Origin of the sequence: Psychroserpens sp. SPM9 (assembly GCF_025153525.1) — a bacterium.
Taxonomy (GTDB): Bacteria; Bacteroidota; Bacteroidia; order Flavobacteriales; family Flavobacteriaceae; genus Psychroserpens.
Genome location: NZ_JANZNR010000003.1, coordinates 519,043 through 576,713 on the forward strand (window position 1 = coordinate 519,043; position 57,671 = coordinate 576,713).

Genomic DNA, 57,671 nt, shown 5'->3' on the forward strand with positions numbered 1-57,671 from the left:
ACATTATAATTGGTCAAAGATTGGTTTCCTGAAACGAGTGCTCTTAGTTCGCCTAATTCAAAGTCGTTAGCTTTTAAATCACTTATAACTACTGAAGAATTTGGCAGATAAACACCTTCTTTTTGCAGAAGATCCAGCTTTCCATTGACGCGACCTTCAAGGAGTAAACTGTCAATTCTTGGTGTGATTTTTTTGAGGTCTACATCCGTAAAATCTAATTTTAAATCTTTATACGCATCGCCAATAATTTGTCCTGAAAGTTCGATGCGCTCTTCAAAATGATTCATAACCATTTCGCTTATATCGAAATTTTTAAAATCTCGGGTAAACGCAATCTTATTTTTCTTGTTTTTATCTTCATTAATCGCCCACTTATTCCCTTTGAATGTTACATCCGATTTTCTAAAACCAACAACCGATTTGTTGTCTTCATCAATCGTATAATACATGCTCAGGTTAAAATCATCAGCATTTGCTTTTCCGCCTTTAAATTCAGATTTGATAAACAGCGTATCCCGTTGCGTTACATTAATTAAACTAAACTTGGACACATCGTAATATTTGGTACTCAGTGTGTCAATTTCTACATAAGTATTAAAAAGCGGATTACTATTATCGATTAGCACTGAAATATCATTTGCAAAATAATCGAAGAGTTTAATTTGTGGTGAATTAAATGTGAGGTTAAACTGTTTCTCATCGGTTTCAATACGACCTTTAACCGTTGTGTTTGGACCTAGTTCTAGATCGTGATAAAAGACCTCGACAATCTTGTTGTAAATTTTAAAGTTAAATTCAAGATACTGATCGGTTTCAATTTCATTCGGAATATAATTGGTGTAGATACTTCCAACCGAATTTTCCACTAGTTTACCAATATCTTTAAATTTGAAATTTCCGCTCATGGTGCCTTCAATGATATCGGGCGAATTGATAGTTAGAACTCGTTTGTTAGCGCTAAACTGTGACTCAATTTTAAAATCCTTAAAATAGTATTCATCATTTTCATTGATGTAGGTGGTGTTTTCAAAATTTAATGTTCCGAAGGCATCATCAATACTAGCACCTTTCATTGAGGTTGTTACATTGCCTCTAAATACCGAAATACTATCTTTTGTAATAAAATTAAGCGCTCTTAAGTTGGCATATTCAACATTAGCTTTAAAATCAAAGGCTTTAATTTCTTTAGATAAATCGGCTAAACCATTAAACTGAAATTTAAAATTTTCATCTTTAGATTCTAATAATCCGTTGAATATCTGATTTCCTAACTTCCCTGAAATATCAACATTCTGATACTTATAGTCGTTATATTCCACATGAAAAATTTGTCCAGTAACCTGAGTGCTCAAATTATCAAGTGTAAAGCCTTTTCCATCAACATCCAGATTAAACGACGTTGTTTTTACTTTAGGATCGTTAAGTAAAACACCTAAATCGAACTCGTCAAATACGACATTTCCAACATAGCTCGCATTGTCAATATCATTAACACGTGTCATTTTCATATCAGACACAATGAGTCCCAAATCGGTATAAATATCTAAATCGGCATCTATAGTTGTGTTCGTAATTAAGGAGGTTCCTGTAATTCGGAAATCACCTAATTTCGAAAACACCGACGGAATAGATGCTCCTAAAATATTGGGTAATAAGGCTCTTAAATCGTAGTAATTGGAAGCTAAATTATCGAAGCGCCCATTCATTGAAAAGTCCCCTTCTTCAGAACTAAACAGGTTTTTGAAAACAATATCACCATATATTTTACTTCGTCCACTCGCATTGAGTTTAAGGTTTTGCGCTTTTAAGTCGTTGAGAGTTCCTGAAAGATTTACATCGAGTTTTGCTTTTTGATTGACGCCAAATTCATTGTAAAAGGTATTGAGGTCATTCAAATAAATTTCTGAATCTTTAAAATTAGCCGAAACCAATACTTTGTCTTCAAAATCTTTAAAATCTTCACGATTGTAATCAAACCGTATGTTTCCGTCAAGGTGTGAATTTTCGGTTTTAATACTTAAATTATTAAAACTCATATGGTCTAAGGTGTACTCAAAATCGGTAACCATATTTTTTACATAAGCACCTCGACTGTCTTTAAATGTAAGTGTGTTAATACGTGCGTTAACATCGCTGGCAGCAATAACAAAATTTGTTGCATTGATATTTAAATCATAAAATTCTAAGACTTTATGAGTCTCTCTGTTTTCGTCAATAAGTCTGAAAGTTCCGTCATAAATTGACACATCGCTTGAGGATAATAAAAAATCACTTTTTTCTTTACGCGGATTATCTTCATCAAATTTTTCAACAAAAATATCGAGGTTTGTATCGGTTGCGCCTTTATAGGTTTTTACATTGAATGTTAAATCCATAACATCGATATCTCCAAAATTAAGCTTCCCATTATAAAGATTACTGAAGCTTAGAATAGACGTATTGAGTTCTCCAATAGCGATTAAGGTGTCTTTCTTGTAGTCTTTAATAAAAATTTCTTTGAGCTCTACGTCCCCATTAAATTGGAGTCCGACCTTCCCAATATTAATATTAGTACCAAAGTCTTCGTTGATACGATCTGTAGCATATCTCCCTAAACTGGTTTGCACAGCAGGAATAGAAAGTACCAACACCAAAATGATGAACAATAGCAAAATAATTGCTAAAATTTTAGATACTATTTTCAGGAATTTTTTGATACGCTTTGAAAGTTATAACTTTGACCTCAAAATTAACAATTATTGTGCCTAATTTGTATTAATGACCTCACAAAATATATATATTCTTGCTATTGAGTCTTCCTGTGATGATACAGCTGCTGCTGTAATGCATAACGGTAAAATATTAAGTAACATTATAGCCAGTCAAAAAATTCATGAAGACTATGGTGGCGTTGTGCCAGAACTAGCATCTAGAGCGCATCAGCAAAATATAGTTCCAGTGGTTGATCAAGCGCTTAAAAAAGCGGGCGTTAAGAAGTCGCAGTTAAGTGCTATTGCATTTACGCGTGGCCCAGGTTTAATGGGATCTTTATTAGTAGGAACCTCTTTTGCAAAATCCTTGGCTTACGGTTTGAATATTCCATTAATTGATGTTAATCATATGCAAGCTCATATTTTAGCACATTTTATTGACGAAGCCGATTTTAAAAAGCCGTCTTTCCCGTTTTTGGCAATGACAATTTCTGGTGGTCACACTCAAATTGTTAAGGTGACTTCCTATTTTGAAATGGAAGTTATTGGCGAAACTATCGATGATGCTGTAGGCGAAGCATTTGATAAAAGCGGAAAACTCTTAGGTTTAGGTTATCCTGCAGGTCCCGAAATTGATAAACGTGCTAAATTGGGAAATCCCAAAGCCTTTGCTTTTACAAAACCGAAAGTTGACGGATTGAATTTTAGCTTTTCAGGATTAAAAACTGCCATTTTATATTTTGTTCAGAAGCAGGTAAAACTCAACCCGAATTTTATTGAAGAGCACTTGAATGATATTTGTGCTTCAATTCAGTATACCATTATTGGCATTTTAATTGACAAACTTAAATTAGCGTCTAAAGACACAGGTATCAAGCACATTGCGATTGGTGGAGGTGTTTCGGCTAATTCTGGAATCCGTCAAGCTTTAAAAGATGGTGAGCATAAGTTTGGCTGGACGACGTATATTCCAAAGTTTGAATACACGACCGATAATGCGGCCATGATTGCTATTGTTGGCTATCTCAAATTTTTAGAAGGAGATTATGCGGACCAAAGTGTGATGGCTTCGGCACGATTGAAAATATAAAAAAGTAATGAGTAATTAGTGTTCAGTATTACAGCACTTACTATGTTGCGCTTTTTTTAAGAGTTTATTCAAATTCCACCGAATTCAAAATCAATCCTGATGCAGGTGCAATAAAATCCATCACCTCGGTACTTTCAAACTGGAGTGAATCTTTGATATAATTTAAGTCTACTTCACCTCTACCTAATTTGATGAGTGTTCCCATCATTAAACGAATCTGGTTGCGTCCAAAACCTTTTCCTTTGACAATGAGTGTGTAGGTGTTTTCTGGAAAGAAATTAGCTGTAAACAATTGGTTTTTAGTAAGTGTGCAGCTATCAACGGTTCTTTCGTATAAGCCATTATCTGTGGCTCTAAAACAATAAGGTTTAAAATTATGTGTGCCTTCAAATAATTGCGCACCTTGAATCATGAGATCGATATCCAAATCGTCAAGAATGGTTGTCATTATTGGCGCACAAAACGGATGACATTTTTGTCCGTAGGCAAATAAATACACATACTCTTTAATTTTTGAATGCTGAATAATATTAAATTCGGCATCTACTTCTTCAATAGCTAAGGCTCTTAAATCTTGAGGAAGGTTATGATTAAACAATTCTAAAAAAGCGATTTCATCTTCTATTTTTTCATAGATAAATAATTCGAAAGCGGTTTCATTGGCAGACACCATAGCATCTGTGCGACCAGAACCTAAGGTTTTAAATTTTTTTCCGTCGAGAATAAAATTTAGAGTTCTGTCAATCATTAAATGAATGGTTTTCAGTTTGGGTTGTTTTTGCCAACCATGAAAACGATACCCTAAATATTGAATTTTTATTAAGTAATAATAGCGTTTGTTAAACATAAAAGCAAGAACGCTATTTTATGAGTTTTTACAAAATTTTTGGAAGTATACTTCTTTGTAGTCTGATAATAGAGCAAATAAAATAAGCCGCCATAATTAAAGATCACGACGGCTTATTTAGATTGTGGTTTGTTAAGTATTATTGTATGATTAATTTTTGCATTCGTTTTTCATTTGCAGTGTTGTTTATTTCCAGCATGTAAATACCAGAACTAAACGGACTCGTATTAATTGTATTTTGAGTGGTGGCAGCATTTAAAGTGTTTGTAAATAGCAAACGACCATTCACATCATATAATTTTGCTACTGTTCCATTTTGTAATTCACCAGACACTATAATTGTTTTATCTTTTGTGTTGCTGTATATGCTTAGTGTCTCTAAGTTAGATTTGTTAGCGTTTAGCACATCTGAAGCAAACCGAAGAAAAAAGCGACCTGTTCCAGATAAATCAGTGTTTGGCGTGTAAACAAAATCATTAGTGGTTAACAAGGTAAGTGAATTGTTAACAGTGTCTTCTAAATAAATATCGATAGTATCAGGCATGTCTGTTTCTACAATACTGATTGTGATTTCCTGTCCTTGAGTTGCATTAATACCTAAAGGAACAGAAACATCATACATGGCATCAGGATTTAGTGACTGAATAGCAAAAGCGGTTCCTGTGTTATTTTCCACTAAATGTGAATAAATTGAAAACGCTGAAGGTCCGCCGTAAACCGCTGCATCATAACCTGGATCAAACCCTTCAGAAGCATTACTATTAAAATAAAAGTCGGTACTATAATTCGCATTGCTAGAATTTAAACTTAGTTTTATATGTCCGTGATGTGCCGATGTTGCATTTCGTCCTAAAATAAAATCATCAGATGTACCAGAACAACGCATCGATGTGGTAAAATCTATAAATCCGCCTCCAGATTTAGCTTTTACGAAGAAAGCCTGACCAGGCGCAATCAATTCTGTGATCGCTGGCGAATCAATTGTAGCTTGATTCCAAACAGTCCATCCATCTGAAGCATCACCATCATAACCATAAATAGCCTGATAAGAAGCATTATCAAATTGTGATTTGTTTAAATCAAAAAAAGCATTGAAGTCAAGGTATGACGGATAAGGGTTTCCAATTAAATTCCAGGCGTCACCAGCAGCAGCATCAGAAATTGGGATATCTAACACATCATCGGTTCTAATGGTTCCTGAAAACGTTAAAGTACTTCCACTATTGGTCGCCACTCTGTATCCAATACCAGATTCAATTGCTGTTAATGCATTCGTAAGGATATTGTAATTTTGATAAGCTCCAGCGACTGTATTATAAGGAGCAAAAGCCCTTATGAAGCCCGAAGCTGCTAATTCACCAGTATTGAGTAACGCGAAAGCTTCAAATAACTGGTTAGAAACAGGTGATGAAATCAAGTCATTCGTTCCAATTTGAGAAGCAAATCTGTGGTAATTTACCTCGCCTATAATTATGCCATCAGCAATTAAGCTTGAGAACATTTGAGATGTAGAATTTAAATCGACAACAGCAGATGTTAGGGTTGCTCCTGCGTCAATGGTTACTGCAGCTCCAGGGTTAATGACTAAGTTATCACAAACTGTATTAGTGGAAATATTTACAGTTCCTGATTCTATAACAATTGCATCAATTGAAGTGGCAATTCCTATTGGGTTGCTAGGAAACCAACCATCATCAAAGGTGTAAGTAATTGGCAATAGTCGATTTAAGTTGGCTTCTTCATTAGCGGAATTTTGAAGTTTACTCTCATGGACTATGTCCTGGTTTTGGATATAAAATCCGGGTTTTTCTTGTGCATCTGAATATTTAATTAAGCACAAAAAAAATGATAAAACTAAAGTAGGTGTAAAGTTTTTCATAAGATTTGGGTGAAAATTTAGTTAAACAATTTTTGTCAGAACAAACTTAAAAAATCACCAAAAAAAACCGTTGAAATCAAAAATTATTCGATTAAAAAAAACATTAATCGATAATATGCGAAAATATTCGACAAAATACACTTTTACTTGACAGCTCTCTGCTCCAAAATTTTTATTATGTCATTAATTTCAAAGCCTTTAGCTTGTAGTAAAATTAAATAATGAAATAACAAATCGGCACTTTCATTTAAAAATAAATCATCATTAGAATCTTTAGCTTCAATAACAACTTCCACTGCCTCCTCGCCTACTTTTTGAGCAATTTTATTAATGCCTTTTGCAAATAAAGATGCGACATAAGATGTGTCTTCAGCAGCATTATTTTTTCTATCAGCAATAATAGTTTCTAATGTTGTTAAAAAACCATAATCTCGAATATTATCTTCATTCCAGCAGGTATCAGATCCTTTGTGACATGTTGGTCCTTCAGGCGTTACTTTAATTAAAAGTGTGTCACTATCACAATCTAGTTTTATACTCACCAACTTAAGCACATGTCCGCTCTCTTCACCTTTAGTCCATAAGCGTTGTTTTGTTCTGCTAAAAAATGTCACCAGTTGCGTTTCTAATGTTTTATTTAGCGCCTCTTGATTCATATAACCCAACATCAATACCTTGTGTGTCGTTTCATCTTGAATAATTGCAGGAACAAGTCCGTTATTTTTAGTATAATCTATATTCATAGGATCTATTTTGATTATTACTACTGAAATGTCTTCAGTAAAAATCGACTTAAAGCCGTATTTCTATATGCTGTTTTTTTAATTCTTTTTTTAAATCTATAATATCGATTTCACCAAAGTGAAAAACACTGGCCGCCAAAGCAGCATCAGCTTTTCCAATTTTAAACGTGTCGATAAAATGCTGTATAGTTCCTGCGCCACCGGAAGCAATTATTGGAATATTAACCGTTTCAGCCAGTTTTGCTAATGCTTCATTTGCGAAGCCTGATTTAGTTCCGTCGTTATTCATTGACGTAAATAAAATCTCTCCAGCACCTCTGCTTTCAACTTCTTTAGCCCAGTCAAATAAATAATGCTTCGTCGGAATTGTGCCACCAGCCAAATGCACCATCCACTCGTTATCAATTTGTTTGGCGTCGATAGCGACAACCACACATTGGCTTCCAAATTTATCGGCCAATTCATTGATAAGCTCTGGTCTTTTAATAGCGCTCGAATTGATTGAAACTTTATCGGCACCACAATGGAGTAAGTCGTCTACATCTTTAATTGAAGAAATGCCACCACCAACTGTAAATGGAATATTGACCTGTTCTGCCACTTTAAGTACCATGTCATGCATGGTTTTTCGACCTTCTAGTGTTGCCGAAATATCTAAAAACACCAATTCGTCTGCACCAAGTCTGGCATACTGTTTGGCTAATTCTACTGGATCACCAGCATCGCGTAAGTTTACAAAATTGACACCTTTTACAGTTCTGCCATTTTTGATGTCTAAACACGGAATAATACGTTTTGTAAGCATAGCCTATGAATAAGTTTCTAAATCTCTCAAACTTATGTGACCTTCATAAAGTGCTTTGCCAATAATAGCAGCTTCACAGCCTAAATCTTCTAGAACATTAAGGTCATTTATAGAAGTTACGCCTCCAGAGGCAATTAGTTTAATATGTTTGGTCTCGCTTAAAATTCGTTTATACAAATCGAATGAAGGACCTTCGAGCATGCCATCTTTAGCTATATCGGTACAAATAACATAATTAACGCCTTTTAATTCATAAGATTTTATAAAGGGAATGATGTTTATGTTACTAGCTTCTTGCCAGCCACTTACTGCTATTTTTTCATCATTACAATCTGCTCCAAGGATAATTTTTGTGCCGCCATATTTTGAAATCCAACCTTCAAAAACGTTCGGATTTTTAACAGCAATACTTCCACCTGTAATTTGTTTTGCTCCAGAATTGAAGGCGATATGTAAATCTTCATCAGATTTTAAGCCGCCGCCAAAATCAATTTTAAGGTTTGTTTTAGATGTGATTTGCTCTAAAACTTTATAATTGACAATGTGTTGTGCTTTAGCTCCATCTAAATCCACTAGGTGCAAATATTGTATTCCTGCGCCTTCAAATTCTTTGGCAACTTCTATCGGATTTTCATTATATATGGTTTTGGTATTGTAGTCCCCTTGTGTGAGACGTACACATTTACCATCTATAATATCTATTGCGGGTATAATTCTCATAAATTTAAAAAGTTTTTTAATAGTCGTTCTCCTGCTAAACTGCTTTTCTCTGGATGAAATTGAACGCCATAAAAGTTATCACTTTTCAAGGCTGTGGAGTATTCAGATTCATAATGAGATGTGGCAATGGTTTCTTGACATATTTCAGCATAATAACTATGTACAAGATACATGAACTCTGCGTCATTAATGTTATGAAATAAATTTGATTTTAAATTGTGAATGGTATTCCATCCCATTTGCGGTACTTTAACGGCTTTAGAAAATCGTTTCACTTCCACATCAAAAATACCAAGTCCGTTTGTTTGACCTTCATCGCTATGGTTGCACATTAATTGCATCCCTAAACAGATGCCTAAAACGGGCTGTGTTAACTTTGGAATCAACCTGTCTAAACCGCTTTGTTTAAGCATATGCATTGCAGAACTCGCCTCACCAACACCAGGAAAGATAACTTTATCAGCGGCTTCTATCGCTTCCGGATCCTTCGAAAGTTGAGCATCAACACCTAATCGTTTAAAAGCAAACTGGATACTTTTAATATTTCCGGCACCATAATTTATAATAACTGTTTTCATTGACAATATTTAGAGTACGCCTTTAGTACTAGGCAAAATCATTTTTTCCACATCGCGTTTAACGGCCATTTTTATAGCCTTTGCAAAAGCTTTAAATATAGCTTCAATTTTGTGATGCTCATTGGTGCCTTCAGCTTTAATATTGAGATTGCATTTGGCACCATCGGTAAAGGATTTAAAAAAGTGATAAAACATTTCAGTGGGCATTTTACCAATCATTTCACGTTTAAATTCAGCATCCCAAACCAACCAGTTTCGTCCACCAAAATCTATGGCAACCTGTGCAAAACAATCATCCATAGGCAATGCGAATCCGTAGCGTTCAATTCCTAATTTATTACCCAATGTTGTAGCGAATACTTCACCAAGCGCAATAGCAGTATCTTCGATGGTGTGGTGTTCGTCAACATCTAAGTCACCATCTACTTTAATCGCCAAATCTAGTTGTCCGTGACGCGCAATTTGGTCTAACATATGATCAAAAAAGGCAATTCCGGTATCTATATTACTTTGACCTTTGCCATCTAGATTTACATCAATTTTAATTTTTGTTTCATTGGTATTTCGCTCAATACTTCCTGTTCTAGCATCCGTTTTTAAGAAGCTATAAATCACTTCCCAATCGTTACTTTCTAGCGCGATAAATTTATCAAGAGTTTCACGCTTTACGGTGATTTCATCAGTCCCTAAATTGGTATTATCATTGATAAAAATTCCTTTAGAACCAAGATTTTTAGCAAGTTCAATATCAGTTAATCGATCACCAATAACAAATGAATTTTCTAAATCGTATGCCGAAGAAAAATACTTGGTTAACAAGCCCGTATTTGGTTTGCGTGTTGGTGCATTATCTTTTGCAAATGTTCGGTCAATAAATTGTTCTTCAAAACTAATACCTTCGGCTTCAAAGGTTTTGATAATAAAATTGTGCACTGGCCAGAAGGTGTTCTCTGGATAAACCGAAGTTCCTAAACCATCCTGATTGGTAATCATAACGATTTCAAAATCCAGTTCTTTAGCAATTTTGCTTAAATACTGAAAGACTTTTGGGTAGAATTCCAGTTTTTCAAATGCATCAATTTGCTCATCTGCTGGCTCTTTAATGAGTGTGCCGTCTCTATCTATAAATAATACTCGTTTCATGATTATGATAATGATTTTAATGCTGAAATTAATTTACTGTTTTCTTCTGGTGAACCGACTGTAAAACGCAAACAATTGTTGCATAAAGGCTGGTTGGTTCTGTTGCGTATAACCAAACCTTTAGATATTAACTCATCATATCGTTTGGTGGCATCGTCAACTTTAGCTAAAATAAAGTTTGCATCAGAAGGCTGAACACTTTTAATACAAGATATATTTTGTAAGGCTTCCATCAAGACCTTTCGTTGTTCTAAAATCTTTTGAATGTCTTCGGAAAGTGTTTGTGGTTTGCTTAAAAGTTCTAGGGCTTTTTGCTGCGTAAGCGTGTTAACATTGTATGGCGGTTTTATTCGGTTTAATACTGAAATAATAGCTTCAGAAGCATAACAAATTCCCAGTCGGATTCCTGCCATTCCATAAGCTTTGGATAAAGTTTGTATAACAATTAAATTTGAAAATTCATCCAGTCTACGAATCCAACTTTCCTGATTTGAAAAGTCAATATAAGCTTCGTCTATAACCACAATACCATTAAAATTGGTCACTAATTTTTCGATGGTTTTAGCCTTAAAACTATTTGACGTCGGATTATTTGGCGAGCATAAAAACAAAATTTTAGTTGCTGTTGTAGCAGCCTTCAGAATCACATCAACTCTAGGTTCGAAATTCGCATCCAATTCAATTTTTTGAACAGCAATTGCATTTAGACTTGCTAACACCTCATACATGCCATAGGTTGGTGGCAAAGTGATAACCGAATCTTGGTTAGGTTCACAAAATGCTCTAAAGATTAAATCCAAAACTTCGTCACTTCCGTTTCCTAAAAGTAGTTGTTCTTCAGCAACCCTTTTTAAAGTGCTTAAACGTGACTTTAGTTGTTTTTGTTGCGGATCAGGATAGCGATTTACACCATTGTCAAACGGATTCTCATTGGCATCTAAAAACACCATACCCTCTTCATTCTCTTTAAACTCATCTCGAGCCGAAGCATAAGGTTTTAGGGCTTTTATATTTGGTCTAATATAATCGTTTAGACTAAACTTAAACTTTAAGGTTTCGTTATTCATAACTCGATTATTTTTTTAAATCGTTTAATCGCAATGTCACTGCATTTTTATGGGCTTGCAGCCCTTCTGCTTCGGCCATTAACTCAATGGTATTTCCAATATTTAAAATACCTTCTTTGGAAATCTTCTGAAACGTAATGCTCTTGGTAAAACTATCCAGGTTAACCCCAGAATAGGCTTTACTAAATCCGTTAGTAGGCAATGTATGATTGGTGCCAGACGCATAATCACCAGCACTTTCCGGAGTGTAATTCCCTATAAAAACCGAACCAGCATTTTCAATTTGATCGACATAAAAATCGTTATTATTTGTACATACGATTAAGTGTTCGGGGGCATATGCGTTAATCATTTTTAAAGCTACCACATCGGAATCTACATAAATAAGTTTTGAATTATCGATTGCTTTTTGCGCGAAAGCCTTTCGTGGTAAGTTTTGAATTTGCGTTTCAACTTCTTCAGAAACCTTAGCGATTAGTGACTTTGAGGTTGAGACTAAAATCACCTGGCTATCACTGCCATGTTCTGCCTGGCTTAGTAAATCTGATGCTACATAAGCCGCATTTGCAGAATCATCGGCAACGACGAGTAATTCACTTGGGCCCGCAGGCATATCGATAGCAACCCCATATTTAGTGGCTAATTGTTTGGCAACTGTCACGTATTGGTTTCCGGGTCCGAAAATTTTATAGACCTTCGGTATCGCTGTGGTTCCAAAAGTTAATCCGGCAATAGCCTGAATACCTCCAACTTTAATGATTTTTGTAACGCCACATAATTGGGCTGCGTAGAGGATTTCATTAGCAATTTTTCCTTCTCTGTTTGGTGGCGAACATAAAACAATCTCTTTACAACCTGCAATTTGAGCAGGCACAGCAAGCATTAAAACTGTAGAAAATAAAGGTGCTGTTCCGCCAGGAATATACAAACCTACTTTTTGTATCGGACGTTTATCTTGCCAACATTCAATTCCTACAGCAGTTTGAACACTTACACGTTCTGTTTTTTGTGCACTGTGAAAAAGTTGTATGTTTTGTTTAGCTGTTTGAATGGCTTGTTTTAATTCTTCTGAAACCTGATTTGTTGCGTCTGCAATTTCATTAGCGCTTACAATTACAGATTCTAAAGTTGCACCATCAAATAATTCGGTATACTTATTAATCGCTTTGTCGCCACTTCTTTCAACGTCACTAAATATTTGATTGACCGTATTTTCAATATTTTCTAGAGTCTGCGTTGGTCTTTTTAATAAGTCAGACCAGCTTGATGTTTTAGGATTTATGATTGTTTTCATTATAAAACCATGTTTTCGATTGGACATACTAAAATTCCTTCTGCGCCATTTAGCTTGAGTTCATCAATAATTTCCCAAAACTCATGCTTATTAATCACAGAGTGTAACGAGCTCCAGCCTTTTTTAGCAAGCGGCAAAATTGTGGGACTGTTCATTCCTGGTAAGATATTAACAATAGCTTCCAGCTTTTCGTCGGGTGCATTTAGCAATACATATTTGCTCTGTCGGCCTCTTAATACCGATTGTAATCTAAATTGAAGTTTGTTTAATATTTGTTTGTTTTCCGAAGAAATTAAAGGCGAAACAGCTAAAACTGCTTCAGATTTCAATAAAACTTCCACCTCTTTTAATCCGTTTTTAAACAAGGTGCTACCGCTGGAAACAATATCAACAATGGCATCGGCCAACCCAATGTTTGGAGCAATTTCAACCGATCCGTTAATGATGTGTAATTTTGCATTCACTTGTTGCTCCTCTAAAAACTGACTGACAGTATTTGGGTATGAGGTGGCAATTCGCTTGCCTTCAAGGTCTTTAATAGATGTATAGGTTTTTGATTTCGGAACAGCTACAGAAACTTTACAACTTGAAAATCCAAGTTTTTCAATGAATGAAATGCCTTGACCTTTTTCGACTAGAATATTTTCGCCAATGATAGCGGCATCAACAACACCGTCTTTTAAATACTGTGGAATATCGCCATTTCTCAAATAGAAGACCTCTAAAGGAAAGTTTTTTGCTGAAGCTTTAAGTTGATCTTTTCCGTTATCGACTAAAATACCGACATCCTTTAGGATTTTCATAGAGTCGTCGTATAGTCTTCCCGATTTTTGTACTGCAATTTTTAATTTACTCATTGTGGTTTTATTGTGTTTGAGTAAATCGTTTTGGAGAAATTTCTTAAAGATGAAGAAATAAAAAACCGTTTGATTTACTCAAACGGTTTTTAAATATCTTGATTTTATTCAATACATTTTCAGCTCGCTTGAGTGCCAGTATGAAAATGATGATGATGTAATTGAATAAATGTCATGTCTTTGTTTTGTCTTTACAAATATTGCAAATTAAAATTCAATAATCCTAATCTAATAATACGTTTTATGAATTTATTAATATTAAGCCTTTAAATTAAGAATTACTCATCATACTTAGGACAGGTTGTCCAAGGATAAGCACATTGGTCTTTAAAACTAAGCCAACCAATCACCTCTTTTTTAGCAACAACAAAACTCACTTTTGCCCATAAATCATTGGTTTCTAAAACATTTACCCGTTTAAAGCTGTCAATTTTATGGATTTTATTAGATGATTTCCTAGGTTCATCATAGAGATAAGCACGATGGTTCTCTCCGTAAACATCCACAGAAATCAAGAAATTAGTTGATCTCACCCAATGGTTTTCATGATCGTAGTTTTTGTATGAACCTGGAAGGCGTTGGATATTTTTAATTTTAAACCAGCCATAATCACTATCTAAGATAGCAATTTTATACCAAGCATGTTTGTCATCAATATTATGAAGTGTGTCTATAATTTTTCCGTTCATGCGATCGTAAATAAACAGCGGCTGCTTCGTTTGTTTATCATAATACGATTCGACCAAATCAAGATAATGCAATTGATCATCTTCCTGAGCAAACAGGTTGAGACTACAAAATGCAAAGAGAAAAAGTAAGCTTCGTTTCACTTATATCTTATTGATTCCCCAAAATAATAGGCATTCCAGAATCTCCAGAACCAATGACAATCACTTTGCTGTTAGGAGACTCCGAAAGTTTAATCGTAGCGTCAATTCCTTTATCCTGAAGAATTTTATCAGTAAGTGACGCACTTAATATTTTATTGGCATCAGCTTTACCTTGTGCCTCGATTCGCACCTTTTGTGCTTCTTTTTCTGCGGTAACGAGTCTAAATTCGTATTCTAACGATTCTTGTTCTTGCTTCAGTTTACGTTCAATAGCCTGCTTAATCGTTGGTGGTAAGGTCACATCACGGATTAAAATATCATTAATTTGAATAAATTGAGGTTCTACAATTTTTTTAGTTTCTTCTAAGATTTCATCCTGAATGGCATCACGCTTTGAAGAGTATAACTGTTCTGGTGTATAGCGACCAACAACACTTCTTGCGGCACTTCTGATGGCTGGTTGTAAAACTCTGCTCATATACTCCTGCCCTTTTTCATTGTGTAATCTTCCCAAATTATTAAAATCTGGCTCGTATAATACCGAAGCATCGAGTTTTATATCTAAACCATTAGATGATAATACCGACATTTTTTCTGGCATTTCTTGCTGACGTGTCTCATAATCTATAACACGATTCCAAGGCGCGATAATATGAAATCCAGGTCCTAAAGGAGGTTCATTTGGGTCTACACCTTGCCCTAGAGTTTCGTGTACAACGCCGGCATGACCAGAATCGATGGTAACTGCCGATTTAAATAATAAAATAAGTACGACCACAATACCAAAAAGAACTGGTAATGCGATTTTAGGTAATTTTTCCATAGTTTTTGTTTTTATATAAGTCCGTTATATTTTCTTATAAACCACTCAGTCGCAAGACTTAACGCGATGAGTCCCAGAAGGTATTTCCAGTCTATCAAAGGTACGACTTTTTTAGTGCTTTTTTGAATAGTTGCAAACCTAGAATCGTTGAGTAAATCATTAATAACCGAACTTGTATTGTCTATAAAATAAGCTGTTCCTTCACTTTGACTCGCTAAACTTTCAAGTTTAGTGACATTGGCATTTAAGAATTGTTGTTCGACATTATAATCCAGTATTTTGAGTTCACCAGATTTTGAAATATTTTCAGTGTTCACCTTAACCGTAAAACTATAGGTTCCAGCTTCTAATCCGCTTAAATCGACCTCATAATTCGTGTTTTTTAGCACAAAAGGAAAAGTAACCGTTTTATCGGTCTCATTATTTTTAAGCGTTATATTGAGATTGGCATTGGTTTCAAATTCGTAATTCTTATTAAAAAACTGAGCCGTAATGCTTACATTATCATTGCCATTATAAAAAGACTCATAATTTACATTGAGACGTGTACGACGTTGGTTGGTACTTAAATACTGTACTAATTTGCCGATGAAGTTATCGAAAGTATGAAATGAGTTTTCGTTGAGATACGCCTGAGCACGCCATCTCCAAATCCCTTCGCCTAAGATTAAGGCTTCCCGTTTCTCATTGATTTCAAACGTAGCTAGTAAAGGTTCGTTTAAATCGTTTCCGTTGACGCTTTTATATAGTAACGTTTCATAAGGTACCGCAAACGAAGTTTCACCAAACTCACCTTGAAGTGGCGGAAACTCACTAAAATTCAAATTATCAACAATAAAGGTAGCGTAGTTTTGATTCAGACTGGCCTGATAGTCTTCCGTTTGATTGGTTTGTTGTTGCTTGTAATTACCTTGCAACTGATTGAGTAATGACCAGTTGGTTTTGGTACCAGTAATCACGATTTTATTCAGTTTTAGACGTTCAATCTCATTGAAAAGCGACCTAAAGTTATTATTTGGCTGATAGACAATAACCAGTTGAAAATCATTAGGTTTTAATAAAAAATCTGTCGAGGATAATATCTCTGCATGGCGTTGTTCATTACTTTCAATAGATTTCTTGAGTGCGCCTAAATCGGGATGTAATATGTCGGATACAATAGCCACATTCGTCTTTTGATCAATCACTTCTACAGCGAAGTTTTTACTATTGTTGATTGTATTTTTTTCGTTATCTAACGGAATAACTTCTGCTTTATAACTCGTCACGCCTACACGATTAGCAGGTAAGGTTAGATTAACAATTTGAGACGTTTGGGTTTTACTAAATGTGAGTGGTTTTGAAAAAACAGTACTGGCTCCTACCGAAATCTTCAACTGCGAATTGACTGTCGAATTGCCATTGTAGGTGGCTATGATTTCAACAGGAAACTTGTTTTTTAAATAGGCATAGCGGTTAACGTTTAACTGTTGAATTTTAAGATCTGTATAAGTGGTTGTATCGCCAAGAATGACAGGAAACACAGCTTGTTTATAACGTTTGGTTAAATAAGCATAATCGGTTCCGTAGGTTTGATTTCCATCAGAAATAAGTAGGGTTGGCGAAATGGAATTGCTATACACTTCAGCTAAGCGTTCAAATACTAAAGCAAGGTTAGACTGTTTTTCGTCGAATGCTAATGAATCTGTTTGCCGCACTTCTTTTCCGAAGCTAAAAAACTCTAAATTAAAATTTTCATTAAGCGCTTCATTTTCTTTTAAAGAATTGATGAAATCTGAAGTGTTTTGCGACTGATTGAGGTAGGTAATCGATTCTGAATTATCGACTGCTACAACGAGATTTGGCTTTTCATTAAAATATGTGACTTTATCGAATTTCGGATTAATGAGTAGTAGAAATACCGAAAACAATGTTATAAAGCGCAAAGCCGTTAGCAGAATAGCTCTTTTGCCCTTAATCTTTGACTTGTATACATACTGAAAAAGCGCTAGTAAAAGCGCTATGATTCCAGATATGATAATATATGTTATTGTTTCAGTTTGCAATGAATATAAAACGATATTAAGTTAACATTCCGCCATCAACATTTAAGGTCTGCCCAGTGATATAAGCACTCATGTCACTAGCTAAAAACACACAAGCGTTGGCAATGTCTTCAGGGTTTCCGCCACGTTTTAACGGAATAGCATTACGCCAGCCTTTCACTGTTTCTTCGTCTAATTTGGCAGTCATTTCAGTTTCTATAAAACCAGGCGCAATCACGTTACTTCTAATATTTCTAGATCCTAGTTCTAGCGCCACAGATTTTGAAAATCCAATAATACCAGCTTTAGAAGCCGCATAATTAGTTTGACCAGCATTCCCTTTGACACCAACAACAGAACTCATATTAATTATAGAACCTTTACGTTGTTTTAACATGGTACGTTGAACCGCTTTGGTCATATTAAACACAGATTTTAAGTTGACTTCGATGACTTTATCAAAATCCTCCTCTCCCATTCTCATAAGAAGATTGTCTTTAGTGATTCCAGCGTTATTGATTAAAATATCGATGCTACCAAATTCGGCTAAAACAGCTTCAGCGAGTTGCTGAGCCTCTTCAAAATTTGCAGCATTACTTTGATAGCCTTTAGCTTTAATGCCCTGACTATTTAATTCTTTTTCTAATGCATTTGCAGCTTCAACAGAAGCGCTGTATGTAAATGCAACATTAGCTCCATGTTGCGCAAAAACTTCAGCAATACCTTTACCAATTCCGCGGCTAGCGCCAGTAATAATTGCAGTTTTTCCTTCTAATAATTTCATTATATACATTTTAATAGTTGGTATTCAAATATATGAAATACAAGTTGCACAACATATAAAAACCTCACAAATTCTTGTGAGGTTTTTAACAGTTTTAATCTATTAGATATTCTATAAAATGAATCTTATTTATTGAGATTTACATTTTAATTTCTTCAGGCTGTTCGTAGTTAAAAAGATAGTCAATATCCATTTCCTGAACTTTACCTAATTTTTCTAAGGCTTTAAAATCGACATCCTTTTTATTGCCAATCACCATAACATTATAGTTTTCACCTTTAATGTTTGTATTAAAGAACTCACGTAAATCTGCCATTGTCATATTTTTTATGGCATTGTACATTTCTTCTCGGTTGTCATTATCGATACCAAGTTTTTTAAGACGCTCATAACTCCAGAACACACTTGATTTTGTAATACGCTGCGCTGCTAATTTTTTAAGAGTAGCTTCTTTTGCCGCGTTAAATTGTTCTTCGGCTTCTGGCATGTTGGTCATTAGTTCCATCATTGCATCAACAGCTTGCGGCATTTTGTTAGCCTGCGTTCCCATGTAAGCCATCACGTAGTTATTATCTTCTTTTTTGCTTGCTGTACTGTAGCTAGAAAATGCAGAATAGGCTAAAGATTTAGATTCTCTAATTTCCTGGAAGACGATAGATGATAATCCGCTACCAAAGTAAGTATTAAACAAAGTAGAAGCTGCCATATTTTCGGCTTTGAAAGGCTCACCTTTTGCTAAGAATAACATTTCAGATTGCACCATATCAAAATCTACGAAATACACATTGCCGCCTGTTTCTTTTTCCAGATACGCCATAGCTTCAGGATATGATTTTAAATCTTCAGCTACTTTATGACTCGTATTCAAAGCAGTTACAGCAGCATCGATATCTTTTCCGTAGTAAAAAACACGTTGTTCAAAGTTTTTCATTTCTTTAATAATATCTACCAATTCAGCAGGATCCATAGCTTTCAATTCATTTGCTTGAAAGATATTTCTCAAACGTGAATTTTCACCGTATTTACCATAATTCATCAGACCGTTCCATAGGATATTTCCTTTTTGAGATTTGCCATCAACTCTACCTTTTACGATAGACTCTACATATTTGTCGTATGCCTCTTGATCTGGTACGGCGTTATTCCAAAGGTGTTCTAAAAGCTCTAAACCTTTAGGTAAGTTTTCCTTTAAACCATTTAGTCCAACATAAGTCGTTTCACCACCAGCGCTCACATAATAGTTAACACCGAGTTTGTAGAATTCTTTTTTAAGTTCTTCCGCAGTATATTTATCGGTACCTAAGTATTCCATATATCCAGCGGCAAGTCCTAGCTTTTTATCGTTATCACTTCCCATATCAAAAATGATATTCATATCAAACAAGTCGTTTTTCTCATTGTTGATATAGGCTACTTTAATACCATTATCAGTATTGGTTTCTTTGATTTCCTTTTTGTAATCAATAAATTTTGGCTGTAATGGCTTAGATTCAAGTTTATTAAAGTTTAATAAGAATGGAGAGCTCATTTCTCTATTCACATTAACAGGTGTGATTCCTGGGTTTTCAACTTTAACTATTGAAGAGTCCTCACCTTGTCTTTTGTAGGTGATGACATAATTATCTTTATAAAACGTATTAGCAAAATCTACCAATTCTTGTTTAGAGATTTTCTTCAAATCATCTAAAAATTGCACACGTTGTTTCCAGTTTTGCTCTTTAATAAAAGCGTCAACATACATATCGGCTAAAGCAGAATTGTTTTCATATTGCTGTGTCTGACTTAATTTTAAGTCATTAATTACGGCATCCATCATCCATTCGTCAAACTCCCCTTTTTTAAGTTTTTCAACTTGAGCTAAAAGCAATACTTTCACTTCATCTAAAGTTTGTCCTTCTTTAGGGCTACCCGAAAAAGTGTGATACCCATATTCTTTAAGGAATGTTGGGCTACAACCTGCATATTGCACCAATTGCTTCTGGTTTAAGTTTAAATCGATAAGTCCTGCATTTCCATTCGCCAAAATCATATCAGCCATAGTGACTAATTTCTCTTGTTCAGTTCCCATAGCTTCAGTTCTAAAAGCAATAGAAACACTTTCGGCAGTAGGTCCAAAAACTTCGTTAACAACAGGCGCTGTGATTGCTTCTTCTTTTGGTAAGGTAGGATGAACCAACTCTTTCTTTTCAAATTTTCCGAAGACATCATTGACTTCTTTAATCGTTTTATCAAAATCGATATCACCAACCAGTACCATCGCCATATTATTTGGCACATAGTAAGTGTCGAAATAATTATGAATATCGACCATTGACGGATTTTTTAAGTGCTCACCAGTTCCAATAGTTGTTTGTTGACCATAAGGGTGATTTGGAAATAGGCCTTCAAGCATTGCTGCGTAACGCTTACGTCCATCATTATCCTGACCACGATTAAATTCTTCAAAAACAGCTTCTAATTCTGTATGAAATAAACGCAGTACAAGTTGACTAAAACGTTCTCCTTCTAAATGCAACCACTTTTCTAATTCGTTTGCAGGGATTTTATTAGTGTACACGGTTTGCTCAAACCAAGTATAAGCATTGGTTCCTGTAGCTCCAAGTGACGCCATCATTTTGTCGTACTCATTGGCAATGCTATAATTTGAAGCCTCAAGAGATACTTCGTCAATCTTTTTATAAAGCTCTAATTTTTTTGCAGGATCGGTTTCAGCTCTATGTTGTTCATACAATTCTGAAATTTGGTCTAAATACACTTTTTCTTTTTCCCAGTCTGCTGCACCAATTTCATCTGTACCTTTAAAGACCATGTGTTCTAAATAGTGTGCTAAACCTGTAGACTCTTTTGGGTCGTAATTTGAACCTGCTTTAACAGCGATATAGGTTTGGATTTTTGGCTCATCTACATTCTTACTTAGATAAACTTTAAGTCCGTTATCCAAAGTATACAAACGTAAACCTGTTGGGTCATTTTCAACCGATTCATAAGAGAATCCGTTTGCATCTGTTTTAGATTCAACAGCATAGGCTAAATCTTTGTTTTCATTTTCAGTTTTACAGTTGTATGCTAATGTGATCATACAAATTGCAAACCATAGTTTGATGTGTTTCATTTAGATTGATTTGATTAAAAAAAAAATTCCGTTGACAAGTTACTGTCAACGGAATTATAACGAATCCATTTTATATTTATTTTAACAGCCTAAGTACTATTAATTTAGAACTTCGGCTACTTTTTTACCAATTTCTGCAGGTGAGTCAACAACATGAATTCCACAAGCTCTCATAATTTTCTTTTTAGCTTGAGCGGTATCATCACTTCCGCCAACAATAGCACCAGCATGTCCCATAGTACGACCAGCAGGAGCCGTTTCACCAGCGATGAATCCTACAACTGGTTTTTTACTTCCACTTGCTTTGTACCAATTAGCTGCATCGGCTTCTAACTGACCACCAATTTCACCAATCATCACAACCGCTTCAGTTTCTGGGTCATTGATTAATAATTCTACAGCTTCTTTAGTTGTTGTTCCGATAATTGGGTCACCACCAATTCCGATTGCTGTTGTGATTCCGAGACCTTGTTTTACAACCTGATCTGCAGCTTCATAAGTTAAGGTTCCTGATTTAGAAACGATACCTACTTTTCCTTTTTTAAACACAAATCCAGGCATAATACCAACTTTTGCTTCACCTGGTGTGATCACGCCCGGACAATTTGGTCCGATTAAGCGACAGTCTTTACCTTTAATATAATCTGAAGCCTTAATCATATCAGCAACAGGAATCCCTTCAGTAATGGTGATAATCACTTTAATACCAGCATCTGCAGCTTCCATAATAGCATCAGCAGCAAAAGCAGGTGGAACAAATATGATTGTTGTATCTGCACCTAATTCTTTAACAGCTTTTTCAACCGTATTAAAAACAGGCTTATCAAGATGTGTTTGACCGCCTTTTCCAGGTGTCACACCTCCAACAACATTGGTTCCATATTCAATCATTTGTTCGGCATGAAACGTTCCTTCACTACCTGTAAATCCTTGAACTATTATTTTTGAATCTTTATTAACTAAAACGCTCATTTGTGTTTGTTTTATATGATTTTTATTTGACTAAGTTATGCTTCGGAAAGATTTTTTATACTGATTTAATTTCCGAAGACAAAAGTAAGTTTTTGTATAGGAATTATAAATTTTTTTAAACTTTTATTTCAGAATAAGAATTTAAACTCTCTGAACTGTTATCGACTGGCTGACTTATTTCATAGCCTCTATAAAGTTTGCCATCTTTTACTTCCCAAATAGAGATAAAGTGAGCTAAAGGATCTTCTTTTTCTGGACGTTCGATAGACGTTACATAAATGGTATATCTAGCTGTTACTGTATTGCCTTCTTCTAGTAAATGACTCACCCGATAAGTAAAGGATAAAAATGATTTCCTCAAACCGTTTAGCATTTCTTTAATACCATTATAATCTAAAGAGGTGAAACCATTACTGCTATTCCAAAGCAGTTTACAATCCTTGTGAATTAAATTTATAGCGTCCTCAGATTTTGCCAAATCCATATCATAAAACGCTTTAACCACTTCTTTTGCTGACATTTAAATATTTTTTAGTTTTTCTAAAATTTCAGGAATTTTACGTATGGCGGCGATTTCTTTGTATTTACTTCTAAAATCATCTGCAGGCACACCAAAATAACTTTTATGCCCTTCTAAGGATTTGCTCACGCCTGCTTTGGCAGATATGACCGCTTTTTTTCCTATGGTAATACCGCTGGTAATACCAACTTGTCCCCAAATAGTAACTTCATCTTCTATAACCACACAGCCAGCAATACCGACTTGTGAAGCAATCAGGCATTTTTTTCCGATAACGGTATCATGACCTACTTGAATTTGATTATCAAGTTTTGAACCTTCTCCAATTATGGTATCTGCGGTAACCCCTTTATCTATAGTACATAAAGCGCCTATGTCGACATTATTTTGAATAACAACACGACCACCAGAACGCAACTGATCGAAGCCTTCAGGGCGGTTTTTATAATAAAATGCACTGCCACCTAAAACGGCTCCAGCATGAATAATAACATTATCACCAATAACCGTATCGTCATAAAGACTAACATTAGAATGAATGACACAATTGTCGCCAATAGTTACATTATGACCAATAAAACAATTAGGTTGTATAATGGTGTTTTTTCCAATCGTTGCCGAAGACGATATAGCGCTATTAGCCGACTGAAAAGGTTTAAAGTGTAATGTTAATTTATTAAAATCTCTAAACGGGTCATCACTAATTAGCAAGGCCTTACCTTCTGGGCAATCTACTTTTTTATTGATAAGAACAATCGTTGCTGCAGACGCTAAAGCTTTGTCATAATACTTAGGATGGTCTACAAATACAATATCACCCGATTGGACCACATGAATTTCGTTCATACCTAACACCGGAAAATCATCAGCACCTACATAGTCTGTAGAAATGAGTTCAGCAATCGCTTTAAGTGTTTGCGGTTTAGGAAATTTCATTTATTCTTTGATACGTTCTTTGTAGGTTCCTTTTTCTGTTTCAATTTTAATTTTATCGCCTTCATTAATAAATAAAGGGACATTAACAGTTGCTCCTGTCTCAACAGTCGCCGGTTTAGTCGCATTAGTTGCTGTATTTCCTTTAACGCCAGGCTCAGTAGCAATTACTTCTAAAACCACACTTGCAGGCATATCAACAGAAAGCGGCATATTGTCTTCGGTGTTAATTAGAACAGTAACAACTTCACCTTCTTTCATTAATTCCGGCGTATCTAATGCAGCTTCTAATAAACGAATTTGAGTGTAATCTGCTTCATTCATAAAGTGATAAAATTCACCGTCGTTGTATAGATATTGAAATTTATGAGTTTCAACACGTACATCTTCAATTTTATGTCCGGCAGAAAAGGTGTTATCAATAACTTTTCCTGTTGTAACACTTTTTAGCTTGGTTCTTACGAACGCTGGACCTTTACCAGGTTTTACATGTAAAAATTCTATGATTTTGAAGATATCATGATTGTATCTAATACATAATCCATTTCTTATATCTGAAGTACTTGCCATAATATGTTTGGTCTAATTTATTAATTTGATTTAAAGTATCCTTTCATGATTCCGCGATGCGAGTTTTTAATAAACTGAAGGATTTCATCACGTTCGGGAGTTGCCTCCATTTCGGCTTCTATTAAATCGGAAGCCTGAGTATTGTTATAATTTTTCTGATATAATATTCTGTATATATCTTGAATTTCTCTAATTTTTTCTGTTGAAAATCCGCGGCGACGTAAGCCTACAGAATTAATTCCAACATAAGATAAAGGTTCACGTGCAGCTTTTACAAAAGGAGGCACATCTTTTCTTACTAACGAACCGCCAGTTACAAAGGCGTGATTTCCGATAGAACAAAACTGATGTACAGCTGTCATTCCCGCTAAAACCACATAGTCACCAACGCTAATGTGTCCGGCCAATGTACTATTATTTGAAAAGATACAATTATTACCAACAATACAATCGTGAGCAACGTGGCAATAGGCCATGATTAAACAGTTGTTTCCTATAACTGTTTTCATTTTATCTGTAGTTCCTCTGTTAATCGTAACACACTCTCTTATAGTAACGTTATCCCCTATTATCGTAAGTGTATCTTCATCATTGTATTTTAAATCTTGAGGCACAGCAGAAATAACTGAACCAGGAAAAATATTACAATTTTTACCAATACGAGCACCTTCCATGATGGTAACATTACTACCAATCCAAGTGCCTTCTCCAATAGTCACATTATTATAGATAGTTGTAAACGGTTCTATGACGACATTCTTTGCAATTTTAGCACCAGGATGTACGTAAGCTAAAGGTTGGTTCATTTGTTTTTTATTTAACTTTTGAAATTTGTGCCATTAGTTCTGCTTCAGCACAGAGCTTACCATTGGCATAGGCATAGCCTTGCATGTGACAAATACCACGACGTATAGGCGTTATAAGATCACATTTAAAAATAAGTGTATCACCAGGAACCACTTTTTGTTTGAACTTTACTTTGTCAATTTTCATAAAGAACGTAAGGTAGTTTTCCGGATCTGGCACAGTGCTTAGTACTAAAATCCCTCCTGTTTGCGCCATAGCTTCAACAATTAAAACGCCAGGCATAACTGGAGCTCCAGGAAAATGTCCTTTGAAAAACTCTTCGTTCATGGTTACGTTTTTAACTCCGATGACATGAGAATCAGATAATTCAAAAACCTTATCCAGTAACAAAAATGGTTGTCTGTGCGGCAACATTTCCATAATTTGTATCACGTCCATTAAAGGCTCCTGATTTAAATCAATAGAAGGTACATTATTCCGTCTTTCATTTTTGATGATCTTCGACAGTTTTTTTGCGAACTGCGTATTGACAAAATGTCCAGGCTTATTGGCAATCACTTTACCTTTGATACGCGTTCCAACTAAAGCCAGATCACCAACAACATCTAATAATTTATGTCTTGCGGCTTCATTAGGATGGTGAAGTGTTAAGTTATCTAGAATGCCATTAGGTTTAACAGCAATCGAATCTTTTTTAAATGCGACACGCAGTTTGTCCATGGTTTCAGGAGATAGCTCTTTATCCACGTAAACTATAGCATTGTTAAGATCACCACCTTTAATCAGGCCATGTTCTAATAAGGTTTCGAGTTCGTGCAAAAAGCTAAAAGTTCTAGAATCAGAAATATCCTCTTTAAAATCGGAGATATGATTTAAGGTTGCATTTTGAGTGCCTAATACTTTGGTACCGAAATCAACCATGGTGGTTACCTGATATTCTTTAGCAGGCATAACAATTATTTCACTTCCTGATTCTTCATCAGAATAAGATACCACATCGGTTACCACATATTCTTCTCTAAAATCGTCCTGCTCAACAATTCCTGCTTTTTCTAAAGCTTCAACAAAAAACTTTGAAGAACCATCCATTATAGGAGGTTCGGAAGCATTGAGTTGAATTATAGTGTTGTCAATATCGAGGCCAACTAAAGCTGCTAAAACATGCTCTGAAGTTTGAATGGTCACGCCATTTTTTTCTAAACACGTGCCACGTTGTGTGTTGGTGACATAGTTAGCATCGGCTTCTATAATAGGTTCGCCTTCTAAATCGACACGTTTAAAAGCAAAACCAGTATTAACTGGTGCAGGACAAAAGGTTAAAGTAACATCCTTACCTGTGTGAAGCCCAACTCCTGTTAGTGAAATTTCTTTCTCTATTGTTTTTTGTTTGACGTCTGTTTTAATTATTCCCATTGACTTTTTTTTCTAAATCATTTATGGATTTAACAATTTTCGGTAAATTTTTAAAGTATACGTATGATTTGTTCCAATCTCCATAATTAAATGAAGGTGAGCCTTGCAGTACTTCATTATCTTTTACATGTCTTCCAATACCAGATTGCGCTTGAATTTTTACATTATTTCCAATGTTTAAATGTCCGGCGAAACCAACTTGGCCACCAATAATACAATTCTCTCCTATTTTGGTAGAACCTGCAATTCCTGTTTGAGCAGCAATCACAGTGTTTTTTCCAATCTCAACATTGTGAGCAATTTGTATTTGGTTATCTAATTTGACTCCTCTTCTAATAACTGTAGAACCTAAAGTTGCTCTATCAATTGTTGTCGCCGCTCCAATGTCGACAAAGTCTTCAATAATAACGTTTCCGGTTTGTGGTACTTTGTTGTATTCCCCTGTTTCATCAGGCACAAAACCAAATCCGTCAGCACCAATAATAACACCAGAATTGATGACACAATTATTTCCTATGACACATTCCGAATACACTTTAGCTCCAGAAAACAGAATGGTATTATCACCAATAGTCACATTATCACCAATGTATGAATTAGGAAAAATTTTCACGTTTTTTCCGATGGTTACATTATCTCCTATATAACTGAATGCGCCAACATAGATATCATCACCTACTTGCGCAGATTCAGAAATAAAGGATGGTTGTTCAATACCGTGTTTATTCAGTTTTACCTGGTTGTAATATTCTAAGAGTTTAGAAAACGACTTATAGGCATCATCAACCTTTATAAGCGTCGTAGTTATATCATTTTCTGGTTCAAAAGTCTTATTCACGATTGTAATCGAAGCTTTTGTAGAATAGATATATGACTTATACTTAGGGTTAGCTAAAAAGGTCAAAGAGCCTTCTGTCCCTTCTTCAATTTTTGAAAGTTTAGAAACTTCTACCTCTGGATCTCCAATGATATCACCTTCTAAAATTCCAGCTATTTGTTGTGCTGTAAAGTTCATTCTCGCAAAAATAGGAAAAATGTATAATATATTTATAGTTGTTATCGAGTTACTTATGAACCACCTACTAATAAAAACCTTTAGATAGAGCGTTAATCATGTCATACATTCTGAAAATCATTATTTTAAACCTAAACAATCTGAAGTAATTCTGAAGACATGCACCAAAATCCTAGTCTTTAGGATAGCAAATATAATATTTGGTTATGGGTTTAGAGAGCGCTTTCATACTAAATTGATCTGAAGCTTTAGTAATATCGACAACCTTGCCTGTTTTTTGTAAAATCTTAATGTTTTGTGTTTTAGACTGATAAGCTTGATTTGAAATTTCGTCGATGAACACAAAATATTCAGCATCCGCTTTAGAAATATTGTACTTGAGAGTGAGCTTGGTGATGTGCTTATTCAAAGTACTGGATTTAATCGGTTTGTTTTTCAGCTTAATTTTCAGCAAATCACGATTAATAATCATGCTGGACAGGTGTTTCAGAATAAAATCGTCGTGGTATTGCCAATCTTTCATTGCTGAGATGATATCGGTATCGTCTAATCTGGAAAAGGTTTCTAAGCTTTCTGAAGTGAAGTTTTTTTCTGAAATCTCATTCCTAAGAAAATAGGACAAGGCATCACTAGCTTTTAATTTCACGCCTTGATGACTAAGTTCTTTTGCACGTTTCAATACACGAGTTAATAACTGTTCGGCTACTAATCCTGTTTTGTGCAGATAGACTTGCCAATACATAAAACGGCGTGCTACTAAGAATTTTTCAACACTATAAATTCCTTTTTCTTCCACAACCAATCTGTCGTCAACCACATTAAGCATGGTGATGAGACGTTCACTATTAATATTACCTTCGGCAACACCAGTATAAAAACTATCGCGTTTTAGGTAATCGGCTCTATCCATATCAAACTGACTAGAAATAAGCTCACATAAAAACGGTCTGTGGTATTTCCCTTCAAAAATTTGAATGGCTAGCGTTAAACTTCCGTTAAATTCTGCATTGAGTTTTTGCATGAATAGCATCGAAATTTCTTCATGAGTAATACCATTTACTATACTATGTTCCATCGCATGCGAGAATGGACCATGACCAATATCGTGTAATAAAATAGCGATATAAAGGGCTCTTTCTTCGTTTTCAGAAATCGATACACCCTTGAAACGTAAGACATTAACTGCTTTTTGCATGAGATGCATGCAGCCAATGGCATGATGAAAACGCGTGTGATGCGCACCAGGATATACCAAATAAGATAAGCCCATTTGTGAAATTCTACGAAGTCGTTGAAAGTATTTATGTTCAATTAAATCGAAAATATCAGAATTCGGAATCGTAATAAATCCGTAAATTGGGTCGTTAAAGATTTTAAGTTTGTTGCTTGACTTCAAACGCTGCACTTTTACATTAATTTTAAACAAATATACATGAACACTATAAATATTCTTTGGGTTGACGACGAAATCGATCTTTTAAAACCACATATTATCTTTTTAGAACAAAAACAATACAAGGTTACAACCTGTCAAAGTGGTACTGAAGCCATCGAAATTATTGACGATACGAACTTCGACATTGTCTTTTTAGATGAAAACATGCCAGGTCTTACCGGATTAGAAACGCTGAATGAAATCAAGGAAAGACGTGCCAACCTTCCCGTTGTGATGATTACGAAAAGTGAGGAAGAATATATCATGGAACAAGCTATTGGAAATAAAATTGCAGATTATTTAATCAAGCCTGTGAACCCGAATCAGATTCTGTTGAGCTTAAAAAAGAATTTAGACCATTCAAGGCTTGTTTCGGAGAAGACAACATCTAATTATCAGCAAGAATTCAGAAAAATTGCCATGGATATGTCTATGGTGAACAGTTTTGAAGAATGGAGTGATTTATATCAAAAGCTGATTTATTGGGAATTGCAATTAGAAGATATTGAAGACATTGGAATGACCGAAATTTTAGAATCTCAAAAAAACGAAGCCAATGTTCAATTTGGTAAATTCATTGATAAAAATTATGCCGATTGGTTTGACCATAATTCAGAGGCACCAACACTTTCTCATAACTTATTTAAAGATAAAGTTGTTCCCGAAATAAGTAAAGACCAGCCGACATTGTTAATTGTTATAGACAACCTTAGGTATGATCAATGGAAAGCCTTTGAGCCGATTGTAAATAATTATTATAAGAAGGAATCTGAAGAGCCTTTTTACAGTATTTTACCTACAGCAACACAGTATGCAAGAAATGCCATTTTCTCTGGTTTAATGCCAGCTGACATGGAAAAGTTACATCCAAATTTATGGAAAAACGATACTGATGAAGGTGGAAAAAATTTACATGAAAATGATTTCTTACAAGCACAACTGAAGCGTTTAGGTTTGCAACATTTAAAAACAGATTATCATAAAATAACGAACCTACGATCTGGTAAGAAATTGGTCGAAAATTTTAAAATGCTAAAGGATAATGATTTATCGGTTATCGTGTACAACTTTGTAGACATGCTGTCGCATTCTAAAACAGAAATGGATGTCGTAAAAGAATTAGCATCCAATGATAAGGCTTATCGTTCGTTAACCGTTAGCTGGTTTAAAAACTCTCCTTTATTGGAAATGATTCAGCAAGCGCAACAGTTAAGTTTCAAACTCATTTTAACTACAGATCATGGCACTATTAACGTGAAAAACCCATCCAAAGTGATTGGCGATAGAGACACAAGTTTAAACTTGCGTTATAAAACAGGACGTAGTCTCACTTATGAAGACCGTGAAGTTTTAGTAGCCAAGGATCCTAAGCAGTTTCACTTGCCATCCATTACGATGAGTAGTTCATTTATTTTTGCAAAAAGTGATTACTTTTTAGCCTATCCAAACAATTACAATCATTATGTAAGTTACTACCGAAATACCTATCAGCATGGTGGAGTTTCATTAGAAGAAATGATTATTCCGTTTGTGGTGATGAATCCGAAATAGCTAGTAATCAGACTTGTTAACAAATCCATATACTGCATAAAAATCCGATGAAATACACTTTTTTCTTGGTTTTAACATTAAATATCCTTATTATTGCTCAATAAATTAGGCTAATAACACTTTTGATACACATAGAATATGTCGGTAATTTTAGACATTACTTATCCGATAGATGCAATAGAATCTGTTGCAAAACAGATTTTATCTCATGTGAATTCTAGAACGATTTTATTTTATGGTGATATTGGAGCTGGAAAAACAACTCTAATTAAATCTTTAGTAAAATTACTAGGAAGTTCAGAAGATGTGAGCAGCCCAACATTCTCGATTGTTAATGAATATATGTTAGATGATAGTTCGATTTATCATTTTGATTTATATAGAATTAAGGATGAAGAAGAAGCTTTAAATTTTGGTATTGAAGACTATTTATACACCTCAAATTGGGTGTTTATTGAATGGCCCGATCATGCTAAAAATTTGCTTCCTGAAGATGTAAATTGTATTGAGATTACACATATAGATAAGACCTCAAGATCCCTCAAATTGAGCCAGAACACAATATTAACCCAGAAAAACGCTATGGAGCAGTACAAAATTTAGTAAATAAATTGATAACCTAACACCGCGTCATTGTTGGATTCTACGGAAAAACCGTAACGTATAGGTGATTATCAGAGTGGTTTTTAACACTCGTTTAACTGTTCAAAAGCGTGTACGCATGTTATATTTGAGCAATTAATTAATTTAATCCCTTATATTATGAAAACTAAGAAGTACGTACTAGCAATTGCAATTTTCGGTGGTATGTTGTTTACAGCTCACGCAACTGATTTAATCAACTTAGATGGACAAGTTAAAACCGAAATCGACAAAAGAAAGCTTAAAATCCGAACGCACGGATAATAAAGACAGTAACAAAAGCATCTTAATTGGGAGTATTATAGCTACATTTATAGCTTCTACTCCCTTTATTTTTTATTTATATGAGTACGTACCTCAAACAGAAACTTGGGATATGTACCTTTTTGTTTATAAGAGTAGTTTTTATAAAGATTCACAAGTTGGTATTTGGTCAATTTTAATGAAATTAGTGCCTCTACTTCTTTTATTTGTTTGGTTTTTCACATGTCGCCATTGGTGGTATCATGCTCTATTAGTTCCAATTGCTATGTATTCTTATCAAATTTTTGGAGCAATAAATGAAGACATGGTCTTTTTTGATGAGTTTCAACTTCTATACCTAGTCCCTTTAATGGCTATAATAATTCCTTCTATATATTTAATTAGAGCACGAATGTTTAATAAGATTAATGATGCCAACAAAACCATGCAGGAGTTAGAAGAAGAGTTTACCGTAAAACCAAAAGGTGTATGGGCGCAAGTTAAACAGTATTTTTAAAAATATAAACGAATTTATAAAAGCACAACTTAGTAAGTTGTGCTTTTTTTTTGTTAATATTTTCTTAGAAAATATTCTATGTAGAGTATATTAATTCAAAAAAAATTACATTTGTAATTATTAAGTTATTAATTATTCACTCTAGAACCCTAATTAGAAAATGAGTAAAACCATTCATCGCATCATGCAATTGGTATCCAGTTTAAACATGAGCGCCAGACAATTTGATATTTCTATTGGCACTGCTAATGGCTATATTTTAAGAATGCAAAAAAACAATGCTTCTGTTGGTAGTGATGTGATCGAACGTATTGTTAAAGAGTATCCGCAAGTCAATTTGGTTTGGCTACTAACGGGACAAGGCGATATGTTTATCAACGATGCTCCAAAACCTAAAGTTAGATCGAAACAGGAGATTGAAGCTTATATCGATGACCGTTTGAAAGCACAATGGTCTGATGAAAAAAAAGCACTTTTGGATGAAATTTTAAATGAAATTGAACAAGCAAATAAAAACAACTAAATAGTCATTTTATCTCTTAATTCTATTAGTTTTATTAGGTATTCCTTCTTCTCATAAGTCTCTTTTTCTTTTTTCAATATTCTTAGTTGCCTTTTTAAGAAGAGAGAATCGCTTTTTTTAAAAATTGAAAGTTCCTTCATTAAATAATAAATTTCACTATCGAGTTTTGATCTTATGTTTTTTTTTGAAGAATAATACCCTGCCTTGATTGATAAAAAATAAATTAATAAAGTATATATGATAAGTGCTGGTAATGAATTAACAAATTGGTAATCTTCATAAAACTCATATCTATCATTTATAAAGCTTATAAAATTATAAACAGCAAAAAGCAAAGGAATAAGTAAAACTAGTCTCCACCAGTATTTACAAGTTATAAACCAAATTGTAATAATTAAAATCGTCAAAATTTTATATGAATATATCCATAAATAGTTTCTAACTTTTTCAAAATAGCCAGCATCAATTGTAAAAAACAATGTCTCCCAAGTTTGGGTTTTGGGTGCAAATACATGTAAATAAAAAGCAAAGGGAGATATTATTAATATTAAAATAATAGCCAGATCTTTTCTTAACTTTATTTTTTCCATTTTAATAAAATTTATTTCTTAGTTCAATTAATTTTTTTAAATATTCTGTTCTTTTATATGAGTCCTTTTCTGTTTTCAAAGATTGAAAGCTGATGATTAATTTATCATCATCTATAATATTTTTATTGATTTCATTAAAAGTGTTCTCTATTTCAGAATTCAAATCTTTATATATTACTTGATGATTATGAAATTGATTAACCCTTTTAGAAAGAAATATAATAGAAAAAATTAAAGGTATTGTGATAGGTATGCTAGTTATAAAATCTATTTCATCAAAACTCTCTACTTTAGTATTAAAAAAACTAATTAATTTAAAAAACTCTAGTGTCATTGGGACTAATAATGCATTCTTCCACCAATGTTGTGAAGTAAAATACCATATAATAAGCAAAATTATTACTTGTAATTTGACTGCTAGGAACCATAATAAAATGTCATAACTAATATCAAAACCCTCTACGGTTGAGTTCAATTTCTCTACTGATAATAGTTCTTTAACATAAAATAATAATGGCACTTGGGCAATTATTAAAATTATGACTAAGTCAGTAAGATAATTTTTTATGGTACTTATTTTTTTCATAGAAAATAATCTACAACCAATATAAAACTTATTTTGCACATATTAAATTTTTATTTGTAATTTGAGTAACCAATTAAAACCACAATGAGCAAATCATTATCGCCATTTACAAAAGCACAACTTTTACCCCAAGAAGAAACCCTTGAAGTCTATAAAAAGAAAGGTGATCTTTTTATTGGAATCCCCAAAGAAACACACTTTCAAGAGAAACGTGTTTGCCTTACTCCTGATGCTGTCTCTGCATTAGTCTCTAATGGCCATCGCGTTATGATTGAATCTGGTGCTGGTGAAGGTGCTAATTTTAAAGACAAAACCTATAGCGAAGCGGGTGCCGAAGTCACCAAAGACACCTCAAAAGTCTTCTCCTGCCCTATTTTACTTAAAGTTGAACCGCCTTCATTAGATGAAGTGAAACTTATAAATCCGCAAACATTACTCATTTCTGCACTCCAATTAAAAACACAAAGCAAAAAATATTTTGAAGCTTTAGCGTCTAAGCGCATTACTGCTCTGGCTTTCGAGTTTATTAAAGATGAAGATGGCGCTTATCCTGCTGTACGATCTTTAAGCGAAATTGCCGGAACTGCTTCTATATTAATTGCTTCTGAATTGTTGTCTAATATTAATGGTGGTAACGGACTCATGTTTGGGAATATTAGTGGTGTGCCTCCAACCGAAGTCGTTATTATTGGCGCTGGTACTGTTGGCGAATTTGCTGCACGTTCAGCAATCGGATTAGGCGCTAATGTCAAAATTTTTGATAATTCCATTACCAAATTACGCTGTGTGCAATCCAATCTTGGTCGTACCTTATACACGTCTACGATTCAGCCTAAAAATCTGGTGAAAGCCTTAAAGCGTTGCGATGTCGCTATTGGTGCTGTACGCGGAAAAAACCGATCACCTATTGTCGTGACCGAAGCTATGGTAAACACCATGAAATCTGGAGCCGTAGTGATTGATGTGAGTATCGATATGGGAGGTTGCTTCGAAACCAGCGAAGTCACCAATCACGACAAACCTACCTTTGAGCACAATGGTGTTATTCATTATTGTGTGCCAAATATTCCAGCACGCTATTCTCGATCTGCCTCAGTATCAATTAGTAATATCTTCACACCTTACTTATTAAAAATTGCTGAAGATGGCGGCATAGAAAATGCCATTCGTTTTGATCGCGGATTAAAAAATGGGTTGTATTTTTACCACGGAATTTTAACGAACAAATCGGTTGCGAATTGGTTTGACCTCGATTGTAGTGATGTCAACTTGTTAATTTTCTAGAAAAAAATATCATTATGAAATTAATTCATCGAATAGGCTACTATTTGGGAGGTTTCTCAATTGGCCTTATTTTACTCGCCTTTTTTTTAAGCGGAAAAAAAACATCTTGTGATTATGGTCCCAATGCTAGAACCGTTAAAAATATTAGCATCAAAAAACGGATGTTTTCTCAAACGGCTAAAGACCAAATGACCTATCACAATATTGATACTCTTACCATTTCAAATCTGATAAAAACAGGTAACGTAAACTTTTCAAAAAGTGATACCAAAGCCGATTCTTGCAAAACTTACTTAATTGAAAATCAATTAGACGAAAAGGCTGTTGAGCTTTGGATTAAAAACTGTGATTCTACAGCAACTATTCAATCGCTTTTGGTTAAATAAAAAACCATTGCTGATCACGCGCACCAGCAATGGTTCATAAATAACTAATTCAAACACTAATTAATACCGTTATTGTATAGGGATTTTCTTGATTAAACTTGTGCCATCGTAAATAAGTCTGATAATATAAATACCTCTAGAATACGTTGAAGTATCTAGTTCTTTGGTCATTTCAGATTGATTTTGTAATGCTGCCTGGTCAAAGTTTTCAGTATGTAAAACTTTTCCTGATAAATCGTAAATTGTAAATCCTGATGCTGAAATCGATTGTAATCCGTCAATTTTAATTTTTAAGATATCTGTAATCGGATCTTGATACACCACAAAATCAAAGGCATCATTCGTTCCTGGATTTTCAACAATATTACACTGTTCAACATAAACCACTACGGTATCTTCATCACTACTTAAAGCATTATAAACTAATACGGAGTATTCGGTGTCTTCGTCTGGAGAAACTTCAATACTTTGAGTGGTTTCCCCTGTATTCCATAAATACTCATCACCTCCATTTGCTGTTAAGGTTATTGTTTCATCATTACAAATCGTCAAATCTTCACCAGCATCTGCTTCAACAATTTCAACCACATTTACCATTAAAGAGGCTGTGTCTTCACAATTGTTAATATAACCTGTAACTTCGTAGCTTGTGGTTACTGACGGACTTACAGCAATGTTTGGTTGCGTTGCACCATTATTCCATAAGTACGTATTGGCACCTGCAGCAGAAAGCGTTACAAATTCACCTTCTAAAATTGTGACATCACTTCCATTAGTAATAATCACATTCGGATTTGGGTTCACAGAAACCGTAACATCAGCATCATCTTGATGTTCACCAATAAACACTGTTACAGTATAGGTTTGGGTATTAGAAGGATTGACAGTTATACTTTGCGTCGTTTCACCTGTGCTCCATAAATAAGCATCACCTTCACTAGCGGTAAGTGTCGTTTCATAACCCTGACAAATATTTTGATCTCCACCAGCACTTGCTTCAAATTCAAAAGCCTCTAGCGTAACTACAACCTCATCAGTAGATTCACATCCATTCGAAAATCCTGTTACCGAATAAATAGTCGTCGTTTCTGGTGTCACCGAAATACTGGCAGTTGTTTCACCTGTACTCCATAGATAAGTGTCAGCTCCTAAAGCTGTTAATGTTGTTGATTCGCCTTCCGTAATAGTTATATCTGCACCAGCATTTGTAGAAGGTAATTCATTGACAGTCACTGTTACTGAATCTTCATCTGAAGCGGTTTGCGCTGAATTAAAAGCGGTAACGGTATAAGTTGTTGTTGTGTTTGGACTCACCGAAATACTCGCAGTGGTCGCTCCTGTGTTCCATAAATAAGTGGTACCACCAGAGGCCGTTAATGTTGTCGTTTCACCATTACAAATCGCAATATCTTGTCCTGCATTTGCTGAAACGTTTTCTATTTCAACAGAAACAGTTACTTCATCTGAAGTTTCACAGCCATTGGTAAATCCAGTAACACTATAGGACGTTGTACTTGTTGGTGATACTGCAATAGTTGCTGTAGTTTCACCTGTACTCCATAGATAAGTATCGGCTCCTGAAGCCGTTAATGTTGTTGATTCGCCTTCCGTAATAGTCATATCTGCACCAGCATTTGTAGAAGGTAATTCATTGACCGTCACTATTACTGAATCTTCATCTGAAGCGGTTTGTGCTGAATTAAATGCGGTAACGGTATAAGTTGTTGTTGTGTTTGGACTCACCGAAATACTCGCAGTAGTCTCACCTGTATTCCATAGATAAGTTGTACCACCAGAGGCCGTTAAGGTTGTCGTTTCACCATTACAAATCGCAATATCTTGTCCTGCATTTGCTGAAACGTTTTCCGTTTCAACGGAAACAGTTACTTCATCTGAAGTTTCACAGCCATTGGTAAATCCAGTAACACTATAGGTCGTAGTACTTGTTGGTGACACTGTAATAGTTGCTGTAGTTTCGCCTGTACTCCATAGATAAGTATCGGCACCTGAAGCCGTTAATGTTGTTGATTCGCCTTCCGTAATAGTCATATCGCTTCCTGCATTTGTAGAAGGTAATTCATTCACAGTCACCATTACTGAATCCTCGTCTGAAACCGTTTGTGCCGAATTAAACGCGGTAACCGTATAGGTTGTTGTTGTATTTGGACTCACCGAAATACTTGCAGTGGTCGCTCCTGTATTCCATAAGTAAGTTGTACCTCCACTTGCAGTTAGAGTTGTCGTTTCTCCATTACAAATTACCATATCTTCTCCTGCATTTGCAGTAATGGTTTCACTTTCTACGGAAACGGTTACGATGTCTTCAGATTCACAATCTCCAGAAAACCCAGTAACTGTATATGTTGTTGTGCTATTTGGCGTCACTGTAATAGTTGCTGTGGTTTCACCTGTACTCCATAAATACGTGTTGGCACCCGAAGCGGTTAACGTAGTTGATTCACCATCGGTAATAGTCACATCGGCTCCTGCATTGGTTGCTGGTAAAGGCAATACATTGACTAACACCTCGTCTGAACTCGAACAGTTATTTTCAAAGACTTCAACAGAATAGGTTGTGGTTTCATTAGGAGCGACAGTTATCGAGGCCGTTGTTTCACCTGTACTCCATAAATACGATGTTCCTCCAGTTGCGGTTAGTGTTGTTGAGTTTCCGAAGCAAATTTCAGTATCATTTCCTGCATTCGCCGTTGGAATGTCATTAACAGTCACTGTAACCGAGTCGTCTTCAAAATTGGTACCTGAGATACTAAAAGCGGTTACCGTATAAGTTGTTGTAGTTGTGGGCGAAACATCAATACTTGCTGTCGTTTCTCCTGTATTCCATACATAGGTTGTTCCTCCGGTTGCTGTAAGTGTAATAGTGTCGCCAGTACAAATCTCCGTGTCAGCTCCAGCATTAGCATTGACACTGTCATCTAGCAAAAAAACGGTAACGGAATCTGTGTTTTCGCAGGTATTAGTGGTTCCAGTTACAGAATATGAGGTATCTAATATTGGACTTACCGTGATACTTTGTGTTGTTTCTCCTGTGCTCCATAAGTAAGAGTCAGCGCCCGTAGCAGTTAAAGTAATCGATTCACCAACAAAGATGGTTTCATCTTCTCCTGCATCGACTTCCGGAATCTCGTTTACGATAACAACGACTTCATCGGTACTCACACAATCATTTTGTGATACTTCAACAGAAAAAGTGGTTGTTTCACTTGGGTTAACTGTTATTGTTGCTGTTGTGGCACCATTACTCCACTCGTAAGATGTTCCACCAGAGGCTGTTAAAGTTACAGGTGTTCCAAAGCAAGTTTCAACATCTTCTCCAGCATCAGCCGTTGGCATTGGATTTACTGTAATCGTTATTTCATCTTGAGTTACGTTCCCATCAGAATTTGAACCAGACACAGTATATGTCGTCGTTTCTGATGGTGATACTGTAATAGTTGGTGACGTTGCACCATTGTGTTCCCACACAAATGAATCGGCACCAGATGCGGTTAAAATAACCTCTTCTCCAACACAAATTGTATCATTATCTGCAGTAACACTAACTTCAACACCTTGAGCATCAAAATCGACACCGTTTAGAAAATCTTCAATATCTGTATACCCATTACCATCAGTATCTGATTGACCATTATTATTTAAATGTCCGAAATTAGCCATTTCCCATTCATCTGGCATACCATCATTATCGGTATCATAACTATCTGGATGTACATTAATTGGTGTTGTACTAATAGAGTTTAAAAACTGAGCTCTATGTGTGGTGTTAAGGACATTATCCTGAGTATATTGAACAACGATATCGTTTTGAACATTCGTTAAGTAAATTTCATCTAAAGCATCAATTTCTTCTACGCTATTACCGTTTCCTAATAATCGTGCATTGGCACCAACATTATGTCTTACATCATCAAAAGCATCTACAGCAGATAAAATTGTAAACGGATTTCCGAGTTGAGTAAACGGATTAAAGGTTCTGAAATCTTCGGTTAACGGACTCTCACTTCCGGCACCAGAATAAGGTGTTCCAGAAGGATTAAATCTAAAGCGCCACATAAACCAGTTATCAGCTTCAGGATCTGTTAATACCGAATTGATATAATTTCCAGACGTATAAATTGTTGGAAAATGAGTCGTATTAGGAATCCACAGCATACCTCTAACATCGGTATCTGCTGGTGGATTACTCGTGTAATGCATGTAATAATTGTTAATATGATTAACCTCGAAGCCTCCTAGAGGGACAGACATACGTGTTCTCCAGTTCCATACCACATTATTGATTACATCTACTCTTCCATCAGATTGAAAGTTTGGAAACCTGTGGCTACAGTTATAAAACATATTATTGACAAAACTTAGGTTTTCAGAAAGGTTAGCTTCACCTCCCATAATCATTCCTGTTTTGTTACTCTCTGCAAATAAATTTCTTTGCCATGTATAATTACTCCCATTTCCACTATCGGCAGCTTCATCTGTTCCCCAAGAAAACGAACAATGATCGATAATGTAATTACTACAATTAAATATTTCGAATGCATCAATTTCGGTCGATGGATATGGTGAATATCCAGGACGGATTCTAATGTATCGCATGATAAGATTATTGACATTTTGAAATCTTAATCGGTAATTAGCAATTGTGATTCCGCCTTCAGGAGCCGTTTGACCCGCAATAGTAATATTGTCTTGATTGGTGAAATAAATTTGACTTGTCAGATTGATAGTACCAGATACTTCAAAAGTAATAATTCCACCATCTGTGGTTTTAGTGTTTTCAAGAGCTTGTCTAAAACTACCTGGACCAGAATTATTAAGATTGGTCACAATATACACTGGTTTTCCTCTACCGCCAGTAGTATATGAACCTGCTCCACTAGCCGTTGGGAATGCCAATTGCGTTTGAGAGTTAAGCGTTGGCGCTGTAAAGAAAAATGTAAAAACTATTAAAATTAAGCAATAAGCTTGAATACCAAATACATGGTTTAGGGATTTTGGGGATGTCATTTTTATTAATTTGGGGCTTAATAAGTGAGCAATCTATACAATAAAATTCAAAAAATACGTTTAAAGTATCTATTATTCGATTAAACGTAAATATTTGAAACTATTTTCCTACAAATTGTGATTCATCTATTAATATTCGCTAAAATTCATTAGTATAAGTACGATGAAGTGCTATAAAAAGACGTTTAACAACTAAACTTTAACGTTTGTAGGAATTTATTTGCTTTAAATGACGGCCATTAACACCTAAAAAAGTATTTTAGCAATACACAATAAAATCAATATAAGTACTTACATTTATATCTGATATTTTTACCAAATCGTTTTAAAACACACCATGGATTTAAGCGCCTATATACCAAGCCTGAAAACTATTAAAGACGACACCTTTCAATATACCTTTAGTGTTTTTACGCCTGCCTATAATGCTGAAAAGACTATAGAACGAGTACATAAATCTTTAAGCAATCAAACCTTTCAAGATTTTGAATGGATTATTATTAATGATGGCTCTACAGATCATTCTCATGAAGTCATCTCTAAAATGGTGGCCACTTCAAAACTGAATATTAATTACGTCAACAATTTAGAGAACAAGCATAAAATGGCTTGCTTTTTACAAGCTGTCGATTTAGCCAAAGGGAATTTATTTTTAACATTTGATGCCGATGATGAGTGTTTCCCAGATGCACTGGAGGTGTTTAATTTAGAATATAATACGCTTACAGATCTAGAAAGTCAAAATATTATTGCGGTTACTGGACTTTGCGTAGATCAGAATCACAAGCCTATTGGAAATCAATTTCCTACTAATCCCTTAATTAGTGATCCTTTTGAGATTGCTGCCATAAAACAGGTGAAAGGAGAAAAATGGGGATTTACAAGTACAAAACATTTACAGAGTATTTCTTATAACCCTTGCTTTATTGAAAACGGATTTATGATGGAAGGCATTATCTGGACGCTCTTTGCTAAACATGGTTTTAAAACAAAATACATCAATACTGTAGTAAGAATTTACCACACTAATAATGAAAACTCTATTAGTTCTAGTGGTCAAGAAAAAACAGCACTTGGTGCCGTTATATATCATATTGTGCTTTTTAATTGGTTCTTTAAAAGCTATGCATTGAAAGCTCCAAAATTCTTTTTAAAAAACCTGTATTTTTTACTCTCAAAATCAAATTATTTAGATTTAAACTTAAAAAACTACACAACATCTATTGATCCACTGATTATAAAATTATTATTTGTACTATTATGGCCGTTTAGAAAATTTTTCAAATAAATAATTAATAAAAATCTCCGTTGTTCTCAAAATTTAACTTTAAAGATTTTAAAAGTAAAATTTTAAAAAATCCACTTATAACGAACGTTATCACTGTTGGTGTAACTGTGCTTCTTGTTAGATGTGTAGGGTTCTTTAAAGAAATTGTTGTTGCCGATAATTTTGGTTTATCCGAACTTTTAGACACTTTTTTAATTGCGGTTTTAATACCTACATTTATTAACGGTGTTTTTCTTGGTTCGTTTAAGAGTGTCTTTATTCCAAATTATGTAAGCGAATTAAAAACTGGGAAAAATATTGGCGCTTTTCAGAGTACCAGTTTTATCATTACCATTTTTGTCTCGATTTTTTTCTTTTTAATTGCCTTTCTTTTTACAGATGTTTATCTCGAGACTTTTTTTAGTGGTCATACGCAGCAGTACTACGATTTGATAAAAATTCAGTTTTATTATGCGGCTCCAAGTATCTTGTTTTGGGGATTCTCATCCTTAATTAGTGGGATTTTAACGATTGATGACGAGTTCACCTACTCCTCTATTTCAGCAGTGTTTTTGCCTCTTTCAATTATTGTGTGTCTGGTTTTTTTTAAAGAGGCCTTGGGTGATATTGTACTCGCTTTTGGAACATTAGCAGGTAGTATTACAAGCTTTTTATTTTTACTTATTGTCGCCTTAAAACGAAACGTTATTCACATTCACAAGCCTGATTTTGCTTCAGTAAATATCAAATTACTATTCAGACAATTACCAGCAAAGTTAGCCTCTAGTCTACTTACAGGAATAAACCCACTTGTGGATCAGTATTTTTCAGCTCAATTAATAATCGGCTCTATTGCGGCATTAAACTATGGTATTAAAATACCTGCTTTTGCTATTGGTATTATTGGTATTGCTCTTGGTAATGTACTATTGCCTTATTTTTCTAAAAGTGCTGTTGAGAACCGAAAAGAAACCTTTAATAAATTAAAGCGTATTCTTAAATATTTAATTCTGGGAAGTGTTGTGATTATGGTGATTTTACTTCTGCTATCATTGCCTATTATTAGTCTAGTTTTTGAACGAAATGCCTTTACTGCTTCCGATTCTGTGATTGTTTCCAAGATACAACAAATGTATCTTTTACAATTACCAGCTTATGTGACAGGGTTAATTATGGTTAAATTCTTAACGGCCATCAACAAAAATAATTTTATGGTTTTAACCTCTGTGGTTAGCTTAATTATGAACTTTGTTTTAAACTTTATCTTAATTGATGCTATGGGTGTTTACGGGTTAGCACTTTCAACATCTTTAGTTTCGATAGTTAATAGTGTCATTTTATATGTTTACATTAGTCATCTAAATAAATTGCATGTTTAACGTTGTAACACCTACATATAATAGAAAGCATACATTAGAAAGAGTTTATAATTCTTTGCTCAGTCAAACGTTTAAAGATTTTGTCTGGATTATCGTTGACGATTGTAGTACCGATAACTCTGATAAGCTGATCAATAATTGGATCAAGCAATCAAAAATGCGTATTGAATATTATAAACTTCCTACCAATCAAGGAAAACCCAAGGCAGTAAATTTTGGTTTAGAACAATGCACAAGACCTTATACCATTATTGTTGATAGTGACGATAGCTTTGTCTCAAATACCTTTGAAGATCTTAAAAATCTTTGGTCGACCATTGAAACAAACCATACAAACGTTGCTGCTATCTGGACCTTAGTTTTAGACGATGATGGCAATATTAAAGGGGATACTTTTCCTGAAGACCAATGGCAAGTTGATTTTGAAACGCGTGTTTTAAAACGGAAAAAACAAATTGATGGCGACAAATGGCATAGCTGGAAAACAGATATTTTAAAGCAATATCCGCTTTACTCACAGCCTAATTGCCATATTGGCGAAAGCCATACCTGGAATGCCATAAACAAAAAGCATGATTTTTTATGTGTGAATATAGCGCATCTTACAGCACATTATTCGGAAGTGAGTCTAATCAATTCTAAAAAATCTAAGACTCGTTTGGCAACTGGTTATTATTACAGTTCGTATTACGGACTAAAAGATGTGCCTGTTTCTGAAATAGTTAAGTACAAGTTTTATCGTAATTTAGCCTTTGAATATATCAAATCAAAATTCACGTTTTCTGATAAAAAACTAAAACTATCAACAGCAAAATATATGGTATGCTTAGTTGTTTTTCTAGTCGTATCACCATTAAGATTGATTAAGAAAGCCTTATGAAGATCATTAAATACTTAACATTAATCATGGTTTTATGGGGAATTCCTAGTTTTTTCTCCTATGATGAGTCTATTGGTAGTAAAATGAGTTACCTAACTTATATCCTACTCATTATCTACTACTTTATTAGTACCAAAGGCAAATTATTAATCCCGTTTTTAATCTTAGGAATTTCATACTTTGTAATCAGTGGTTTTACCTTCGTAAATGATGTTAATGACTACACCTATAAACTAGTTAAGTATATCATCTTTATCGTTTCTGGTGCTGAACTGGCGCGCAATACAACTAAAAAAGAATTCTTTATTCTAGCCATACTGGGAAGCTTAAGTATCCTTATTCATGCTGTTGCTTTTCCTAATGGTTACGGACGTTACAGTGGTTTTTATTTAAATCCGAATGGTGCAGGTTTTGTATGCATTATTGGCTATTGTTTAAGCTATGTAATTGAGGATAAGAAACTGAGATTAATAGGACAATTCATACTAACATTTGCAGGAATCATTACATTTTCCAGAACATTTATTTCGCTCTGGCTTATCGTAAGTCTTTTGTCTATTTTAGCCGATAAACGCAACTCACTTACTTTTGGTTTGGGTGCTGTAGCAATTGTTGTGGTCTTTAGTTTGGCCTCCTTTTTAAAGTTTAATTCGGTACGGTTTTCCGCCTTTGAAGGACTGCTTACAGATCAATCAGAATCTAGTATATCGACCATTAAAGATGGCTCACGGTTAGATACCTGGTCGGTGTATTATGATGAAATCACCACCAATCCTATTTTTGGTAATGGGTTTCAGATGTTAAGCGGATTAAATCATGACAAACAAGGCGTTCATAATACCTTTTTAATGGTATTAGGAGAGTCTGGAATTTTTCCATTTCTTCTAATAATTGGTATCTACCTGTTCATGTTAAAACGAAGTTATGGACAATTTACTTCCAAACCACATCTCCTTATGCTAACAATTTCTATGGTTGGAATCTTGATGATTATGCATAATTATTTTGACAATAATTTAATTCTGTTTACTTCAATTTGGATTTTTGTTAGACTCATAGATCGGCATTTCGTTGAAGAAACTCATGAGGAAGCTGTTACTGAAGATGAATTAATCAATAAAACAATCACACCTTGACTATAGTTCATATATCAAGTTCGTTGGGTGGTGGTGGCGCTGAACAAATGGTACTGCAATTGGCCAAAAGTTCAACACCACATATCAAAACCATTGTGTTTTCAATATCTGATGATAATACACTCGAACCTCGATTTAAAGAATATGACATCGATTATCATTTTTTAAGCATTACGTCGTTCAGAAATTCTAGTTTAAAACGTGGTTTAAAAACAATGCACCACATCATAAAGGATGAAACGCAGGTGGTTTTTCATTGCCATCAATTTCATGGCGCTGCTTTAGGAATGTTATATTCGACCTTTTTTAAAAAAGCACCAATAATATTTACACTTCATTCGAGTACCATTGAAATTCACATTCGAAAGTTTGTACTGTTTTTAACCAAAGGACTGCGCAAAAAAGACATCATATTTAGCAATAATGCCAAGCTTTGGTATTTAAAAAATAGTGTTGTAATTCCTAATGGTGTTGATTTTAAGGCGCTTTCAATAGCGACAACTAGAAACACAGATAATCACGAACCCTTTTCCTTCCTTTTTTTAGGTCGATTGAGTGATGAGAAGAATCCGTTGTATATGATTTCCGCAGCAAAACAACTTATTGAACATGGGATTACAAACGTTGTGTTTGATGTGGTTGGTGACGGACAATTAAAAGACCAACTCGATAATGAAATTGAAGCGAGTGGCCTGAGTTCTTATTTTAGACTTCACGGATTTCAAAATAACATCAAACCCTTTTTAAAGTCGGCTAACGCTTTAATTCTTCCTTCAAACTGGGAAGGTATGCCTATGGTTCTCATTGAAGCAGCGGCAGCTAAACTGCCAATTATTGCGACGCCTGTAGGTAGTATTCCTGATTTTTTAAACCAGAATAATGCTTATGTTTCTCCCTTGCAATCCTTCCATGAATCGATGATAAATTGCCTGCAAAATTATAATGCAGCGCTTCAAAAAAGTGATGTTTTATATAATGAACTAAAGAAAGTCTATAATATTGATGAAGTCTATCAAGCTCATTTAAAGCTGTATCAATTAGTATCTAAGACTCCTAATTCCATTTCGTAGTCTAAAACTACATTTGGTAGTCTTTTTTAATGATAAGCGGATTTAATATCTATTTTTGTTCAGAACATAAAAAATACCCAAATAACATAAATTTATGTGTGGAATATACGGATCTACCTTACTATACCAAGAAGCGCAAGTCAAAGACAAGCTTAAACGTACGGCGTTTAGAGGCCCAGATAAAATGGGCTGGCAATTCTATAATAAAAATAACCATACGATAACGTTTGGTCATAACCGGCTTTCCATTATCGATTTAGACCCCAGGTCTGACCAGCCATTTACCTACTACGATCATATTCATATCGTGTTTAATGGTGAAGTTTATAATTTTAAGTCGATTAAAGAAACACTCATTCAAAAGGGATATACCTTCAGAACCACAAGTGATACCGAAGTTTTATGCGCTGCGTATTTAGAATATGGCGAAAACTGTGTCGACCATTTTAACGGGATGTTTGCTTTTGTAATCTACGATGAAAAAAAGGAATTATTCTTTGGTGCCAGAGATCGTTTGGGCCAGAAACCATTTTATTATTACCATAACGGAAAGGATTTTGAATTTACAAGTCAGATTTCGTCTATTCAATTGCACAGAAACGATTTAACCATTTCTGAAAAAGCTATTTCCTATTACCTGGCTTGGGGAAACATACCAGACCCTCAATCCATTTTTAATGAAGTTAAAAAGTTAAAAGCGGGTTACAAATTTACCTTCGATTTAAATTCTGGTGAATTTTTATCAGAACCGTATTGGGATATAGATTATAAAAACGAAAATCCGTACCAAGGATCCTATGAAGACGCCAAAGAAGAACTTAAAACGATATTAAATGACGCTGTGTCTACTCGTTTATTTGCCGATGTGCCTGTAGGCGTGTTTCTATCTGGCGGAATAGACTCGTCATTGATTGCTGCTACTGCAACACAAACCTCAAATTCTAAAATCAAAACCTTTTCTGTTAAGTTCAATGAAAAAGGATTTGATGAAAGTCAGTATGCTCAAAAAGTAGCCGATCATTTGCAAACCGATCACCATGTGATTGAATGTAATTATGACGAAGGGATTGATTTGATAAAAAACTTTAACGAATACTATGACGAACCGTTTTCAGATTCATCTGCGATTCCGTCAATGCTCTTGGCTAAGTATACAAAAAAGCATGTAACAGTTGCATTATCAGGCGATGCTGGTGATGAAAGTTTTATAGGGTATCACAGGTATAACTGGACCAGAAAAGGTAGTCTGATTTATAAATTACCACAATCGCTTAGAAAACTTTCTGCAATGGGCTTAAATGCCTTGCCTCACTACAAATTAAAGGTGATAGCAAAAGCAATTCAATATAAAGATTCTAACGAAGCGTATTTAAGCGCTATGACTGGTGTAGATCAGTCATATATAAACACAAGTTTTAATAACCGTGAGGTTGATGAGTTAAAATATTTAATGCACGATCATAAGAACTTGATGGAACGTATTTCAGATTTTGACACAAAAACCTACCTTACTTGGGATATCAATACTAAAGTTGACCGAGCAACTATGGCGTCGTCATTAGAGGCACGTTCACCACTACTCGATCATCGAATTGTCGGCTTTGCTAATTCGCTTCCTACAGATTTTAAATTTCAGAAGGGCAATACCAAGCGCATCTTAAAAGACGTACTATACCAATCGGTTCCTGAAGCCTATTTCGACCGACCAAAAGCTGGATTTACTATGCCTTTTTCTCGCTGGTTCAAAGAAGATCTTAAAGAGTTTGTTCTTAGCGAACTTAATGATGAGGCTTTAAAATCAATCCCTTGTATTGATGTTGAAAAAGTACAATTCATGATCAAACAACACATGGATGGCAGCTGGAACAGGTATCCGCTTATCTGGAAATTATTAGTCTTAAAACAATGGCTTAACGACAATGGCAAAGGACTTTCGATCGTATAAAAATGGATAAGACTATTAAAATTGTATTCATTTTACCATCTCTAAAAGCTGGAGGTGCAGAGCGTGTCGTATCTTTTATTGCGCAACATCTGGATAAAACTAAATTTAAACCGATACTTCTCATTGTTGGTTTTGAAAAAGACGCTGTGTTTTCTGTGGATGGTGTTGAAACTCATTTTTTAAATAAAACTCGGGTTTTAGATGGTGTTAAAGGGATTTTTTCAAAATTGAAAGCACTTCAACCTCAAATAGTCATGACGTCTATCGCGCATCTTACGGCAGTTACTGTAATACAATCAGTCTATTTTAGAAAGATCAAATTTGTAGCACGTGAAGCCAATATTAAGAAAGTTACGAGACAGTATCACGATAACGCAACACCGTTTGGTAATGTGCTTTACACCTGGAGTTATAAATTACTGGACCTCATTATTTGTCAGTCAAAAGACATGGCTGATGAATTAATTGAACTTCGTCCAAAAACGAAAAACAAAATACAAATCATTAATAACCCCATTACTAAGACTTATGCTGAACGTATTTCAGTAAAACAACAAGAAAAACCGCAATACATTACTGTTGGCAGGTTACATGATGAAAAAGGCCACTGTCGAATTCTTGAAGCACTTAGTTTGTTAGACCACGATTTTAACTATACCATTATTGGCGAAGGTCCTCATAAAGCTGCTATTGTCAACAAAGCAAAAGCTTTAAATTTAAGTGATAAAATTATTTGGATTGATTACACAAGTGAAGTTCAAAAACACCTCGCTCATAGTTCGGTATTTATTCAGGGATCTTATGCTGAAGGGTTTCCAAATGCCTTATTGGAGAGCTGCGCTGTAGGAACGCCTGTCGTTGCTTATGATTGTCTGGGAGGTACTTCTGAAATTGTTAAACAAGGTGTTAACGGTTATTTGGTTGCTTCCGAAGAAGAACTTAAAGTTAAATTAATTGAACTATTAACGCATCCTATAGATCAACAGCAAATTATTAATTCTGTGATGAAAAAATTCAGTAAAAAATATATCATCAATCAGTATGAACAAACCTTTATAAACCTTATTAATAATTGACACCTAAAAAAGAACAGATTGATTGGCTTTTTGTGCTTCCCGATGATTTAATTGCTGGTGGCGCGCAACAGGTTTTGTTTACCATTATCAATTACTTCATTGCACAAGGAAAGCGTTGCACAGTAATCTTTTTGGTGAAGAAAAAACACCATGGCTGGGAAATATTAGAAGACAAATGTAATATCGTTTATCTAGACAACACCAGTGTTTACAAAGGTTTTTTTAGTGCTGCAAAGTATATTAGAGTCCTGCAAAAAACCAACCACATAAAACATGCTATTAGTTCGCAGGCCTTAATAAATGGCTTATTGGGCTTTTTAAAATATATTAAAATCCTAAAAAACACAAGGCTGGTTCTTAGAGAATCAACATCCATATTCTTGAGGTTTAAGGGCTTTAAACTCCTACTCTATAAAACGGCTTATATCATGGGATATAAAAAGGCTAATTTGATTATTTGCCAAACCGATTTAATGAAACAGCAACTTTTAGAGGCTTTACCTTGGCTTGAAGGTCATAAAAAAGTGGTGGTGATTCCAAACCCTGTTAATCTAGATGAAATAGCCGAAAAATCTAAAGCAACTACAGACTTTAATATCGAAAATGCCATCGTAGCTGCTGGTCGCTTTATTCCTGAAAAGGGTTTTGATATACTCATTGACGCCTTTAGTCAGCTTGAAAATAAAGCACTTAAATTGGTCATTCTTGGGGTTGGAACTCCTGAGGAACATCAAAAGCTCATTGACCAGATCGCACAACTCGATTTGCAAGAACGTGTCATTTTATATGGCTATGTTAAAAATGTATATCCTATTTTTAAGAAAGCAAAACTTTGTGTTGTTTCCTCAAGAATTGAAGGATTTCCTAATGTATTATTGCAAATGATGTCACAAAACAATGCCGTAGTAAGTACAAAATGTGCTGGCGAAATTTCAAATATAAAAGGAATTACTACATGTAATACTCATGATGTCATGGCTTTAAAGACAGCGATTGAAAAAGGTCTGAAAAATACTGATGACAACAAAACTTTATATTTTAATGACTATATAAAGTCAAGATCTATTGATAATTTTGTGGCTACAATGTTAAACCAAATCGATAATTAGAATGCAAAAGCTCATTCGCATAACAACAGTTCCTTCGTCTTTAAGAACACTCTTAAGAGGACAGTCACGTTTTATGAGTAAGTATTACCAGGTGATTGGGGTTTCTGGAGATGGTGATGCACTAAGAGAAGTCCACCAAAATGAAGGCATTCAAACCCATGTTGTCGAAATGACCAGAACAATTACACCGCTTAAAGATTTAAAAGCCACTTATCAACTCTATAAGTTTTTTAAAACTGAAAAGCCTTTTATTGTCCATACGCATACGCCAAAAGCGGGTACCTTAGGAATGCTTGCCGCAAGACTCGCTAAAGTACCACATCGATTACATACCATTGCAGGTTTACCTTTACTTGAAGCCAGAGGAAACAAACGTAAACTTCTTGATGCTGTTGAGAAGTTTACCTATAGTTGTGCGACTAAAATTTTACCTAATTCCTTCGGATTAGAAAGCATCATCATCAATAATAAATATACGACAGCAGACAAATTATTGGTAATTGGGAATGGCAGTTCCAACGGAATAGATACCAAACATTATGATACGAGTTTGGTTTCCGAAGCAACCAAAACCGAACTAAAGCAATCGCTAGGCATATCAGAAAATGATGTGGTTTTTATTTTTATTGGCAGAATTGTTAAAGATAAAGGTGTTAACGAGTTAGTAAATGCCTTTAACAGTTTGTCTAAAAAACAATTGCATTGTAAGCTTATTTTAGTTGGCCCGAGTGAAAACCATTTGGATCCCTTATTGCCTGAAACCGAAGCTATAATCAAAGATAATAACCGTATTTTGGCGGTTGGATTACAAAAAGATATTCGTCCTTATGTGGCTGTGTCACACGTATTAACGTTTCCGAGTTACAGAGAAGGATTTCCTAATGTAGTTTTACAATGTAGCTGTATGAATTTACCTTGTATTGTATCAAATATCAATGGTTGCAATGAAGTCATCGAGGATCAGGTTAACGGATTGATCATCCCTGTGAAAAATGAAAAAGCTTTAGAGGAAGCGATGCAATTCATGATCGATCATCCTGAAAAAAGAAAGGCCATGATTCAACATTCAAGACCGAGAATTTTGGAACGTTATGAGCAAGAGTATGTATGGAATGAACTTTTAAACTATTATAAGAGTCTGAACTAATGAAAATATACCGAAACTTTATAAAACCTTTTTTTGATTGTCTTGCTGCAAGTATCGGATTTATACTTTTATTTCCGGTTTTTGCTGTAACATGGCTGGTATTGATGATTAAAAACAATGGAAAAGCTTTTTTTTATCAAGAACGTCCTGGTAAAAATGAACGGATTTTCAAAATCATCAAGTTTAAAACGATGAATGATAAAACCAATGCCAATGGTGAATTATTGCCACCTTCAGAGCGCTTGACGAAAACGGGCTTGTTTGTCCGTAAATATTCGCTGGATGAAATTCCGCAGCTCCTAAATGTCATCAAAGGCGATATGAGTATTATAGGTCCAAGACCTCTGCTCATTAGGTACTTACCAAGGTATAATGATTTTCAGAAGCAACGACACCAAATTAGACCTGGTATTACTGGCTGGGCTCAGGTTAACGGACGAAATGCCATAAGCTGGGAACAAAAATTTGAATTTGATGTTTGGTATGTGAAAAATATGTCCTTAGCTTTAGATATTAAAATCTTATTTTTAACCGTATATAAAGTCTTTAAAAAGGACGGAATTTACAGTGTAGAAAATGACATTGTTCCTGATTTTATGGGAACTGAAACCAATCAAAATATAAATCATGGCAATTAATATATTATTCACTTGTGCAGGGCGACGCAATTATTTAATTAACTACTTTAAAGACGCTATGAAGGATCAAGGTCGCGTCATTGCTGCCGATATGAACCTCTCTGCTCCTGCTATGGTTGATGCCGACCTCGCTATTTTAGTTCCAAGTATCTACGACAATAATTATATTGAAGAATTAAAAAAAATCATTATTGAACACCGCGTAACTGCCGTAATATCGCTCAATGATCTGGAACTTCCTGTACTTGCCAAACATAAAAATGAATTGGAAGCTACAGGTGCTAAAATTATTATTTCCAGTGAAAAAATTATTGAGATGGCTTTTGATAAGCTTGAAACTTTTAATTTTTTGAATAGTATCGGACTCAAAACACCGAAGACTTATACCAATTTAAAAGCTGCAAAAGAAGCGATTGCCAACGGAGCTCTAAAGTATCCATTAGTAGTTAAACCGCGTTGGGGAAGCGCTTCTATTGGTATTGATTTTCCAGAAGCTTCTGAAGAATTGGAATTAGCATTTAGACTTCAACATATAAAACTTAAAAAGTCCATACTCAGCACAGTAAGCGCTCAGGATATTGATAATGCTATTCTGATTCAAGAAAAGCTAAAAGGCAGTGAATTTGGAATGGATATAGTCAATGATTTTGAAGGTAATTACTTCGGAACCTTTGTGAGAGAAAAGCTTAATATGCGTTCTGGTGAAACTGATAAAGCGATGTCTGTAATTGATGAGCGTTTTGATGAAATTGGAAAAAAAATAGCAGAACATACGAAGCATATAGGTAGTATGGATTGTGATGTTTTTATTGCTAATAACGAACTTTTTGTTTTGGAGTTAAACCCAAGATTTGGAGGAGGTTACCCTTTCTCACATGAAGCAGGGATTAATACAGCGGCTATTTATATAGAATGGTTAAAAGGCAACAAAAACGTGGCCGAATTTAATACGTATACAGCAGGGAAAACATTCTCAAAATGCGATCGCATGCTGGCTATTAAATCGACTAATTAAACTTAATCTTTTGTGCTTTTTTTGAGCCTTGAATCACAAAACTTTCTTCCTCTTGATGTTTGTATACTTTAATCTGATCAACTGGCTCTGGATTGGCAAACAAAAAGGTATAAATAAACTGTAGTAAAAAAGTGTAGGTTTTTGACTTAAAGTCAATTAACGTGTAGTTTTCATCAGCTGAAAAGCTTTCAAGTTTTTCAAAAGTGAAATCTTCATGTGCTTTATCACTAAAATTTTTATTTTCTCCTCTTACAATAAAACGAAACTTTCGATACAACTCATTCACTTTCTTCGTTCTGAGATATAACTTGATCTTAAAAAAACGTGCAACATAATTTGCTCGTAATGTGGATAGTAACGATTTAGAGTCGTATAAAATATGATAATCAAAATCGTAGGCTAAATTGCCCCATTTGTGCTTATAGTCGAAATCACCCTTTGAAAAATCTGATATTCTATACCCATGTTCAAAACACCATTCTAATAATTTAATAATAGATGTTTTGCCTATGCTAAACTTATAATAGTCGGAATCGAAAACAGTTATCGTTTCAAAAAGAACAGTTTCCGAGTGAAAATTAAGCGTAATACCAATGGGTGTATCTTCGTTATAAATAACCAAAAGTGAGGCCTTTTGTTCAGGGAGCATCTGAAACACCAGTTCTTTATAGTAATTCCATTTATCGGGACTTAAATGATGATAATTGGTTTGTTTATCGGCAAATCGCTTACTCAACAACTCATGAAATTGTTGAAATAAAGTATCAAATTCCGTTCGAGAAATGGCATCATGAATAAAGTCGTAACGTATATTAAAACACGTCTCTAAACGTCTTTGATTAGAACGAAACTCACGTCTGTTTTTAGAACTAAACTGTGCATTTATATAGTCATCCTGATCTTTAAAAGAACTGATATCCATCAAAAATCCTTGATACTGAAATACTTTTTTAAGGTGTAATGATGAATTTGAAGGTGGCTTAAATTCAGCTACATTGAAATAGGTCGGAACATCATAAATCAAAAACGTTTTTCCTTTATAATCTTTCTTAGTGTAATCGAGTTCGTAATCGATGCCTTTGGTTAAATTTTCACCAATATTTTCATAAACTCCCAATGCAGATTTTTTGAAAAACTTAACCCCTTTAATAAACTCAAAAGCTATGGGCTGCTGTCCTTTATTAAAGTGTTTTGACCAAATGGTTTCAAAAGTTGAAGATGTAAAAGGGTTGGTTTTCACTGAATTACAAAGTTGGTTTTCAAATGCATTGCAAAAGTAACATTTTTGAAACGTTATATTCAATTAATAGAATTAAAATAATCTTGTTATTTTATTTACATTTGACCCGATGATAAATAAAACTATGAACGGCCATTTTGTGATTTCTTTAGATTACGAAATTCATTGGGGAGTTTTTGATAAAAAAACAGTCGATGAATACAAAGTTAATCTTGAAAATGTTGGAAAAGTTATTGATCGCCTTTTGGAAATGAGTGACAAATATGGTGTAAAACTTACCTTCTCTACTGTAGGTTTTTTATTTGCTGAAAACAAAACAGAACTTTTGAAACAGCTTCCTGAAGACAAACCAACCTACCTGATCGAAAATTTTAGTCCGTACCCATTACTAGATGCCATTGGTGAAAACGAAGACGAAGATCCGTTTCATTATGCATTATCTGGGATTAAGCAAATTAAGAATAATGGGAATCATGAAATTGGAACGCATACATTCTGCCATTTTTATTGTCATGAACACGGTCAAACCGTCGAGCAGTTTGATGCAGATATAGAAGCTGCTGTTCGTATTGCAAAGCCTTTAGATATTGCCATTGAAAGTATCGTATTTCCTAGAAATATGATTGATGCAAATAAAGCAATAGACCAACCGTATCTTGATGTTTGTTATAAACACGGTATCAAATCTTTTAGAGGAAAAGAAAAAGCCTATATCTATAATATTCATACCACTAAGTTTTACCATGGCTGGTATCTTTTCAAAATTTTAAGATTACTGGATACCTACATTAATGTGACGGGATCAAACACCTATAAGGTTGAAGAACTAAACAGAAACAATAAAGTTTATAACTTGCCTTCTAGCCGATTAATGAGAGCTTACAGTAGCAAGCTTAAGTTTCTTGAACCTTTAAAAGTAAGGCGAATTAAAAAGGCAATGACACATGCTGCCAAGCATAACGAAATGTTTCATCTTTGGTGGCATCCTCATAATTTTGGTGCTCAAATGGATGAGAATTTTAAAAATTTAGAAGCAATTTTTAAAACCTATAAGAAACTAAACGAATCTTACGGCTTTCAGAGTGAAACCATGACTGGACTTTCCAATAAAATTAAATTGTCATACCAAAAATAATAATCTGATTTAGTTGTAAAGACTAAAAAACAACGTGAAAAATTGTTTTTTATCGTGTTTATTTGGTTCATCGTATCGTATTGGTGCATATTTAAGCAGAATTTCTAATAAGAGCCCTTAATTGTAAGTCCGATTTGCAGATCTTCTAACCCAAATCCCTCACTAACAATAATAATTGTATAGTAATAAACTTACTTAACAGATTGATTATGGAATCAAAAATTTGGTTGTCTACACCGCACATGGGCGGAAATGAGCAATCTTATATTAATAATGCCTTTGAAACTAATTGGATAGCTCCATTAGGTCCACATGTTAATGGTTTTGAAAGCGATATACAAAACTATCTGAAACAAGATAGTCACGTTGCTGCGCTCAGTTCTGGAACTGCAGCAATTCATTTGGGTCTTATTTTATTAAATGTTGGTAAAGGTGACGAAGTTATTTGTCAGAGTAAAACCTTTTCCGCTTCAGCAAATCCTATTATATATCAAGGTGCAACTCCTGTTTTTGTAGATAGCGAAACAAGCACCTGGAATATATGTCCGGAACAGCTAGAAATAGCCATCAAAGACCGTATTAATAAAGGGAAAAAGCCTAAAGCCATTATTGCAGTCCATTTATATGGCATGCCCTATCAAGTTGATGCCATTCATGCTGTCGCCAATACTTATGATATTCCTGTACTAGAAGATAGCGCTGAAGCCTTAGGAAGTACCTACAATTCAATAAAATGCGGCACCTTTGGTGATATTGCTATTTTATCTTTTAATGGGAACAAAATTATTACAACTTCCGGTGGTGGTGCTTTGGTAACTAAAAACATTAAACTGAAAGAAAAAGCGGTCTTTTTAGCCACTCAAGCCAGAGAAAAAGCTGTAGAGTATCTTCATGAGTCGATTGGTTATAATTATCGATTATCTAACGTGCTTGCTGGTATTGGCAGAGGACAAATGGAAGTCTTAAACGATAGAGTGTCTGCGCGAAGAAGCAATTACGAGTTTTACAAAGAAAGCTTCAAAACGCTTGAAGAGCTTCAGTTTGTAGATGAACCACAGGGTAGTTTTTCCAATCGTTGGTTATCCTGCATGCTAACGCCTTCCGAAGAAATCAGAGAAGGATTACGATTGGCATTAGAAGCTTTAAATATTGAAACCAGACCACTTTGGAAACCGATGCATCAGCAACCCGTTTTTAAGGATGCGCCTAAATATCTTAATGGTGTTTCAGACGATTTATTTGAAAAAGGCTTATGTTTGCCTAGCGGGTCTAACCTGACTGAATATGAATTAAATAGAGTAATATCAGCAATAAAAACGTATTTTAGAGCATGATTAAACGTCTACTACAAAAAATCTCAAACCGATATGCCTCCAAATGGTTGGTCATGCTTTTCGATTTATGTATCGTAGCATTTACCTTTGTAGCCGCTTATATTATACGCTTTAATTTCAAATTAGATTTTGATTTTATTGTGATGATTAAGCAGGTACCTTTTGTGTTTTTGGCGGCTTTGATTAGTTTCGTCTTAGTTGGTTCTTATAAAGGTGTAGTTAGATTTACCGGATTTAAAGATGTTGTAAACATTATTATTGGTGTTAATATTTTAGCTACAATTCTTATCATTTCGACGTTTTTTAGCCGACGCTTAAACTACGAGAGTATTTTTAATATTTCTGGATCGATAATATACATTCATTTATTACTTAATATTCTTTTTCTTGTTGGTTCTAAGCTGTTTGTGAAATCGGTATATAATAAACTAATACAAGATTTTGAAACACAAAAACGTGTTTTAATCTTTGGGGCAGGAAATGCAGGCATGATTACCTATGATGCGATTACGAATGACCCGAAGAACAGCCACGTCATTATTGGTTTTATTGATGACAACGAAAGAAAAGTTGGTAAAAAAATCAACACACTTAGTGTTTACAGCATCGATAAAATTACTAAGGATTTTATAGAAAAACACGGTGTTGAAGAAGTTATTATTTCGGTACAAAACATCGAGTCTTCAAGGCTTTTACAAATTTCCGGACTGTTATTTGAATTAGGCTTAAAAGTAAAAATCGTCCCTCCTGTTCAAAACTGGATTGATGGAGATTTGAGTGTTGGTCAAATAAAAGAAGTTAATATTGAAGACCTGTTAGGTCGTGATCCTATTTCTATTAGTAACCCAGCGCTTCTTGACGAATATGAAAATCAAATCATTTTAATTACTGGTGCGGCTGGCTCTATTGGTAGTGAAATTGCCCGAAAAGCCACTAATTACAACTATAAAAAATTAATTCTTGTCGATAGTGCCGAGTCACCACTTTATGACTTGCAGCAAG

At 34.6% G+C, this 57,671-nt stretch carries 49 protein-coding genes (2 of these 49 only partly in view); 21 read left to right on the forward strand and 28 right to left on the reverse strand.

The genetic code is table 11. The features are described 5' to 3' along the window. Nucleotides 1-2,651, reverse strand: the 5' portion of a protein-coding gene (locus N4270_RS08705; RefSeq protein WP_260096637.1) for a translocation/assembly module TamB. The gene continues 1,750 nt to the left of window position 1, outside the view; the window shows 2,651 of its 4,401 coding nt (coding positions 1-2,651); it begins with the start codon at nt 2,649-2,651; the stop codon falls past the left edge of the window. Nucleotides 2,652-2,757: 106 nt separating this feature from the next. On the opposite strand from N4270_RS08705, the gene tsaD reads away from it, so the two are divergent. After that, nucleotides 2,758-3,780 carry a tRNA (adenosine(37)-N6)-threonylcarbamoyltransferase complex transferase subunit TsaD gene (gene tsaD, locus N4270_RS08710; RefSeq protein WP_260096638.1) on the forward strand — a complete coding sequence of 341 codons (1,023 nt, stop codon included), beginning with the start codon at nt 2,758-2,760 and terminating at the stop codon, nt 3,778-3,780. A 64-nt stretch (nt 3,781-3,844) separates the two neighbouring features. Here tsaD and N4270_RS08715 read toward each other — a convergent pair whose 3' ends face one another. From N4270_RS08715 to N4270_RS08825, 23 genes are all read right to left on the reverse strand, one after another. Next, complete coding sequence (locus tag N4270_RS08715) at nt 3,845-4,627, reverse strand: tRNA pseudouridine(38-40) synthase TruA (RefSeq protein WP_260096639.1); 783 nt, start codon at nt 4,625-4,627, stop codon at nt 3,845-3,847. Between the two features lie 139 nt (nt 4,628-4,766). Continuing rightward, nucleotides 4,767-6,506: a T9SS type A sorting domain-containing protein gene (locus N4270_RS08720; RefSeq protein ID WP_260096640.1), complete on the reverse strand. Its 1,740-nt coding sequence runs from the start codon at nt 6,504-6,506 to the stop codon at nt 4,767-4,769. 143 nt (nt 6,507-6,649) lie between these two features. Then, entirely contained in the window at nt 6,650-7,249 is a 600-nt protein-coding gene (hisIE, locus tag N4270_RS08725; RefSeq protein ID WP_260096641.1) for a bifunctional phosphoribosyl-AMP cyclohydrolase/phosphoribosyl-ATP diphosphatase HisIE, read from the reverse strand. A gap of 49 nt (nt 7,250-7,298) precedes the next feature. After that, entirely contained in the window at nt 7,299-8,054 is a 756-nt protein-coding gene (hisF, locus tag N4270_RS08730; RefSeq protein ID WP_260096642.1) for an imidazole glycerol phosphate synthase subunit HisF, read from the reverse strand. 3 nt (nt 8,055-8,057) lie between these two features. Beyond that, nucleotides 8,058-8,774 (reverse strand): 1-(5-phosphoribosyl)-5-[(5-phosphoribosylamino)methylideneamino]imidazole-4-carboxamide isomerase, encoded by a 717-nt coding sequence (gene hisA, locus N4270_RS08735; protein WP_260096643.1) that lies wholly within the window; start codon nt 8,772-8,774, stop codon nt 8,058-8,060. Then, entirely contained in the window at nt 8,771-9,352 is a 582-nt protein-coding gene (hisH, locus tag N4270_RS08740; protein WP_260096644.1) for an imidazole glycerol phosphate synthase subunit HisH, read from the reverse strand. Before hisH ends, hisA begins: the two co-directional genes overlap by 4 nt. Nucleotides 9,353-9,361: 9 nt before the next feature. Next, nucleotides 9,362-10,495 carry a bifunctional histidinol-phosphatase/imidazoleglycerol-phosphate dehydratase HisB gene (gene hisB / locus N4270_RS08745; protein ID WP_260096645.1) on the reverse strand — a complete coding sequence of 378 codons (1,134 nt, stop codon included), beginning with the start codon at nt 10,493-10,495 and terminating at the stop codon, nt 9,362-9,364. 2 nt (nt 10,496-10,497) lie between these two features. Continuing rightward, nucleotides 10,498-11,562, reverse strand: a complete 1,065-nt coding sequence (gene hisC / locus N4270_RS08750) for a histidinol-phosphate transaminase (protein ID WP_260096646.1) — start codon at nt 11,560-11,562, stop codon at nt 10,498-10,500. A gap of 7 nt (nt 11,563-11,569) precedes the next feature. Then, nucleotides 11,570-12,856 (reverse strand): histidinol dehydrogenase, encoded by a 1,287-nt coding sequence (gene hisD / locus N4270_RS08755; protein WP_260096647.1) that lies wholly within the window; start codon nt 12,854-12,856, stop codon nt 11,570-11,572. Beyond that, complete coding sequence (gene hisG, locus N4270_RS08760) at nt 12,856-13,713, reverse strand: ATP phosphoribosyltransferase (protein WP_260096648.1); 858 nt, start codon at nt 13,711-13,713, stop codon at nt 12,856-12,858. Before hisG ends, hisD begins: the two co-directional genes overlap by 1 nt. Nucleotides 13,714-13,991: 278 nt before the next feature. Continuing rightward, a complete protein-coding gene (locus N4270_RS08765; RefSeq protein ID WP_260096649.1) occupies nt 13,992-14,543 on the reverse strand; it encodes a hypothetical protein in 552 nt (183 codons plus the stop codon). 7 nt (nt 14,544-14,550) lie between these two features. Continuing rightward, a complete protein-coding gene (locus N4270_RS08770; protein WP_260096650.1) occupies nt 14,551-15,366 on the reverse strand; it encodes a prohibitin family protein in 816 nt (271 codons plus the stop codon). A gap of 11 nt (nt 15,367-15,377) precedes the next feature. After that, nucleotides 15,378-17,411, reverse strand: a complete 2,034-nt coding sequence (locus N4270_RS08775) for a VWA domain-containing protein (protein ID WP_260096651.1) — start codon at nt 17,409-17,411, stop codon at nt 15,378-15,380. Nucleotides 17,412-17,427: 16 nt separating this feature from the next. Continuing rightward, nucleotides 17,428-18,174 carry a 3-oxoacyl-[acyl-carrier-protein] reductase gene (gene fabG, locus N4270_RS08780; RefSeq protein WP_260096652.1) on the reverse strand — a complete coding sequence of 249 codons (747 nt, stop codon included), beginning with the start codon at nt 18,172-18,174 and terminating at the stop codon, nt 17,428-17,430. Nucleotides 18,175-18,313: 139 nt separating this feature from the next. Then, nucleotides 18,314-21,286: a pitrilysin family protein gene (locus tag N4270_RS08785; RefSeq protein ID WP_260096653.1), complete on the reverse strand. Its 2,973-nt coding sequence runs from the start codon at nt 21,284-21,286 to the stop codon at nt 18,314-18,316. A gap of 99 nt (nt 21,287-21,385) precedes the next feature. Continuing rightward, nucleotides 21,386-22,258, reverse strand: a complete 873-nt coding sequence (gene sucD, locus N4270_RS08790) for a succinate--CoA ligase subunit alpha (RefSeq protein WP_260096654.1) — start codon at nt 22,256-22,258, stop codon at nt 21,386-21,388. Between the two features lie 115 nt (nt 22,259-22,373). After that, entirely contained in the window at nt 22,374-22,778 is a 405-nt protein-coding gene (locus tag N4270_RS08795; RefSeq protein WP_260096655.1) for a nuclear transport factor 2 family protein, read from the reverse strand. Beyond that, a complete protein-coding gene (locus N4270_RS08800) occupies nt 22,779-23,714 on the reverse strand; it encodes a UDP-3-O-(3-hydroxymyristoyl)glucosamine N-acyltransferase (RefSeq protein ID WP_260096656.1) in 936 nt (311 codons plus the stop codon). It lies immediately after the preceding gene. Next, nucleotides 23,715-24,281: an elongation factor P gene (efp, locus tag N4270_RS08805; RefSeq protein WP_260096657.1), complete on the reverse strand. Its 567-nt coding sequence runs from the start codon at nt 24,279-24,281 to the stop codon at nt 23,715-23,717. Between the two features lie 20 nt (nt 24,282-24,301). Next, entirely contained in the window at nt 24,302-25,087 is a 786-nt protein-coding gene (lpxA, locus tag N4270_RS08810) for an acyl-ACP--UDP-N-acetylglucosamine O-acyltransferase (RefSeq protein WP_260096658.1), read from the reverse strand. Nucleotides 25,088-25,094: 7 nt separating this feature from the next. Beyond that, nucleotides 25,095-26,501, reverse strand: coding sequence for a bifunctional UDP-3-O-[3-hydroxymyristoyl] N-acetylglucosamine deacetylase/3-hydroxyacyl-ACP dehydratase (locus tag N4270_RS08815; protein WP_260096659.1), 1,407 nt, complete (start codon nt 26,499-26,501; stop codon nt 25,095-25,097). Beyond that, the gene (lpxD, locus tag N4270_RS08820; protein ID WP_260096660.1) at nt 26,488-27,516 is read right to left on the reverse strand and encodes a UDP-3-O-(3-hydroxymyristoyl)glucosamine N-acyltransferase; all 1,029 of its coding nucleotides are present in this window, start codon (nt 27,514-27,516) and stop codon (nt 26,488-26,490) included. Before lpxD ends, N4270_RS08815 begins: the two co-directional genes overlap by 14 nt. A 172-nt stretch (nt 27,517-27,688) precedes the next feature. Then, nucleotides 27,689-28,912: an HD domain-containing protein gene (locus N4270_RS08825; protein ID WP_260096661.1), complete on the reverse strand. Its 1,224-nt coding sequence runs from the start codon at nt 28,910-28,912 to the stop codon at nt 27,689-27,691. Nucleotides 28,913-28,948: 36 nt separating this feature from the next. Here N4270_RS08825 and N4270_RS08830 point away from each other — a divergent pair, with 36 nt between their 5' ends. The 4 genes from N4270_RS08830 (at nt 28,949) to N4270_RS08845 (ending at nt 32,427) form a co-directional block, all read left to right on the forward strand. Next, nucleotides 28,949-30,502 (forward strand): bifunctional response regulator/alkaline phosphatase family protein, encoded by a 1,554-nt coding sequence (locus tag N4270_RS08830; RefSeq protein WP_260096662.1) that lies wholly within the window; start codon nt 28,949-28,951, stop codon nt 30,500-30,502. 138 nt (nt 30,503-30,640) lie between these two features. Continuing rightward, the gene (tsaE, locus tag N4270_RS08835) at nt 30,641-31,105 is read left to right on the forward strand and encodes a tRNA (adenosine(37)-N6)-threonylcarbamoyltransferase complex ATPase subunit type 1 TsaE (RefSeq protein ID WP_260096663.1); all 465 of its coding nucleotides are present in this window, start codon (nt 30,641-30,643) and stop codon (nt 31,103-31,105) included. A 244-nt stretch (nt 31,106-31,349) separates the two neighbouring features. Then, nucleotides 31,350-31,904 (forward strand): hypothetical protein, encoded by a 555-nt coding sequence (locus tag N4270_RS08840; protein WP_260096664.1) that lies wholly within the window; start codon nt 31,350-31,352, stop codon nt 31,902-31,904. Between the two features lie 160 nt (nt 31,905-32,064). Further along, on the forward strand, nt 32,065-32,427 hold the full coding sequence (locus N4270_RS08845) for a hypothetical protein (RefSeq protein ID WP_260096665.1): 363 nt from the start codon (nt 32,065-32,067) through the stop codon (nt 32,425-32,427). On the opposite strand, the gene N4270_RS08850 is transcribed toward N4270_RS08845, so the two are convergent. Continuing rightward, on the reverse strand, nt 32,424-33,017 hold the full coding sequence (locus tag N4270_RS08850; RefSeq protein ID WP_260096666.1) for a hypothetical protein: 594 nt from the start codon (nt 33,015-33,017) through the stop codon (nt 32,424-32,426). The genes N4270_RS08845 and N4270_RS08850 overlap by 4 nt on opposite strands. Before the next feature lies 1 nt (nt 33,018). Further along, on the reverse strand, nt 33,019-33,603 hold the full coding sequence (locus N4270_RS08855; protein ID WP_260096667.1) for a hypothetical protein: 585 nt from the start codon (nt 33,601-33,603) through the stop codon (nt 33,019-33,021). An 84-nt stretch (nt 33,604-33,687) separates the two neighbouring features. On the opposite strand from N4270_RS08855, the gene N4270_RS08860 reads away from it, so the two are divergent. Both N4270_RS08860 and N4270_RS08865 read left to right on the forward strand, forming a co-directional pair. Continuing rightward, on the forward strand, nt 33,688-34,887 hold the full coding sequence (locus N4270_RS08860; protein ID WP_260096668.1) for an alanine dehydrogenase: 1,200 nt from the start codon (nt 33,688-33,690) through the stop codon (nt 34,885-34,887). A 14-nt stretch (nt 34,888-34,901) separates the two neighbouring features. Next, nucleotides 34,902-35,273 (forward strand): hypothetical protein, encoded by a 372-nt coding sequence (locus N4270_RS08865; protein WP_260096669.1) that lies wholly within the window; start codon nt 34,902-34,904, stop codon nt 35,271-35,273. 69 nt (nt 35,274-35,342) lie between these two features. Here the strand turns inward: N4270_RS08865 and N4270_RS08870 are convergent, their stop codons facing one another. Beyond that, a complete protein-coding gene (locus N4270_RS08870; protein WP_260096670.1) occupies nt 35,343-40,298 on the reverse strand; it encodes a T9SS type A sorting domain-containing protein in 4,956 nt (1,651 codons plus the stop codon). A 337-nt stretch (nt 40,299-40,635) separates the two neighbouring features. Between N4270_RS08870 and N4270_RS08875 the strand changes: the two genes are divergently transcribed. The 11 genes from N4270_RS08875 (at nt 40,636) to N4270_RS08925 (ending at nt 52,960) form a co-directional block, all read left to right on the forward strand. Further along, entirely contained in the window at nt 40,636-41,586 is a 951-nt protein-coding gene (locus N4270_RS08875; protein WP_260096671.1) for a glycosyltransferase family A protein, read from the forward strand. A gap of 107 nt (nt 41,587-41,693) precedes the next feature. Next, nucleotides 41,694-42,944 carry a lipid II flippase MurJ gene (murJ, locus tag N4270_RS08880; RefSeq protein ID WP_260096673.1) on the forward strand — a complete coding sequence of 417 codons (1,251 nt, stop codon included), beginning with the start codon at nt 41,694-41,696 and terminating at the stop codon, nt 42,942-42,944. Further along, a complete protein-coding gene (locus N4270_RS08885; protein ID WP_260096674.1) occupies nt 42,937-43,824 on the forward strand; it encodes a glycosyltransferase family A protein in 888 nt (295 codons plus the stop codon). Before murJ ends, N4270_RS08885 begins: the two co-directional genes overlap by 8 nt. Further along, nucleotides 43,821-44,960: an O-antigen ligase gene (locus N4270_RS08890; RefSeq protein WP_260096675.1), complete on the forward strand. Its 1,140-nt coding sequence runs from the start codon at nt 43,821-43,823 to the stop codon at nt 44,958-44,960. The genes N4270_RS08885 and N4270_RS08890 overlap by 4 nt, the downstream gene beginning before the upstream one ends. After that, nucleotides 44,957-46,030, forward strand: a complete 1,074-nt coding sequence (locus N4270_RS08895; RefSeq protein WP_260096676.1) for a glycosyltransferase — start codon at nt 44,957-44,959, stop codon at nt 46,028-46,030. The genes N4270_RS08890 and N4270_RS08895 overlap by 4 nt, the downstream gene beginning before the upstream one ends. Nucleotides 46,031-46,124: 94 nt before the next feature. Continuing rightward, the gene (gene asnB, locus N4270_RS08900; RefSeq protein WP_260096677.1) at nt 46,125-47,975 is read left to right on the forward strand and encodes an asparagine synthase (glutamine-hydrolyzing); all 1,851 of its coding nucleotides are present in this window, start codon (nt 46,125-46,127) and stop codon (nt 47,973-47,975) included. A 2-nt stretch (nt 47,976-47,977) separates the two neighbouring features. Next, nucleotides 47,978-49,051, forward strand: coding sequence for a glycosyltransferase (locus N4270_RS08905; RefSeq protein ID WP_260096678.1), 1,074 nt, complete (start codon nt 47,978-47,980; stop codon nt 49,049-49,051). Continuing rightward, nucleotides 49,048-50,160 carry a glycosyltransferase gene (locus N4270_RS08910; protein WP_260096679.1) on the forward strand — a complete coding sequence of 371 codons (1,113 nt, stop codon included), beginning with the start codon at nt 49,048-49,050 and terminating at the stop codon, nt 50,158-50,160. Before N4270_RS08905 ends, N4270_RS08910 begins: the two co-directional genes overlap by 4 nt. A gap of 1 nt (nt 50,161) precedes the next feature. Beyond that, complete coding sequence (locus N4270_RS08915) at nt 50,162-51,307, forward strand: glycosyltransferase family 4 protein (protein WP_260096680.1); 1,146 nt, start codon at nt 50,162-50,164, stop codon at nt 51,305-51,307. 5 nt (nt 51,308-51,312) lie between these two features. Further along, the gene (locus N4270_RS08920; RefSeq protein ID WP_260096704.1) at nt 51,313-51,945 is read left to right on the forward strand and encodes a sugar transferase; all 633 of its coding nucleotides are present in this window, start codon (nt 51,313-51,315) and stop codon (nt 51,943-51,945) included. Then, entirely contained in the window at nt 51,935-52,960 is a 1,026-nt protein-coding gene (locus tag N4270_RS08925; protein ID WP_260096681.1) for an ATP-grasp domain-containing protein, read from the forward strand. Before N4270_RS08920 ends, N4270_RS08925 begins: the two co-directional genes overlap by 11 nt. Here the strand turns inward: N4270_RS08925 and N4270_RS08930 are convergent. Next, nucleotides 52,953-54,200 carry a GNAT family N-acetyltransferase gene (locus tag N4270_RS08930; protein WP_260096682.1) on the reverse strand — a complete coding sequence of 416 codons (1,248 nt, stop codon included), beginning with the start codon at nt 54,198-54,200 and terminating at the stop codon, nt 52,953-52,955. The two genes, N4270_RS08925 and N4270_RS08930, sit on opposite strands and share 8 nt — an antisense overlap. Nucleotides 54,201-54,324: 124 nt before the next feature. Between N4270_RS08930 and N4270_RS08935 the strand changes: the two genes are divergently transcribed. From N4270_RS08935 to N4270_RS08945, 3 genes are all read left to right on the forward strand, one after another. Further along, complete coding sequence (locus N4270_RS08935; RefSeq protein WP_260096683.1) at nt 54,325-55,335, forward strand: polysaccharide deacetylase family protein; 1,011 nt, start codon at nt 54,325-54,327, stop codon at nt 55,333-55,335. A 209-nt stretch (nt 55,336-55,544) separates the two neighbouring features. After that, nucleotides 55,545-56,669, forward strand: coding sequence for a DegT/DnrJ/EryC1/StrS aminotransferase family protein (locus N4270_RS08940; protein ID WP_260096684.1), 1,125 nt, complete (start codon nt 55,545-55,547; stop codon nt 56,667-56,669). Continuing rightward, nucleotides 56,666-57,671, forward strand: the 5' portion of a protein-coding gene (locus tag N4270_RS08945; RefSeq protein WP_260096685.1) for a nucleoside-diphosphate sugar epimerase/dehydratase. It continues 887 nt past the right edge of the window; the window shows 1,006 of its 1,893 coding nt (coding positions 1-1,006); its start codon is at nt 56,666-56,668; the stop codon falls past the right edge of the window. Before N4270_RS08940 ends, N4270_RS08945 begins: the two co-directional genes overlap by 4 nt.

Coding starts and splice junctions, on each gene's coding strand:
- tsaD (WP_260096638.1), top strand. CDS start 2,758: ATGACCTCACAAAATATATATATTCTTGCTATTGAGTCTTCCTGTGAT.
- N4270_RS08715 (WP_260096639.1), bottom strand. CDS start 4,627: ATGTTTAACAAACGCTATTATTACTTAATAAAAATTCAATATTTAGGG.
- N4270_RS08720 (WP_260096640.1), bottom strand. CDS start 6,506: ATGAAAAACTTTACACCTACTTTAGTTTTATCATTTTTTTTGTGCTTA.
- hisIE (WP_260096641.1), bottom strand. CDS start 7,249: ATGAATATAGATTATACTAAAAATAACGGACTTGTTCCTGCAATTATT.
- hisF (WP_260096642.1), bottom strand. CDS start 8,054: ATGCTTACAAAACGTATTATTCCGTGTTTAGACATCAAAAATGGCAGA.
- hisA (WP_260096643.1), bottom strand. CDS start 8,774: ATGAGAATTATACCCGCAATAGATATTATAGATGGTAAATGTGTACGT.
- hisH (WP_260096644.1), bottom strand. CDS start 9,352: ATGAAAACAGTTATTATAAATTATGGTGCCGGAAATATTAAAAGTATC.
- hisB (WP_260096645.1), bottom strand. CDS start 10,495: ATGAAACGAGTATTATTTATAGATAGAGACGGCACACTCATTAAAGAG.
- hisC (WP_260096646.1), bottom strand. CDS start 11,562: ATGAATAACGAAACCTTAAAGTTTAAGTTTAGTCTAAACGATTATATT.
- hisD (WP_260096647.1), bottom strand. CDS start 12,856: ATGAAAACAATCATAAATCCTAAAACATCAAGCTGGTCTGACTTATTA.
- hisG (WP_260096648.1), bottom strand. CDS start 13,713: ATGAGTAAATTAAAAATTGCAGTACAAAAATCGGGAAGACTATACGAC.
- N4270_RS08770 (WP_260096650.1), bottom strand. CDS start 15,366: ATGGAAAAATTACCTAAAATCGCATTACCAGTTCTTTTTGGTATTGTG.
- fabG (WP_260096652.1), bottom strand. CDS start 18,174: ATGAAATTATTAGAAGGAAAAACTGCAATTATTACTGGCGCTAGCCGC.
- N4270_RS08785 (WP_260096653.1), bottom strand. CDS start 21,286: ATGAAACACATCAAACTATGGTTTGCAATTTGTATGATCACATTAGCA.
- sucD (WP_260096654.1), bottom strand. CDS start 22,258: ATGAGCGTTTTAGTTAATAAAGATTCAAAAATAATAGTTCAAGGATTT.
- N4270_RS08795 (WP_260096655.1), bottom strand. CDS start 22,778: ATGTCAGCAAAAGAAGTGGTTAAAGCGTTTTATGATATGGATTTGGCA.
- N4270_RS08800 (WP_260096656.1), bottom strand. CDS start 23,714: ATGAAATTTCCTAAACCGCAAACACTTAAAGCGATTGCTGAACTCATT.
- efp (WP_260096657.1), bottom strand. CDS start 24,281: ATGGCAAGTACTTCAGATATAAGAAATGGATTATGTATTAGATACAAT.
- lpxA (WP_260096658.1), bottom strand. CDS start 25,087: ATGAACCAACCTTTAGCTTACGTACATCCTGGTGCTAAAATTGCAAAG.
- N4270_RS08815 (WP_260096659.1), bottom strand. CDS start 26,501: ATGGGAATAATTAAAACAGACGTCAAACAAAAAACAATAGAGAAAGAA.
- lpxD (WP_260096660.1), bottom strand. CDS start 27,516: ATGAACTTTACAGCACAACAAATAGCTGGAATTTTAGAAGGTGATATC.
- N4270_RS08830 (WP_260096662.1), top strand. CDS start 28,949: ATGAACACTATAAATATTCTTTGGGTTGACGACGAAATCGATCTTTTA.
- tsaE (WP_260096663.1), top strand. CDS start 30,641: ATGTCGGTAATTTTAGACATTACTTATCCGATAGATGCAATAGAATCT.
- N4270_RS08840 (WP_260096664.1), top strand. CDS start 31,350: ATGGACAAGTTAAAACCGAAATCGACAAAAGAAAGCTTAAAATCCGAA.
- N4270_RS08845 (WP_260096665.1), top strand. CDS start 32,065: ATGAGTAAAACCATTCATCGCATCATGCAATTGGTATCCAGTTTAAAC.
- N4270_RS08850 (WP_260096666.1), bottom strand. CDS start 33,017: ATGGAAAAAATAAAGTTAAGAAAAGATCTGGCTATTATTTTAATATTA.
- N4270_RS08855 (WP_260096667.1), bottom strand. CDS start 33,603: ATGAAAAAAATAAGTACCATAAAAAATTATCTTACTGACTTAGTCATA.
- N4270_RS08860 (WP_260096668.1), top strand. CDS start 33,688: ATGAGCAAATCATTATCGCCATTTACAAAAGCACAACTTTTACCCCAA.
- N4270_RS08865 (WP_260096669.1), top strand. CDS start 34,902: ATGAAATTAATTCATCGAATAGGCTACTATTTGGGAGGTTTCTCAATT.
- N4270_RS08870 (WP_260096670.1), bottom strand. CDS start 40,298: ATGACATCCCCAAAATCCCTAAACCATGTATTTGGTATTCAAGCTTAT.
- N4270_RS08875 (WP_260096671.1), top strand. CDS start 40,636: ATGGATTTAAGCGCCTATATACCAAGCCTGAAAACTATTAAAGACGAC.
- N4270_RS08885 (WP_260096674.1), top strand. CDS start 42,937: ATGTTTAACGTTGTAACACCTACATATAATAGAAAGCATACATTAGAA.
- N4270_RS08890 (WP_260096675.1), top strand. CDS start 43,821: ATGAAGATCATTAAATACTTAACATTAATCATGGTTTTATGGGGAATT.
- asnB (WP_260096677.1), top strand. CDS start 46,125: ATGTGTGGAATATACGGATCTACCTTACTATACCAAGAAGCGCAAGTC.
- N4270_RS08905 (WP_260096678.1), top strand. CDS start 47,978: ATGGATAAGACTATTAAAATTGTATTCATTTTACCATCTCTAAAAGCT.
- N4270_RS08915 (WP_260096680.1), top strand. CDS start 50,162: ATGCAAAAGCTCATTCGCATAACAACAGTTCCTTCGTCTTTAAGAACA.
- N4270_RS08925 (WP_260096681.1), top strand. CDS start 51,935: ATGGCAATTAATATATTATTCACTTGTGCAGGGCGACGCAATTATTTA.
- N4270_RS08935 (WP_260096683.1), top strand. CDS start 54,325: ATGAACGGCCATTTTGTGATTTCTTTAGATTACGAAATTCATTGGGGA.
- N4270_RS08940 (WP_260096684.1), top strand. CDS start 55,545: ATGGAATCAAAAATTTGGTTGTCTACACCGCACATGGGCGGAAATGAG.